55 protein-coding genes (2 of these 55 running past the window's edge) are annotated in these 55,388 nt (G+C 64.0%); 33 read left to right on the top strand and 22 right to left on the bottom strand.

The features are described 5' to 3' along the window. From Q7V31_RS06515 to Q7V31_RS06530, 4 genes are all read left to right on the top strand, one after another. On the top strand, positions 1-2,112 hold the 3' portion of the coding sequence (locus Q7V31_RS06515; RefSeq protein WP_304733216.1) for a fimbria/pilus outer membrane usher protein. It extends 90 nt beyond the left edge of the window; the window shows 2,112 of its 2,202 coding nt (coding positions 91-2,202); its start codon lies beyond the left edge, outside the window; it ends in the stop codon at positions 2,110-2,112. After that, a complete protein-coding gene (locus Q7V31_RS06520; protein ID WP_304733217.1) occupies positions 2,109-2,630 on the top strand; it encodes a spore coat U domain-containing protein in 522 nt (173 codons plus the stop codon). The genes Q7V31_RS06515 and Q7V31_RS06520 overlap by 4 nt, the downstream gene beginning before the upstream one ends. A gap of 467 nt (positions 2,631-3,097) precedes the next feature. Next, complete coding sequence (locus tag Q7V31_RS06525; RefSeq protein WP_304733218.1) at positions 3,098-5,221, top strand: autotransporter outer membrane beta-barrel domain-containing protein; 2,124 nt, start codon at positions 3,098-3,100, stop codon at positions 5,219-5,221. Between the two features lie 69 nt (positions 5,222-5,290). Further along, positions 5,291-5,617 carry a hypothetical protein gene (locus Q7V31_RS06530; RefSeq protein WP_304733219.1) on the top strand — a complete coding sequence of 109 codons (327 nt, stop codon included), beginning with the start codon at positions 5,291-5,293 and terminating at the stop codon, positions 5,615-5,617. 59 nt (positions 5,618-5,676) lie between these two features. On the opposite strand, the gene Q7V31_RS06535 is transcribed toward Q7V31_RS06530, so the two are convergent. The 3 genes from Q7V31_RS06535 to Q7V31_RS06545 form a co-directional block, all read right to left on the bottom strand. Further along, positions 5,677-6,981, bottom strand: a complete 1,305-nt coding sequence (locus Q7V31_RS06535) for a methyl-accepting chemotaxis protein (RefSeq protein WP_304733220.1) — start codon at positions 6,979-6,981, stop codon at positions 5,677-5,679. Then, positions 6,956-7,540, bottom strand: coding sequence for a PAS domain-containing protein (locus Q7V31_RS06540; RefSeq protein ID WP_304733221.1), 585 nt, complete (start codon positions 7,538-7,540; stop codon positions 6,956-6,958). Before Q7V31_RS06540 ends, Q7V31_RS06535 begins: the two co-directional genes overlap by 26 nt. Before the next feature lie 812 nt (positions 7,541-8,352). Then, entirely contained in the window at positions 8,353-9,492 is a 1,140-nt protein-coding gene (locus tag Q7V31_RS06545) for a citrate synthase/methylcitrate synthase (RefSeq protein WP_304733222.1), read from the bottom strand. A gap of 177 nt (positions 9,493-9,669) precedes the next feature. Here Q7V31_RS06545 and Q7V31_RS06550 point away from each other — a divergent pair, with 177 nt between their 5' ends. From Q7V31_RS06550 to Q7V31_RS06560, 3 genes are all read left to right on the top strand, one after another. Continuing rightward, entirely contained in the window at positions 9,670-10,893 is a 1,224-nt protein-coding gene (locus Q7V31_RS06550; protein WP_304733223.1) for a citrate synthase family protein, read from the top strand. After that, entirely contained in the window at positions 10,890-11,564 is a 675-nt protein-coding gene (locus tag Q7V31_RS06555) for an NAD(P)H-binding protein (RefSeq protein WP_304733224.1), read from the top strand. Before Q7V31_RS06550 ends, Q7V31_RS06555 begins: the two co-directional genes overlap by 4 nt. A gap of 136 nt (positions 11,565-11,700) precedes the next feature. Beyond that, the gene (locus Q7V31_RS06560; protein WP_304733225.1) at positions 11,701-12,960 is read left to right on the top strand and encodes an MFS transporter; all 1,260 of its coding nucleotides are present in this window, start codon (positions 11,701-11,703) and stop codon (positions 12,958-12,960) included. Between the two features lie 6 nt (positions 12,961-12,966). On the opposite strand, the gene Q7V31_RS06565 is transcribed toward Q7V31_RS06560, so the two are convergent. The 4 genes from Q7V31_RS06565 to Q7V31_RS06580 are packed head-to-tail and all read right to left on the bottom strand — an operon-like array spanning position 12,967 to position 15,014. Further along, a complete protein-coding gene (locus tag Q7V31_RS06565) occupies positions 12,967-13,647 on the bottom strand; it encodes a YceI family protein (protein WP_304733226.1) in 681 nt (226 codons plus the stop codon). Continuing rightward, entirely contained in the window at positions 13,644-14,192 is a 549-nt protein-coding gene (locus Q7V31_RS06570) for an SRPBCC family protein (protein ID WP_304733227.1), read from the bottom strand. The genes Q7V31_RS06565 and Q7V31_RS06570 overlap by 4 nt, the downstream gene beginning before the upstream one ends. Positions 14,193-14,221: 29 nt before the next feature. Further along, a complete protein-coding gene (locus tag Q7V31_RS06575; protein ID WP_304733228.1) occupies positions 14,222-14,665 on the bottom strand; it encodes a VOC family protein in 444 nt (147 codons plus the stop codon). 4 nt (positions 14,666-14,669) lie between these two features. Beyond that, positions 14,670-15,014, bottom strand: a complete 345-nt coding sequence (locus tag Q7V31_RS06580; RefSeq protein ID WP_304733229.1) for a helix-turn-helix transcriptional regulator — start codon at positions 15,012-15,014, stop codon at positions 14,670-14,672. Between the two features lie 170 nt (positions 15,015-15,184). Between Q7V31_RS06580 and Q7V31_RS06585 the strand changes: the two genes are divergently transcribed. Both Q7V31_RS06585 and Q7V31_RS06590 read left to right on the top strand, forming a co-directional pair. Beyond that, positions 15,185-15,826, top strand: coding sequence for a hypothetical protein (locus tag Q7V31_RS06585; RefSeq protein ID WP_304733230.1), 642 nt, complete (start codon positions 15,185-15,187; stop codon positions 15,824-15,826). Between the two features lie 137 nt (positions 15,827-15,963). Next, entirely contained in the window at positions 15,964-17,211 is a 1,248-nt protein-coding gene (locus tag Q7V31_RS06590; RefSeq protein WP_304733231.1) for an MFS transporter, read from the top strand. Between the two features lie 18 nt (positions 17,212-17,229). On the opposite strand, the gene Q7V31_RS06595 is transcribed toward Q7V31_RS06590, so the two are convergent. Next, entirely contained in the window at positions 17,230-18,135 is a 906-nt protein-coding gene (locus Q7V31_RS06595) for a crotonase/enoyl-CoA hydratase family protein (protein WP_304733232.1), read from the bottom strand. 214 nt (positions 18,136-18,349) lie between these two features. Here Q7V31_RS06595 and Q7V31_RS06600 point away from each other — a divergent pair, with 214 nt between their 5' ends. The 6 genes from Q7V31_RS06600 to Q7V31_RS06625 all read left to right on the top strand — a co-directional run bounded on the left by Q7V31_RS06600 (position 18,350) and on the right by Q7V31_RS06625 (position 23,892). Continuing rightward, positions 18,350-19,915, top strand: a complete 1,566-nt coding sequence (locus Q7V31_RS06600) for an AMP-binding protein (RefSeq protein ID WP_304733233.1) — start codon at positions 18,350-18,352, stop codon at positions 19,913-19,915. Between the two features lie 68 nt (positions 19,916-19,983). Then, positions 19,984-20,475: an OmpA family protein gene (locus tag Q7V31_RS06605; RefSeq protein ID WP_304733234.1), complete on the top strand. Its 492-nt coding sequence runs from the start codon at positions 19,984-19,986 to the stop codon at positions 20,473-20,475. An 11-nt stretch (positions 20,476-20,486) separates the two neighbouring features. Next, positions 20,487-20,825: a hypothetical protein gene (locus tag Q7V31_RS06610; protein ID WP_304733235.1), complete on the top strand. Its 339-nt coding sequence runs from the start codon at positions 20,487-20,489 to the stop codon at positions 20,823-20,825. Positions 20,826-20,865: 40 nt separating this feature from the next. Beyond that, on the top strand, positions 20,866-21,318 hold the full coding sequence (locus Q7V31_RS06615; protein WP_304733236.1) for a MaoC family dehydratase: 453 nt from the start codon (positions 20,866-20,868) through the stop codon (positions 21,316-21,318). Between the two features lie 62 nt (positions 21,319-21,380). Then, entirely contained in the window at positions 21,381-21,785 is a 405-nt protein-coding gene (gene msrB / locus Q7V31_RS06620; protein WP_304733237.1) for a peptide-methionine (R)-S-oxide reductase MsrB, read from the top strand. A 10-nt stretch (positions 21,786-21,795) separates the two neighbouring features. Then, on the top strand, positions 21,796-23,892 hold the full coding sequence (locus Q7V31_RS06625) for a S9 family peptidase (RefSeq protein ID WP_304733238.1): 2,097 nt from the start codon (positions 21,796-21,798) through the stop codon (positions 23,890-23,892). Between the two features lie 89 nt (positions 23,893-23,981). On the opposite strand, the gene Q7V31_RS06630 is transcribed toward Q7V31_RS06625, so the two are convergent. The 3 genes from Q7V31_RS06630 to Q7V31_RS06640 are packed head-to-tail and all read right to left on the bottom strand — an operon-like array spanning position 23,982 to position 25,973. Then, positions 23,982-24,524 (bottom strand): DUF1254 domain-containing protein, encoded by a 543-nt coding sequence (locus tag Q7V31_RS06630; RefSeq protein ID WP_304733239.1) that lies wholly within the window; start codon positions 24,522-24,524, stop codon positions 23,982-23,984. Continuing rightward, entirely contained in the window at positions 24,521-25,090 is a 570-nt protein-coding gene (locus tag Q7V31_RS06635) for a DUF1214 domain-containing protein (protein WP_304733240.1), read from the bottom strand. The genes Q7V31_RS06630 and Q7V31_RS06635 overlap by 4 nt, the downstream gene beginning before the upstream one ends. Positions 25,091-25,115: 25 nt before the next feature. After that, entirely contained in the window at positions 25,116-25,973 is an 858-nt protein-coding gene (locus Q7V31_RS06640; protein WP_304733241.1) for a TauD/TfdA family dioxygenase, read from the bottom strand. Positions 25,974-26,170: 197 nt separating this feature from the next. On the opposite strand from Q7V31_RS06640, the gene modA reads away from it, so the two are divergent. The 4 genes from modA to Q7V31_RS06660 are packed head-to-tail and all read left to right on the top strand — an operon-like array spanning position 26,171 to position 29,178. Further along, a complete protein-coding gene (gene modA / locus Q7V31_RS06645) occupies positions 26,171-26,956 on the top strand; it encodes a molybdate ABC transporter substrate-binding protein (protein ID WP_304733242.1) in 786 nt (261 codons plus the stop codon). A 7-nt stretch (positions 26,957-26,963) separates the two neighbouring features. Then, entirely contained in the window at positions 26,964-27,632 is a 669-nt protein-coding gene (gene modB / locus Q7V31_RS06650; RefSeq protein ID WP_304733243.1) for a molybdate ABC transporter permease subunit, read from the top strand. Next, positions 27,625-28,353, top strand: coding sequence for an ABC transporter ATP-binding protein (locus Q7V31_RS06655; RefSeq protein ID WP_304733244.1), 729 nt, complete (start codon positions 27,625-27,627; stop codon positions 28,351-28,353). Before modB ends, Q7V31_RS06655 begins: the two co-directional genes overlap by 8 nt. Before the next feature lie 51 nt (positions 28,354-28,404). Then, positions 28,405-29,178 carry a DNA-binding transcriptional regulator gene (locus Q7V31_RS06660; protein WP_304733245.1) on the top strand — a complete coding sequence of 258 codons (774 nt, stop codon included), beginning with the start codon at positions 28,405-28,407 and terminating at the stop codon, positions 29,176-29,178. On the opposite strand, the gene Q7V31_RS06665 is transcribed toward Q7V31_RS06660, so the two are convergent. Further along, positions 29,165-31,135, bottom strand: coding sequence for a cellulase family glycosylhydrolase (locus tag Q7V31_RS06665; RefSeq protein WP_304733246.1), 1,971 nt, complete (start codon positions 31,133-31,135; stop codon positions 29,165-29,167). The genes Q7V31_RS06660 and Q7V31_RS06665 overlap by 14 nt on opposite strands. Positions 31,136-31,208: 73 nt before the next feature. Here Q7V31_RS06665 and Q7V31_RS06670 point away from each other — a divergent pair, with 73 nt between their 5' ends. Genes Q7V31_RS06670 through Q7V31_RS06685 form a run of 4 tightly spaced genes read left to right on the top strand, consistent with a single transcriptional unit; the run spans position 31,209 to position 34,799 of the window. Beyond that, positions 31,209-32,270, top strand: coding sequence for a serine hydrolase (locus Q7V31_RS06670; protein WP_304733247.1), 1,062 nt, complete (start codon positions 31,209-31,211; stop codon positions 32,268-32,270). A gap of 33 nt (positions 32,271-32,303) precedes the next feature. Beyond that, positions 32,304-32,594: a hypothetical protein gene (locus tag Q7V31_RS06675; protein WP_304733248.1), complete on the top strand. Its 291-nt coding sequence runs from the start codon at positions 32,304-32,306 to the stop codon at positions 32,592-32,594. A 38-nt stretch (positions 32,595-32,632) separates the two neighbouring features. Then, a complete protein-coding gene (locus tag Q7V31_RS06680; protein WP_304733249.1) occupies positions 32,633-33,874 on the top strand; it encodes a serine hydrolase in 1,242 nt (413 codons plus the stop codon). Positions 33,875-33,893: 19 nt separating this feature from the next. Then, positions 33,894-34,799, top strand: a complete 906-nt coding sequence (locus Q7V31_RS06685) for a DMT family transporter (protein ID WP_304733250.1) — start codon at positions 33,894-33,896, stop codon at positions 34,797-34,799. Between the two features lie 293 nt (positions 34,800-35,092). Here Q7V31_RS06685 and Q7V31_RS06690 read toward each other — a convergent pair whose 3' ends face one another. Beyond that, complete coding sequence (locus tag Q7V31_RS06690) at positions 35,093-35,962, bottom strand: TauD/TfdA family dioxygenase (protein ID WP_304733251.1); 870 nt, start codon at positions 35,960-35,962, stop codon at positions 35,093-35,095. 61 nt (positions 35,963-36,023) lie between these two features. Further along, the gene (locus tag Q7V31_RS06695) at positions 36,024-36,863 is read right to left on the bottom strand and encodes a TauD/TfdA family dioxygenase (protein ID WP_304733252.1); all 840 of its coding nucleotides are present in this window, start codon (positions 36,861-36,863) and stop codon (positions 36,024-36,026) included. Positions 36,864-36,950: 87 nt separating this feature from the next. On the opposite strand from Q7V31_RS06695, the gene Q7V31_RS06700 reads away from it, so the two are divergent. Beyond that, on the top strand, positions 36,951-37,652 hold the full coding sequence (locus Q7V31_RS06700; protein WP_304733253.1) for a Crp/Fnr family transcriptional regulator: 702 nt from the start codon (positions 36,951-36,953) through the stop codon (positions 37,650-37,652). A gap of 49 nt (positions 37,653-37,701) precedes the next feature. Here Q7V31_RS06700 and Q7V31_RS06705 read toward each other — a convergent pair whose 3' ends face one another. Further along, entirely contained in the window at positions 37,702-38,700 is a 999-nt protein-coding gene (locus Q7V31_RS06705) for a nitronate monooxygenase family protein (RefSeq protein WP_304733254.1), read from the bottom strand. 225 nt (positions 38,701-38,925) lie between these two features. Here Q7V31_RS06705 and Q7V31_RS06710 point away from each other — a divergent pair, with 225 nt between their 5' ends. Together Q7V31_RS06710 and Q7V31_RS06715 are read left to right on the top strand one after the other, a co-directional pair. Beyond that, positions 38,926-39,828 (top strand): LysR family transcriptional regulator, encoded by a 903-nt coding sequence (locus Q7V31_RS06710; RefSeq protein WP_304733255.1) that lies wholly within the window; start codon positions 38,926-38,928, stop codon positions 39,826-39,828. Positions 39,829-39,924: 96 nt separating this feature from the next. Next, complete coding sequence (locus Q7V31_RS06715) at positions 39,925-40,932, top strand: nitronate monooxygenase family protein (protein WP_304733256.1); 1,008 nt, start codon at positions 39,925-39,927, stop codon at positions 40,930-40,932. Between the two features lie 167 nt (positions 40,933-41,099). Here the strand turns inward: Q7V31_RS06715 and Q7V31_RS06720 are convergent, their stop codons facing one another. Further along, positions 41,100-42,131 carry an NAD-dependent epimerase/dehydratase family protein gene (locus Q7V31_RS06720; protein ID WP_304733257.1) on the bottom strand — a complete coding sequence of 344 codons (1,032 nt, stop codon included), beginning with the start codon at positions 42,129-42,131 and terminating at the stop codon, positions 41,100-41,102. Positions 42,132-42,229: 98 nt separating this feature from the next. Here Q7V31_RS06720 and Q7V31_RS06725 point away from each other — a divergent pair, with 98 nt between their 5' ends. Together Q7V31_RS06725 and Q7V31_RS06730 are read left to right on the top strand one after the other, a co-directional pair. Continuing rightward, the gene (locus tag Q7V31_RS06725) at positions 42,230-43,147 is read left to right on the top strand and encodes a LysR family transcriptional regulator (RefSeq protein WP_304733258.1); all 918 of its coding nucleotides are present in this window, start codon (positions 42,230-42,232) and stop codon (positions 43,145-43,147) included. An 84-nt stretch (positions 43,148-43,231) separates the two neighbouring features. Continuing rightward, positions 43,232-44,461: an acyl-CoA dehydrogenase gene (locus Q7V31_RS06730; RefSeq protein ID WP_304733259.1), complete on the top strand. Its 1,230-nt coding sequence runs from the start codon at positions 43,232-43,234 to the stop codon at positions 44,459-44,461. On the opposite strand, the gene Q7V31_RS06735 is transcribed toward Q7V31_RS06730, so the two are convergent. The 3 genes from Q7V31_RS06735 to Q7V31_RS06745 all read right to left on the bottom strand — a co-directional run bounded on the left by Q7V31_RS06735 (position 44,446) and on the right by Q7V31_RS06745 (position 47,295). Beyond that, complete coding sequence (locus tag Q7V31_RS06735; protein ID WP_304733260.1) at positions 44,446-45,015, bottom strand: cytochrome b/b6 domain-containing protein; 570 nt, start codon at positions 45,013-45,015, stop codon at positions 44,446-44,448. The genes Q7V31_RS06730 and Q7V31_RS06735 overlap by 16 nt on opposite strands. A gap of 117 nt (positions 45,016-45,132) precedes the next feature. Then, positions 45,133-45,744: a DUF882 domain-containing protein gene (locus Q7V31_RS06740; protein ID WP_304733261.1), complete on the bottom strand. Its 612-nt coding sequence runs from the start codon at positions 45,742-45,744 to the stop codon at positions 45,133-45,135. Between the two features lie 63 nt (positions 45,745-45,807). Then, a complete protein-coding gene (locus Q7V31_RS06745) occupies positions 45,808-47,295 on the bottom strand; it encodes a murein L,D-transpeptidase (protein ID WP_304733262.1) in 1,488 nt (495 codons plus the stop codon). A gap of 845 nt (positions 47,296-48,140) precedes the next feature. On the opposite strand from Q7V31_RS06745, the gene Q7V31_RS06750 reads away from it, so the two are divergent. Together Q7V31_RS06750 and Q7V31_RS06755 are read left to right on the top strand one after the other, a co-directional pair. Further along, the gene (locus tag Q7V31_RS06750; RefSeq protein ID WP_304733263.1) at positions 48,141-49,940 is read left to right on the top strand and encodes an ABC transporter ATP-binding protein; all 1,800 of its coding nucleotides are present in this window, start codon (positions 48,141-48,143) and stop codon (positions 49,938-49,940) included. After that, positions 49,937-51,826: an ABC transporter ATP-binding protein gene (locus Q7V31_RS06755; protein ID WP_304733264.1), complete on the top strand. Its 1,890-nt coding sequence runs from the start codon at positions 49,937-49,939 to the stop codon at positions 51,824-51,826. Before Q7V31_RS06750 ends, Q7V31_RS06755 begins: the two co-directional genes overlap by 4 nt. Before the next feature lie 8 nt (positions 51,827-51,834). Here Q7V31_RS06755 and Q7V31_RS06760 read toward each other — a convergent pair whose 3' ends face one another. Beyond that, entirely contained in the window at positions 51,835-52,299 is a 465-nt protein-coding gene (locus tag Q7V31_RS06760) for a curlin repeat-containing protein (protein WP_304733265.1), read from the bottom strand. Between the two features lie 285 nt (positions 52,300-52,584). On the opposite strand from Q7V31_RS06760, the gene Q7V31_RS06765 reads away from it, so the two are divergent. Together Q7V31_RS06765 and csgH are read left to right on the top strand one after the other, a co-directional pair. Then, the gene (locus Q7V31_RS06765) at positions 52,585-53,088 is read left to right on the top strand and encodes a hypothetical protein (RefSeq protein WP_304733266.1); all 504 of its coding nucleotides are present in this window, start codon (positions 52,585-52,587) and stop codon (positions 53,086-53,088) included. Positions 53,089-53,155: 67 nt separating this feature from the next. Then, positions 53,156-53,539 carry a curli-like amyloid fiber formation chaperone CsgH gene (csgH, locus tag Q7V31_RS06770; RefSeq protein ID WP_304733267.1) on the top strand — a complete coding sequence of 128 codons (384 nt, stop codon included), beginning with the start codon at positions 53,156-53,158 and terminating at the stop codon, positions 53,537-53,539. A gap of 51 nt (positions 53,540-53,590) precedes the next feature. Here the strand turns inward: csgH and Q7V31_RS06775 are convergent, their stop codons facing one another. Continuing rightward, positions 53,591-54,427: a crotonase/enoyl-CoA hydratase family protein gene (locus Q7V31_RS06775; protein WP_304733268.1), complete on the bottom strand. Its 837-nt coding sequence runs from the start codon at positions 54,425-54,427 to the stop codon at positions 53,591-53,593. A 299-nt stretch (positions 54,428-54,726) separates the two neighbouring features. On the opposite strand from Q7V31_RS06775, the gene Q7V31_RS06780 reads away from it, so the two are divergent. Next, a complete protein-coding gene (locus Q7V31_RS06780) occupies positions 54,727-55,155 on the top strand; it encodes a hypothetical protein (protein WP_304733269.1) in 429 nt (142 codons plus the stop codon). A 57-nt stretch (positions 55,156-55,212) separates the two neighbouring features. Here the strand turns inward: Q7V31_RS06780 and Q7V31_RS06785 are convergent, their stop codons facing one another. Further along, positions 55,213-55,388: the 3' portion of a DUF1971 domain-containing protein gene (locus Q7V31_RS06785; RefSeq protein WP_304733270.1), read on the bottom strand. The gene runs 121 nt beyond the window's last position; only the last 176 of its 297 coding nucleotides appear in the window; its start codon lies off the right edge, out of view; its stop codon occupies positions 55,213-55,215.

A 55,388-nucleotide genomic window follows, 5' to 3' on the forward strand; every position in this document is an offset into this window, starting at 1 on the left:
GACCATCTCGGATTGGTGGAACCGGAGGTGGAGGGGATTGTCTATGGCAACAAGACCTTTCTGCCGCTGCTGGCGGTACCCGGACTGTCCTACCGCTTCGACGAAAGACGCCTCAATCTCGAAATAGAGTGTGAGCCGGCCTGCTTCCCGGGCAGCCGCTCTGAACAGGTCAGGCATCGCCCCCGGCCCTCGCCGGTCGCGTCCGGCGTCGCGCTGAACTACGATCTGTCGGCCCAGCAGACCGCTGGCGATTTCGTTTTCGGCGGTTTGGGCGAGTTCCGGTTCTTCTCCAATGCGGGCGTCGCAGAAAGCGGTCATCTGGCGGAATACGCGTCGGATGAGTGGCAATTCACGCGGCTCCAGACCGCATGGACCTTTGATCGCCCCCAGTCGCTGCATTTCCTGCGTCTCGGCGACAGCATCGCTGAAGGCGGCGCATGGGGCGCTCCAAGCCGGTTCGGTGGAATCCAGTTCGGAACGGATTTGTCCATGGATCCGACATTCATTTCTTTCCCGACACCGGGCATATCCGGCGAGGCGGCCCTCGCCTCGACGCTTGATATTTTCATCGACAACACGCTTCGCGGACGCCGCGACATACCGGCCGGCCCCTTCTCTCTCACCGACCTGCCTGTCGTCACGGGCGGGGGCGATATTCGCGTGGTGGCGACCGACCTGTTGGGACGCGAACAGATTATCGTTGCCCCCTTCTATGCCAGCCAGAGTCTGTTGAAGCGCGATCTCGCCCTCTATTCGCTGGAGGTCGGGGTGTTGCGCCGGAACTACGGCGTCGATAGCAACCAGTATCGCGAGGGCTTTGTGACCGGCACCTATCGGCGCGGCCTGACCGACTGGCTCACCGCCGAAATTCGCGGCGAGATGTCCGACTTCCGCAGGGCCGCGGGATTCGGTCTGGCGTTTCAACCTGGCCTGTTCGGTGTCGCCGAACTGGCCGGTGCGGTCAGCGAAGCCAATGACAGGACGGGACAGTTCCTGCGCGCAGGCTATTCCTACACGCGAGGACCGTTCGGCATTGGCATCGTTCAGGATTGGGCTTCGTCGGACTTCAGGCGGATCGGCGAAGCGCTGGACCGCGCGCCTGTCACCTCGGCGACACGCGCAAATATCGGCATTGAACTGGGCGGCTGGGGCAGCGTGGCGGCCGGATATGCGCGGCAGGAGCGTCCCGGTTCCGCCGATTTCGAGGCTCTAACGGCTTCCTATTCGCACCGTCTCGGCACGATCGGCCACCTCAATCTGTCCGCCTTTCGCGACCTCCGGAATGACAGCCATTCACTGGTCATGACCGCGACGGCCCCGCTCGGCCCGCGCACCACGGCCATTGCCGGGCTGCAGCATGAGACCGACAATCGCCTGACCTCAAATCTGGGCCTCTTTCATCAGCCACCCCCGGCCGGCGGCCTTGGCGGTCACCTGATGACGACACAGGGCGACAGGCGCCGTCAGGAACTCGGTGTCTTCTACGACAGTCCCTATGCCGTCGTGCGGGCGGATTTCGTGAGTGCCGATACCGGAAATGCGGCACGTCTCGGTCTTCGCGGAAGCCTCGCCATGATCGAAGACCGGGTTGCCGCCACGCGTTTCTCCGACGGTGCCATGGCCCTTGTCGACGTGTCCGGATTTCCCGATGTCGGCATCCTGAAGGACAATCAGCAGGTCGCGCGGACCGGCGCCTCGGGCAAGGCGCTCATCGCGGGACTCAGGCCCTATCAGCGCAACACCATAGCTATCGATCCGCTCGACCTGCCGCCCGACGTCGAGATCGGCAATTTCGAGGTGACCGTCATACCGCGCCGGAGCAGCGGCGTACACGCGCATTTCAAGGTCAGGGAAACCAATGCGGCACTTGTCACCGTGCTGCAGGAGAACGGCGAGCCTCTGCCTCCCGGCACCCGGATCGTATCCCTGGACAGCGGCGAGCGGTTCACCGCCGGCTACCGCGGCAGGGCCTATCTCTCGGGTCTTGACCGGGCGCAGAGATTTCGGGCCGAGTGGTCCGAGGGGGCTTGTGCATTCTCGTTCGGTCCCATCGAGCCGGATGCGGGACATGCCGTTACCGAGCCCGTCATCTGCAGGGAGACAGGACCATGAAACCGCGCACCTCGAAATCGATCGGCCTACTCTGCCTCGTCGCTTTCATTGCGCTAGCGGGCGCCGTTTTGATGCCATCTCGCGCCGACGCCTCCTGTCTCGGCATCTACTGCACTTGCACCGTGTCGGCCACCGGCCACAATTTCGGTACATATGATGCAATCCAGCGCAACGCGGTCACCAGCAGCAACACCGTGACCGTCCGTTGTGTCGCCCTCGTTCTCAGCGTCGCCGTGTCCTACGAAATTCGCCTCAGCAGCGGCAGTTCCGGCAGCTACAATCAGCGGCAGATGATGAGCGGCGCCAACACGCTCGGCTACAATCTCTATACCAATTCGAGCCGCACAACGGTCTGGGGCGACGGGACGGGCGGCACGCAGACCGTCACTGACGGCTATCTGCTGCAACTTCTCTTTCCGGTCACCAGAAATTACACTGTCTACGGACGGATAGACGGCGGACAGAATGCGGCGGCCGGTTCCTACAGCGATGTCATAACCGTCACGGTACTCTACTGACAATACAATGTCCGGGGATCGGGGGGCGTCTTGCAAAACGTCGCCGCCCCAACATCCCGGAGTGACGCGATATGCCGGTCGCGATGTCCCTCACGGCCCATTTCAAGCAGGTCGATCGCGCCGCGCCGGTGACTGGAACCCGCAGCTGATGGACGAACCGGCGATCAAACTCGCGCAGAAGACCCTCGCCGGCCGACCGCCCTGTTGAACAGGCGGCGGATCGTCCCCTCCCGCACAAAAGTGAAATCCGGAATTCAGCAGTCGGAAGATTTCGACCATTGCCGCGCCGTCGCGCTCGCCCCGTCTGCGTAATTTCCGAGCCTGCCGCCGCCCCCTCGCACTGCCTAGCCTGCGGCATCGGGCTTGTGCGGTCGCGTGCCGAGGCATGGCGGCCCGAAGCCGTCTGAATGACATTCGGCCGAAAAGCGCGCCCAATCCAGCGCGTGCAGGCTGTTGAGGGACATCGCATGAAGAAGACACTTCCCGTCGCGGCCCTTGGCCTTGTGATCGCATTCGGCCCGTCGCCGGCCGTTGCCCGGCAAATCGTCGTTCTGCCCGGCGTGGTCGGGCCGACCGGCGAACTGGACGGCGTCGATACGCAGGGCCCGGGATTGCTCACCGTCGGCGCCCAGGACATCAATACCGCGAACGATGCGGGTGGCGGCATCACGACCGACGCGGCCGATACGGCCAACATCATCTTCACCGACAGCTCGATTATCACCGGCTTTGTCGGCACGGTCGGATCGACCTTTCTCGACATCTCGGCCGGCACCGCCGGCAACACGGTGACCTTCAACGGCGCAGTCTTTTCGACGACCTTCTCGGTCTCGGGAACCGGCACGGTCAATTTCAATGGCGGCTTTACCAGCAATACCGGCTCGACAGTCGATTTCGCCGGCGACGGCTTCATCAATCTCGCCGCCGGCCAAACCCTGACCGGCGCCATCACCAACACGGCGGGCGCCAGCACCGGCACATTGACGCTCAATGCCAACAGCATCGTCGATGGCGCGGTCGGCGCGGCCAGCGGGCTGAAGGTGATCAATGTTGTCGGCGGCGACGCGCTCATTACCGGCCAGGTCAATGCGGCCGAATACACGTTTGGCACCAATATACTGAATGTCGGCGGTGCCTTCGAAATCCCGGTGGCCGGCGTCATCAATACAACGATTTTCAGCCTGTCGGATTACGGCCAGGTCGTGCCGGTCGGCTTTGCGACGATCGGAAATGCGCTGCAGGTCAATGTCGACGTCACCGGCCCGATCGCCAATGGCTCCAGCTTCAACATTGTCGATGCCGCCAGCGGCACGAACGGCAGCACTGTCATCGCAACGAGCAGCAGTCTGCGCTATCTGTTTGCGGCACTGCCCACCACCAACGGTCTGGTCCAGATCACCGCGACACAGGTCCCGCTTGCGGTCATCGTCGCCCCGACCGCCGATCCGGTCGCCCCCATCATCGGCCCGATTGTCGATGCGTTGCCGGTGACGCCGGACACGGAGCCCGTCCTGACGGCCATTACCTTGCTGCCGACACCTGCGGCGGTCGCCGCCGCGCTGGCGCAACTCGCGCCGGGCGCTTCCAATTTCGGCGCGCCGCTGACGAGCTTCGGCGTTACCCAGCGCTTCCAGTCCCAGCTCGCCTCCCATCTCGACAGGGTGCTACCCACTTGCAGCGAGGTTGGCGAGTACGACAAGCTGAACATCGTCCGCTATGAAGACGGCACTGTCTGCCATCCCGACGGCCGTCATGCTCATTGGTGGATGACCGCCACCGGCTATTTCGCCGATCAGGGCAATCTCGGCGGTTTCGAGGGTTACGATTCCCGCACGCTGGGCCTGATGATTGCCTATGAGCGGGCGCTCAGCGCGACGACCCGCGCAGGCTTCGGCCTCACCTATGCGCAGTCCGAGGTCGATGCCAATAGCTTTGACAACAATGTCGACATCGATTCCTACCAGGCGACCCTCTTCATGCGTCATGCGCCCGGCGACTGGTTCGCCAATGCCGCCCTCACCTATGGCTATGACGACTATACAAGCAGGCGCAACATCGCCTTTCCGGGCTTCAGCGCGACGGCGGCTGCCGATTATGACGGCCACCAGTTCACCGCCTATGGCGTCGCCGGGCGCCATTTCTACATCGATGACGGCCGGACCGTCTTCACACCGAGCACATCGCTGCAATACACGCATATGCGTGTCGGCGCCTATACCGAGACGGGTGCCGGCGGCGTCAATCTGAATGTCGGCGAACAGACCTATGATTTCATCCAGTCGAGCGTCGGCGCGGAGATCGCACGCAACTTCACGCTTCCGGGTATGCAGATCCTGCGTCCGGCGCTGCACGCCAACTGGCTGCATTCATTCGGCGACCGGACGATGACGAACACCGCAAGCTTCACCGGCGGCGGGCCGGCCTTTACCATCGACGCCCCGGCGCGCGACCGCAACACGTATAATGCTGGCGGGGGCATCGAGTTCGCCGGCAGTCCTTCATGGTCGATCGGTGCTGTCTATGACCATCACTGGAACAACAACAGCTTCTCGTCGGACCAGATAATGCTCAATCTGGTCCTGCATCTCTAGGACGCAGCGGCCAACCGGGTTCCTGTCCGCCCCACTTCGTCCACCGTCCGTGAAAATCGGTGCGGCCGAGTGTTTGCGTCTCACCCACGCCGCCCTGCCAGAGCGTCGCGTGACGGCGGAAAATATCTTGTCGAACTTGTCGGGTTCGGTGCGCAATCTTGCTGTCCGCGCAGCTTCGAGACGCTGGCGCCCAATCCGCTCGGCTGCATCAATGTCGACGGGCCGCGTTCCCCGGACCAGCTCGCCCAACAGATCGTCCGCGCCGACGACTGGAATCCGCAGCTGATGGACGGAACCGGCCCCTGGCACCCGCCTGTCTGGCTTGCGGGCGGTCTGCTTGAGCTCCTGCCTCTTTGCCGTGGTCGCCACACGTGGCGCTCCCGTTTCGAGTCATGACGATCGCCGATCGCGCCACAGTGGTTTTCGTCGGCTTGCCTTCCCGCGCAACGGCAAGGTCATGCGACCTTGTTCATGACCTCCACGAAATGCTGCATCTCGACGTTGAGGTTTTCCGCTTCCTTCGAGAGCTCGGTCGCGGCGCCCAGCACCTGGGTGGCGGCTGCGCCGGTCTCGCCGGCAACCATCGTGACCTCCTGGACGCTACGGCTCACGTCCGTGGTGCCCGACGAAGCCTGCGTCACGCTGGAGGCGATTTCCTGCGTGGCCGCGCTCTGCTCCTCGATCGCCGCAGCGATGGCAGTCGCGATCTCGCTCACCTCGTGTACCGTCCTGCCGATGCCCTCGACCCCGGCGACCGCATCTGCGGTGGCGCCGCGGATGGCGTCCACCTGTTCGGTGATGTCCTGGGTCGCCTGCGCAGTCTGGTTCGCGAGGCTCTTCACTTCCTGGGCGACCACAGCGAAACCCTTGCCGGCCTCGCCGGCGCGCGCCGCCTCGATGGTGGCGTTCAGGGCCAGCAGGTTGGTCTGGCCCGCGATTGTGGTGATGAGATCGACCACATACCCGATCTTCTCCGCGGCGAGCGACAGGCTTTCCACCCGTCTGTTGGTTTCCTCGGTTTCGCGGACTGCGGCCTGGGTGATGTCGTTCGATCGCGCGACCTGTTGGCCGATTTCCCGGATCGAACTGGACAGCTCCTCCGCCGCGGACGCGACGGTTCCGACGCTCGTCGAGGCCAGCTCGGCGCCGGCCGACACTTCCTCAGCACGCTTGTTCGTGCTTTCGGCCGCACCTTGCATCGAACGAGCCGTGGATTCCAGTTCCGTGGCGGCCGACGATACGCTGCCGATGACGTTCTTGATCTTGTCGGCGATCTTGCGCGACTCGGTGACCTTCGCGGTCATCGAATCCGCGGCGGCGTTGATGCGCTTGCTGCTCACCAGAAAGCTGCCGACCATGCTGGTCTCGACGATGCGGCGGTAGAAGAGATTTCGGGCCACATGATCCATTGCCGCGGCCGACTCGCGGAGGAACGCGTCCGAGCGGTCGATCACATCGTTGATGGCCCAGAGCAGTTCGCCCATTTCGCCGGTTTCGCTGATGTCCGTGATACGGGCCTCGAAGTTGCCGGACTGGATCTGCTTGCAGACGTCGAGGGCGCGGGTGATTGCGCCGCTGTCGCTCCCTTTGGCCCCGGTTGCGAAGCCCAAGAGGCCGATGGCGCCGAACGCGGGGAGAATGCCGAGGCCGACAAAAACCGGCGAAGCGCCTGCCGCGATGCCCATCGCGCTGACACCACCGCACGCGATCGCGGCGACGCCGGCGGCGATCACCCTAAAGACCGAAGATGAATTCGTCATAGCCGATGCCCTTCTCCTTGAGGATCGCATTAAGCCGTTCCGACGACTTCACGAGCCCGGCGCGCCGGTCCGCTTCGCCATCCTCGATATCCTTCAGCGCGCGATAGAGCGGGATGATGGTCCCGTCGACGACGCGACGATCCGGAACGCGGCGGCTGGAATGGTAGCCGATGGTTTCGCCGGAAGCAGCGATCGACGGGGTGGCGTGCGCCAGCACCCAATAGAAGTCGCCGGTCTTCGTCATGTTCTTCACATAGGCGAATATCTCCTTGCCCGCCTGCAGCTGGTCCCACAGCAACTTGAAGATCGCGCGCGGCATGTCCGGGTGCCGGATCATGCTGTGCGGCTGGCCCAGCAGCTCGGACTCCTGGTAGTCGGAAATCGCCATGAAGACGCGGTTCACATAGGTCAAGTGACCCTTGAGGTTCGTCTTGCTGACGATGATGTCGTCCTTCTCGAAGAACCGCTCATTCGTCGTCGGCTGCACGACGCGCGCGACCTTGCGCGCGACCGGTTTGCGACGGGAAGCCGCAGGTTCACTGACAGCTACGATGGACATGATGATCCCCCCCAGGATACTGCACGATCCGGAATTCCATTTACGCAAACCGCGAAATAGTTTGCCCTCTCATCTTCAGAACGGCTCCGCCTTGGGCGATCCATCGATCGTCGTCGACACGGGAGGTCACGAAGTCTTGGGACCTTTGGCGTGAGACATCGCTCACAAAGCTACGCCGGAACGGTTAAAAATCTCTTTGGCCGACATTCCCCGGTTGCCCCCGCTTCGTGAAGAGACAGCAGGTCCCATGGCCTGCCGAGGCAATGTTGAGTGCGGTGCAGGACGATATTCGTCTGGATTTGGCGCCAGTCGCCGTGAGCACCGGCATCCCGGCCCGTTGATGGCGTCGTTTGTCGTCTGCAACGCGCACCTATCCCGTTGCCTTTTGTAACATCGCCGTCAGGCTCCCCTCATGCTGGAGCAGGCGGCGCCGACGCGGCACTTGTAGCCGCGCCGGAAAACATTGTCGCGACTGTCAATCATGCCGGCCTCGTTTCGGCCAGCGACACGAGCCTTAGCGTCTACAATCCATTTTCCGAAACGGTGCATGACGGTGCGATGTCACAACCGTCACCGTGCTCTACTGACAACACGATCTTCAGGGATGCGCGGCGTCGCGCGGGGCGTCCGCGGCAAGCAGGGCCAGCGCCGCGCAGACACGCGCGGTGAACGGCGAGCCGCCATATCGCAGACATCGACCTGCGAAATGGCTCGTCAAAAACTGTTACCCATGTCTCCGAACACCTGTAACCCTTGTCTCCGGTCCATACACGGGGAGAGGGTGGAGAAGGAAAGACATCGCGCCCTCACCCTCAAGCCGCCTGTGTCTCTTCCGGCCAGTCGCCGACATAGACCGATTGCGGGCGGATCAGGCGCCCCACCCGCTCCTGTTCCATCACATGCGCCGACCAGCCGGCGATGCGCGCCATCGCGAAGACCGGCGTCACCGCGTCGCGCGGGATGCCGAGCGCTTCCAGCAGCACGGCCGTGTAATACTCCATGTTGGTGTCGAGGCGCTGGCCGGGCTTGGCCTTTTTCAACGCCGCCAGCGCGCCGGCTTCGACCATGCGGGCGAAGCGCAGGCGTTCGTTGTTGTTCGTCAGCAGGCTGACGGCCTTGTCGAAGACATCGGCGCGCGGGTCGCGCACCTTGTAGACACGGTGGCCGAAGCCCATCAGCCGCTCACCGCTCGCAATCGCGGCCTCGAGCCAGGGGCCGATATTCGCTTCCGTGCCGATCTCGTCCAGCATGTCGAGCACCGGGCCCGGCGCGCCGCCATGGAGCGGCCCCTTCAGGGCACAGAGCGCGCCAACCACCGCCGAGATCGTGCCGGCGCGCGTCGCGGCGATGACGCGGGCGGTGAAGGTCGAGGCATTCATGCCGTGATCCATCACCGTCACCAGATAGGCGTTCAAGGCTTCGACCTCGGCCGCGCTCGGGCTTTCGCCTTTCAGCATGTGCAGGAAGTCGGCCGCGTGACCCGCTTGCCGCTCGGGGGCGATCGGGGCTTTCCCCTCCATGTGGCGGCAGAGGGCGGCGACGAAAACGGGAGCGGCACCGAGCAGGCGCAGCGCATCGCGCAGCGAAGCGGGGATATCTTCACTTATCCCCGGGGTCTTCTCCCCGTCCGAAAGCATCGACAAACCAGTGCGCAGGCCTTCTGTGACAGTTTTATGACAGTTTTGTGACAGAAGGGGGGGTACGAGCGCAAACGCTGCTGTGCGTGCGCTGCCAAGTGCAGCCTTCAGATCGCCCGTTTCGACCCCGGCAGCACACCAGAGGACCGCTACCGCGCCCTCGAAATCATGTGTGTTTACAAGGGTTTCGACCTCATATCCGGCAATGATCAGGCGCCCCGCCTCGCCGTCGACATGGCTCAGATTCGTCTCGGCGGCGACCACATTGTCGAGGCCGCTGGCTGTTGCGCGCTCTTGTGTGACTGTCTTCGACATCGCTCAACTCCTTCGGTTCCGGCGCTGAAATCCCAATGGTTTCATGGGCTTGCCCCGCAGACGCCGCAGCGCTGCACAGCGGTTTGACAGCGCGCTGTCACAATCGAAGCTGGGGGAAGGTTGATTGTTCGTCAATCTTGATTAAGCTAATCAATGTCAAATCATTTTGGACAGGTCATGGCCAGAAAGCCCGGAAATCCGCCGGAAAATCTCTATCTCTCGGCGCGCGAGGCAGCGGCCGAGCTCGGCATCAGCGTTGCCTCGCTCTATGCCTATGTCAGCCGCGACCTGATCCGCTCCGAACCGGTGCCGGGTTCGCGCGCTCGGCGGTACCGCGCCGAGGACGTCAGGACCCTCAAAAAACGTCGGGTTTCCGCCGAAAATCCGACCCTTCCCGCCTCGCTCAGCTTCGGATTGCCGGTGATGGATTCGGCCATCACCCTCATTGCCGAGGGGCAACTCCATTATCGCGGCTCCGATGCGACGGCGCTGGCGCGCACCTCCTCGCTGGAGCAGGTGGCGGCGCTTTTGTGGGGCGCGCGCGAGCAGCCCTTCACCCGCGAGGCCGTGCTGAAACCCAGCGAACCCTTAAGAAAAATGGCGGAAAGCCTGGCGAAATCGCCCCGCATCGAGCGCTGCCTGGCGCTGTTGCCGCTGGCCGCGCTGGAGGATGCGGCCGTCTACAACATGACCGATCGCGGCCTCGCGGCCACCGGCGCGCGGCTGATGCGCTTTGTCGGCGCGGTCATCTCTGGCGAGGAACCGAGCGAAAAACCGCTGCACGAGGTCCTCACCCGCGCGCTGACGCAGGGCGAAAAACCGGCCTCGGAGCTCATCCGCGCGGCGCTGGTGCTCTGCGCCGATCATGAGCTCAATGCGTCCGCCTTTACCGTCCGTTGCGTCGCCGGCACCGGCGCCACGCTATATGCAGCGGTGCAGGCCGGCATCTGCGCTGCGCAGGGGCCGCGTCATGGTGGCTTGTCGGGCCGCGTCGAGAGCCTGTTGCTCGACATGGCCAACCGGCAGGATGTCGAGGAGGCGGTGCTGCAGCGGCTGAAGGACAATGATCCGGTGCCGGGCTTCGGCCATCCGCTCTATCCCGACGGCGATCCGCGCGCCAAGGCCTTGATCTCGATGCTGAAAGAGAAATATGGCGACGATGCCAACTACTTGCGCGCACAACGAATTTTGCGCGTGATGGAGGAAGCGGGCGGCCTCAAAGCCAATATCGATTTCGCCATCGCCGCTATGGGCGCCGTGCTGCATCTGCCGCGCGGCGCAGGCTTGAGCATTTTCGTGCTCGGGCGCACGGCCGGATGGATCGGTCATGCGATCGAGCAATACCGCACCGGAACGATGATCCGGCCGCGGGCGCGTTACACAGGCGAGGCACCCAGATGATTGAAAAGACTGCATTAATTGCCGGCGCGACAGGGCTTGTCGGCGGCCATCTGCTGAAGCTGCTGCTTGCCGATCCGCAATACGGGAAGGTCGTCGCGGTGACGCGGCGTCCGCTTGGCGGCGCCGCATCGCCGAAGCTCGAAGAGCTGGTGGTGGATTTCGACGCGCTCGACAAGTCGCTGGCGCAGAAGAATATTTCGGTCGACGACGCCTATTGCGCGCTCGGCACCACCATCAAGACCGCCGGCAGCCAGGATGCATTTCGCAAGGTCGACCACGACTACATCGTCGCCTTCGCCAAAGCCGCCAAGGCGCGCGGCGCGAAACGCATGATGCTGGTCTCCTCGATCGGTGCCGATCCGGCCTCATCCGTTTTCTATTCGCGCGTCAAAGGCGAGACGGAACAAGCACTTGGCGCGCTGGGATTCGAGGCGCTGCATATTTTCAGACCCGGACTTCTGATCGGCGACCGCACCGAAACGCGGCCTGTCGAGTCGATCGGCAAACTCGTGTCGCCCTTGCTCGATGCCATGATGCTCGGGCGGGCGCGCGTCTATCGTTCGATGCGTGCCGAGAATGTTGCGCGTGCCATGCTGGCCGCTGCGTCAACCGCAACATCCGGACAGCAAATTCACACCTACGACCAGATGATGTATCTCGCGGGGGCTTGAAATTCCTTCGCGCATGATACAGTTCCAAAAATGAATTGAGGTCGGGAGGAGCCATCATGGCGTGTCGCGCGCATGATTTTCACGGGGTTGGGCATGATGCTTTGCGCGCGATGCCTGCCATGCGCAGCTTTCGGCCATGAGTGCGCATGAAAGCATGACCGCGACCGCCCATGGCGAGGCCGCGCGCGCCCGGCAGCGTCGTCTCAATCTCTATCTCGGCGGACAGGCAAGCTGGTTCATCAGTCTCGGCATCCAGTTCGTCATTTTTCCGTTCCTGGTGACGCAGGTCCTCCACGAACCGGCGGCGCGGGTCGGCATCGCGCAGATGTCGCTGATGGCGCCGGCGATCCTGTTCATGCTGCTGGGCGGCACCGTTGCCGATCATGGCGATGCGCGGCGCATCCTGATCCGCGTGCATCTCCTCTCGTCGCTGCCGCCGCTGGTGCTTGCCGGGATTTATCTTTCCGGCAACCTCACTTACGCCTCGCTGATCATCTTCGCGCTGACCATGGGCACGCTGAGCGCCTTTGCCATACCGGCGCGCGACTCGGCGCTGACCCGCGTCGCCGAAACCGGCATCCAGCAGGCCGTGACCATGGCGATGGGCGTGCAGATGGGTTCGCAGCTTGTCGGCATGCTGATCGCGGCGCTGGCGGGAATAACGGGCACACCGGCGCTGCTTATCTTCCAGGCCGTTATCATGCTGGCGGGCTTTTTCGCTTCGCTGAAACTCGTGCCGCTGCCGCCCTCCAATGCGGCAAGCACCGAGAGCCGGCTCGCGCAGATCGTCGACGGGCTGAAGGAAGCGGCGCGCATTCCCATCGTCGCCACGGTGATCGGCCTCAATTTCGCGGTCGGGCTGTTCTATGTCGGCAGTTTCCTTGTGGTTCTGCCGCTGATGATCCGCGACATCTACCAGACGACATCAGCCGAATTCACGGTCAAGTTCGCGATCGTCAATATCTGTTTCTGGGGCGGCACCATTCTCGTCAACATGGTGCTGTTCCGGATCGGCCATATCGGCCATCGCGGGCGGATGATGATGGCGTCGCTTGCCAGCGGGCTCGTCATTCTGGCGCTCTTCCACTTCCCGATGCCGTTCTGGATGATCTGCGTGCTGGTGTTCTGGTGGGGCATGGGCGCCGGCACGACGATGACGATGGGGCGCACGATCGTGCAGGTCGCCGCGCCCGAAAGCCACCGGGCGCGCGTGCTCGCCGCCTATCAGCTCGGTTTTTCCGGCGGCGCGCCCATCGGCGCCCTGACCATGGGCCTTCTCGTCGGCTGGCTCGGCATTTTCGACGCGGTGCTGGTACCGGCGACGATCATGGTCGGCATCCTCGCCGCGCTCTATTTCCTCTCGCCGATCTGGAGCTACAAGGCGGAGATGGAGTAGCCGCCGTTACTCCGCCTTGGGCGCATCGGCCCAGGCGGGGCCGGTGAATTCGGCTTCGATGATGAATTCCACCGCGTCGCCGACGCCCATTGTGGAGCCTTCTTCCGGCACGCCGTAAGCGATGCCGAAGGCCGAGCGCGAAAGCCCGCCGCGCGCCGAAAAGCCGATCCGCGCATTGGGTTCGAAGGGATGGCCCGCATAGCCGCCATTGAAGGTCGCGTCGAAGGCGACCGGCAATGTGACGCCGTGCAGCATCAGGTCACCGGTGACGCGGGCGGTGTCGTCGCCGGTCATTTCGATTTTCGTCGAGCGAAAGGTCATCTCGGGAAATTTCGCGGCGTCGAACCAGTCCGGCCCGAGCAGGGATTCGAGGAAGCCCTCGGGCGGGTTTTCGACCGCGAGCGAAGCCGGATCGACACTCGCTTCGAGTTTCGCGGCGGCGGGATTTTCCGGATCGATGTCGAGCGTCGCGTCGAAAGTCGCAAAGCGCCCCGTGTAGTTCGAGAAACCGATATGACTGACGCGGAAGATCAGGCTCGCGTGAGATTTGTCGAGCCTGTAAGTGCCGCCGGGGACTGGCGCCGTGGAGGCGGCCGGCACTTCCGTTTCGGCGGCGACGGCAGGCGACCCGCAAAGCGCGGCGAAGGCAATAGCGGCCGCGACGGCGCGGAGAGAAATTTTCATCATGATGCCGCTTCCTGTTCGAGATTCGATTTCATTCGGGCGAGGCCCGTTTCAAAATCGCCGCCGATCATCTCGTCCATGTCGAGAAAGATGCTCATCACATTGAACATCAGGTTGGACGGGCCTTCCATCGTCCAGGTGAGACGCGTCGCGCCCGCTTCCGGTGTCATCGTGAACAGCGCCGTGTTGTGCGCCTCCATCGGTGCGGTGAATTCAAGCGCGATAACGATTTCCGATGCGGGCACCGCATCGCGGATTTCCATGCGGCCGCTGCCTACATTGCCGTCGCCCTGCCACGCATATTGCGCGCCGACGCCGCGCTCGGCGCCGCTATAGCTGCGCTCGAGGTTCGGATCCTTGTCCTCGTAAGGCGACCAGGCCCGCCAGCGGCGAAAATCCTCGATCTCGGCATAGATCGCCTCCGGCGACGCATCGATCAGGGTCGAGCGTTCGACGCGAAACGTGTCGGGCTTTGTCGCCGCCCAAGCGAGCAACGCAACGACGATGGCGGCGAGAACCGCCGCGCCGATCAGAAGTATCCTGAGCATGGGTGTTCCCCGTTGAAAATTGAAAGGCGTCAGCCGGCTTTGTCGGGCAGCGGATGCGCGAAGCTCCAGACATGGCCGAAGGGGTCCATGACCTGTGCGTAGCGGTCGCCCCAGAAAGCGTCCCAGGGTTCGGCGATCACTTTTGCGCCGGCGTCGGCCGCGCGTTTCACCGCCGCATCGCAATTCTCGACCCGGAGATGGATCATCGCCGAGGTGCCGCCGAGACGTTTCGGCGCGATGGCACCTTCGCCCGGATAGTCGGGGAAGTCGTCGCAGAGGAAGACGGCCGCACCGTTCACTTCCATATGCGCATGGAGCAGCCGCTTGCGGTCGTCGGCGGGAACGCGCACCAGCTCGGTAGCGCCGAGGGCCTTCTTGTAGAAATCGAGCGCGGCGGCGGCGCCGTCGATGACGAGATGCGGCGCCAGCGGCGGCGCGGGCGGCAGCGGCGGGACGGAAGGTCCATTGGACATCGGGCTACTCCTTGTTCTCGGCGAGATACTTGTCGAGGCGATCGAGACCCGCGCTCCAGAGGCGCTGGTACTTCTCCAGCCAGTCGTCGACGTCGCGCAGCGCGTCCGGCTCGATGCGGCAGGGCCGCCATTGCGCGTCGCGCGAGCGGGCGATCAGTCCTGCCCGCTCCAGCACTTTCAGATGTTTGGAGACGGCCGGCAGGCTCATCTCGAAAGGGGCCGCCAGCTCCTTCACGGAGGTTTCGCCGCGCGCCAGGCGCTGGAGGATGGCGCGGCGCGTGGGGTCGGCCAGCGCCGCGAATTTGGCGCCGAGGGGATCGGCCGAGGCGGGTTGAAGGGCTGGCGGCATTGAGTGGAACCGTTCTTATATTTAACCAGATGGTTTATTACAAGCGGGCGCCGCACCTGTCAACAGCCGCCGACAGGGGTGTTGCGGCGGCATCCGGGCCAGTTATCCCCGCCCTTCGGTCCTCGGCGAAAATGTCTCCCATCCATGGAACGGAAAATGGAGGGCCTTCGATGCAGGACGAAACAAGGGAGAGCGACGAGGAGACGGCCATCGACTGGGACGCGGTGGAAGATGCCTGGTGCGACCCGGCGCGGAAGATCACCGAGATCGCGGCGGAAATCGGCATCACGCGGCAACGGCTTGCCGCCGAAGCGCGCAAACGCGAATGGCCGCCGCGCCTGTCGATGACACCGCGCGGGCGGACGCGGGCCGCGAAGATATTCGAAACGGCCGGCAGGATCGGCGGCGCGGTGCGCAGCGGCGCCATGGCGACACGGCTGAAGCGGCTGATCGAAAGCGAGATCGCCGATGTCGAGCGCGAGTACCGGAGCGGCGATGCGGCAATGCGCGAAGGCGCCGCCAAGCGCCTCAACTCGCTGGTGCGCTCGCTCGACAAGCTGCGCGACATCGAGGCGTCGGCGAAGGGCACCGCCGCCGACGGGCGCAGCGTGGCGGAAAAGATCAAGGCGCGGCGGGAAGAAGACGAGAAGGTCTATGCCGATCTACAGGCGAGGTTTGCACGTGCTTTCGCGGTCCACGATGCCGCGCGCGCCAAGCGGACGGCGGCGGCACTGGCGGCCGGGCTACCGCTTTGCGCGGAATGCGGCGATGCTGCAGCGACGGTGAAGCCGGAGGACATTGCGGCGCAGTGAGCGAGAGGGGCTTTCTGCCGGGGCCGTGGCCTCAGTTTTCCAGTGCTTTGCGGTGGCCGGGTGCCGCGCCTATAGTGAGGCTACCGAACCATTTTCCATTCCTGTCGCGGCACGTCTTCGCCGCTCCGAGGCACTCGATGACTGCACAAGACGCGCCCGCCGCCGGGACGCCGCGGAACGACCATGGCTGGTACATGGCCGGTCTCTGGGGCTATTTCCTGGCGGGCGGCATCCAGGGCGTGTTGTTCCCGTGGATCATCGCTTTCGTGCTGCATGAAAGCTCCGACCGCGTCGGCATCGCGCAGATGTTCTCGATGCTGCCGATGCTGATCCTCGGATTGTTCGGCGGCGCGATGGCCGACCGGGTCGAGCTGCGCGCGCATCTGATGCGGCTGCAATTCATCGCAATGGTGCCGCCGCTCCTGCTCGCGGCGCTGATCTGGAACGGCATTCTTTTCTACGAGATGATGATCCTTTATGCGCTGGCGCTGTCGACGCTGGGCGGCTTCATCATGCCGGCGCGGGACTCGATGCTGTCGCGCGTCGCGATGACAAGCCTTGGCGGCAACATCCAGCGCGCGGTGGCGCTCGCCATGAGCGGTCAGTTTCTCGGCCAGGTCGGCGGCTATGCGCTTGGAAGTCCGGCCGAATATGTCGGTGCGGCGCCGCTGCTGATCCTGCAGGCGTTGCTGCTCGGCTTTGCCGCCTTCACGACGTCGCGGCTTGCCGTGTCGCCGCCGGTCGAGCACCGCGCGCCCGGCACACGGCGCCGGCCGCTGCGCGACGTCAAGGAAGGGCTCGAAGCGGTTTGGCGCGATCAGCGTATCCGGCCGGTGCTGCTGTTGATGTTCTTCTCGGGCATCCTCTTCATGGGCGTCTTCATGGTGCTGTTCCCGCTGCTGATCCGCGACATCTATCACGGCAGTTCGCGCGAGATCGGCTTCGTCTTCATGTCGTTTTTCGGCGGCATCGGCATTTCATCTTTCGTGCTGTCGCGGATGCGGCCGATCCGGCGGCAGGGGCGCGCGATCATGCTCGCCATGTGCACAGGTTCGGGCGTGATGGTGCTCATCCATTTCGAACCGCCGATCTGGGGCGTGTTCCTGCTGGCGTTTTGCTGGGGACTGGCGGCCGGGATTTCGATGAGCCAGTCGCGCGCCATCGTGCAGGAAAGCGCGACGCCAGCGCTCAGAGCACGGATGCTCGCCGGCTTCAATCTCGGGACGATGGGCGGCGGACCTATCGGCGCGGTGTTGATCGGCTATCTGATCGCCTGGGTCGGGCCGCTCGATGCGGTGTTGGTGCCGTGCGGGCTGATGGTGTTTCTGTGGTTCGCGATCTACTGGCTGACGCCGTTGTGGCGGGTCGAGGCGCCGCCGCGATAGGCGGCGACGCCTCTCCGGTCAGCTGTATTTGCGCTCCTGCCACCACGGGAAGAAGGAGGGCATGTCGGTCGAGGTCTTGCAGGGATAGACCGCCGGGCGCTTCTCGAGGAAGGACATGACGCCTTCCTTGGCGTCGGCCGAGGCGCCGCGGGCGTAGATGGCGCGGCTGTCCACTTTATGCGCTTCCATCGGATGGTCGGCGCCGAGCATGCGCCAGAGCATCTGCCGCGTCAGCGAGACCGAGACGGCCGCCGTGTTGTCGGCGATTTCCTTTGCAATGGCGCGGGCGGCGGGAAGCAGGTCTTCCGGCTTGTGCAGCGAACGCACCAGACCGCCCTTCAGGGCTTCCTCGGCGCCGAAGACGCGGCCCGAATAGGTCCATTCAAGCGCCTGGCTGATGCCGACGACGCGGGGCAGGAACCAGCTCGAACAGGCTTCGGGCACGATGCCGCGGCGGGCGAAGACGAAACCGAACTTCGCATTGTCGGAGGCAAGGCGGATATCCATCGGCAATTGCATGGTGACGCCGACGCCGACGGCCGGACCGTTGATGGCACCGATGACCGGTTTCAGGCTTTCGAAAATGCGCAGCGTCAGACGGCCACCGCCGTCACGGACGCTTTCATGGGACCAGTCGATTTCGCCATTGGCCATGACCGGCGTGCCCGACTTCTCGGGGCGGTCCTCGCGCTCGGCATAGTCGAAGGTCTTGGCGCCCGCCGAGAGGTCGGCGCCGGCGCAGAAGGCGCGGCCCTCGCCGGTGACGATGATGGCGCGGACATTGTCGTCGGCATCCGCCTTGTCGAAGGCGTCGATCATTTCGAACATCATCTGGCCGGTGAAGGCGTTGAGCTTGTCGGGGCGGTTCAGCGTGAGGGTCAGGATGTTGTCCGCCACCTCGTATTTGATCGTCTCATAGGCCATGTATGTTGCTCCCTGTAAGCGGCTTTATGCCGAATTTCGTGTGTGGCGGGCGCTGCCGCTGCGTCAATCGCCTGCGACCCAAAGCAAGTTGACGGAAGTGTCATATTGCTGTGTCTTTGCGGCAGCAGGGCCACGGATTTTCTGGCCCCAGATATAACAACGGGCGCGCATAAAAGCGACGCCGCCTTTCAAAGCCCCCGGGAGACGACCAGCGATGCATCCTTATGTTCACGCCGCCAAAACGCCGGACAAGCCCGCCTATATCATGGGTGCGACCGGCGAGACGGTGACCTTCAAAGAACTCGACGAGCGTTCGAACCAGGTGGCACATCTCTGCCGCGCGGCGGGCCTGAAACCCGGCGACGCCATCGCCATTTTCATGGAGAACAATGCGCGCTATTTCGAAATCTGCTGGGCGGCACAGCGCGCGGGTCTCTATTTCACCTGTGTTTCCTCGCGCCTGACGGCCGGCGAGATCGCTTACATTGCCGCCGATTGCGGGGCAAAATTGTTTTTTACCTCCAAGGCGCTGGAGACGACGGCGCGCGAACTGCTTGAGGGTAACCATCTGCCAGGCGTCGAGCGGATGTTCACGGTGGGCGGCGCAGTCGCCGGGTACGAGGCCTATGAAGCCGTGCGCGACCAGATGCCGAAGACACCGATTGCCGATCAGACCGCCGGCACCGACATGCTGTACTCGTCGGGCACGACCGGACGGCCGAAGGGTATCCGGATCCCGCTGACCGGCGGCGCCATCGACGAAGCGTCGGGCCTCGTGTTGCTGGCGCAACTGCTCTACGGCATGGACGAAAACATCCGCTATCTTTCGCCGGCGCCGCTCTATCATGCCGCGCCGCTGCGCTACTGCATGACCGTCAACCGGCTCGGCGGCACCATTGTCGTGATGGAGCATTTCGATCCGGAAGAAGCGCTGAAGCTGATCGAAAAATACAAGATCACCCACAGCCAATGGGTGCCGACCATGTTCGTCCGGATGCTGAAGATGCCGGAGAATGTACGAAAGAAATACGACGTCTCGTCGCTGAAGGTGGCGATCCATGCCGCCGCGCCCTGCCCCGTTCCGGTCAAGGAACAGATGATCGCATGGTGGGGGCCGGTGATCTATGAATATTACGCCGGCTCGGAAGGCAACGGCTTCTGCGCACTCAACTCCGAAGAGTGGCTGGCGCACAAGGGCTCGGTGGGCAAGCCGCTGATGGGCAAGCTGCATGTCTGCGATGAAGAGGGCAACGAATTGCCGATCGGCGAAGCCGGCACAATCTATTTCGAGGCCGAAGACCCCAACGCGCCAATGTTCCAATATTACAACGATCCGAAGAAGACGCAGGAAAGCCGGCACCCCACACACAAGCACTGGTCGACGCTGGGCGATATCGGCAAGGTGGACGCCGACGGCTTTCTCTACCTGACCGACCGCAAGGCCTTCATGATTATTTCGGGCGGCGTCAACATCTACCCGCAGGAGGCCGAGAACATCCTCGTCATGCATCCGAGCGTCGCCGACGTGGCGGTGATCGGCGTGCCGAACGAGGATTTCGGCGAGGAAGTAAAGGCGATCGTGCAGCCGGCCAAATGGGCCGATGCGGGGCCGGCGCTCGAGGCCGAGCTGATGGAATTCTGCAAGCAGCACCTCTCGGCGATCAAATGCCCGCGCTCGATCGATTTCGAGGAGGAACTGCCGCGCCATCCGACCGGCAAGCTCTACAAGCGCCTGATCCGCGACCGCTACTGGGGCAACCACGACAGCAAGATCGTTTGAGGGCCTATATCGGGCCGAGCGCGCATTTGTGGTAACCTCCGTTCGATTCATCCGAACGGAGGTTTTCCATGCGTGCAGCACTTAAGGGACTTGTCGCCGCGGCATTTCTGGCAAGCGGACTGGCGGCTGGCACAGCAATGCTGGCGGGGCCCGCCACGGCGCAAACATCGGAGATGCACACGCAGGGGCGCGAGTGCCGCAACCTCGGCAAGTCGAACAAGGTGTTCGACCGGAACTACTATGTCTATTTCGAAACCAATTCGAGCCGGGTCGACCCCAAATACGAGAAGGATTTCGCGCGCATCGTGAAGCTCGCCAAGGGCCAGAAGGCCGGACAGATCTGTCTGTTCGGCAAGGCCAGCAAGGTCGGCGATCCCAAGGCGAATACCGCCCTTTCGCAAAAGCGGGCCCGGAACGTTGCCGCCGGGCTCGAAGCGGCAGGCTGGCCGCGCTCGAAGATGCCGATCGTCGCCGAGGGCGAGGCCTGGGGCTGGCTGAACGAAACGCTGACCTGGGATTCCAAGGAAGACCGCCGGGTGCGCATCCGGCTTTCACGATAGGGCTCTTGCCGATGGCGGCGCCGAAATTCAACCCGCGTCCGGCGCAGCGCCCGAAGGGCGGGCTGGCGCTCGCCCGCGCGCGCGAGGAAACGGCGCGGCGGCAAAAGGAAGCGCTGCTCGTCGAAACCGGCATCGTCATTCCGCTGAGCGAGTGGCTCGGCCACAATAACGGGCCGGATCTGCTCGTTTCGACGGCCTGGCAGGCCTATGCGTGGCGGAAAGCGCATGAAAAAGCGTGGAAATTGCCGCCGATCGAGGTGGTAAACCTGCGCTGCAAGCGGGCCGAGGCGCTGGGGCTCAGCTATCGCGAATATACGTTGGCGCTATTGGATCGGGGCCGTTACCTTTAGAGCCGCAAAATCAGCCTAGATACGCAATGGAGAGAATGAGATGCGCGTCTTCAATACGGTTGCCGATTATGTCGCCGAAAAAGGCAACGAGATCGGCGTCAGCGAGTGGGTCCAGATCGATCAGGACCGGGTCAACCAGTTCGCCGACGCGACGGGCGACCATCAATGGATTCATATCGACCCGGAGCGCACGCAAAAGGAACTCGGTATCGGCACCATCGCGCATGGCTATCTGACGCTGTCGCTGCTGCCGCACCTGATGGGCAAGATCAGCACCGTGAAAAGCGCGACGCGGGGCATCAATTACGGCTCCAACCAGGTGCGCTTCACCAACATGGTGCCGGTGGGCAGCCGCGTGCGCTGCCGCGTCAAGCTCAAGGATGCGACGCCGAAGGCCGGTGGCACGCAGATCACCAATGAAGTGACCATGGAAATTGAAGGGCAGGAACGCCCGGCCATGGTGGCGGAAACGCTGAGCCTGATTTTCGAATAAGCGAATTTGCGCGCCCCGCTTCCCGCAGGCGGGGCGCCAACCGACTTCACGGAGTTAAACGGATGACCGGCGACAGCGCGAAGATGCCCGACGACGAATGGCAGCGGAAGCTGACGCCCGAGCAATATGCGATCACGCGCTGCGCGGCGACGGAGCGCGCCTTCACAGGGCCCTGGCTCGACGAACATCGCGACGGGACGTTCAGCTGCATCTGCTGCGGGACGCCACTGTTCCGCTCCGAGACCAAATATGAGAGCGGCTCGGGCTGGCCGAGCTTCTTCGACGCGGTGACGCCGGGCGCCATCGCCGAGCGCGAGGACCTCAGCCACGGGGTGCGGCGGATCGAGATCGTCTGCGCCAAATGCGATGCGCATATCGGCCATGTGTTTCCCGACGGACCGCAACCGACGGGGTTGCGCTATTGCACCAACGGCACGGCGCTCGACTTCAAGCCCGACGCCGACTGACAAAACCCAAATGAAACTGACGCCCCCTGCCGCGGCGCCGCGCGCCGACAAGCGGCCGCAAAGCGACACGCATCACAACCGCACAAGAACCGACGATTACGTCTGGCTGCGCGACGCCAACTGGCGCGAGGTGATGCGCGACCCGGATGTGCTCGACAAGGATATCCGCGCCTATCTGGAAGCCGAGAACGCCTATACCGCGGAAGCGCTGGCGCCGCTGGCCGGGCTGCGCGAGACGCTGTTTGCCGAGATGAAGGGCCGGATCAAGGAGGATGACAGCTCGGTGCCGTCGCCGGACGGGCCCTTCGCCTATTACACGCGCTTCGAACAGGGCGCGCAGCATCCGATTTTCTGCCGCAGGCCGCGTGCAAGCGACAGCGGCGAGGAAGTTCTGCTGAACGGCAACACCGAAGCGGGGGCGCTTGCCTATTTCAAGATCGGCGATGTCGACCACGATCCGACGCACCGGCTTGTCGCGTGGTCGGCGGACACCAAGGGGTCGGAATACTTCACGGTGCGGCTGCGCGACGTGGCGAGCGGCCATGACCTCGACGACGAAGTACCCGACACCTCGCCCGGCATCGCCTGGGACGCGAGCGGCACAAGCTTTCTTTATTCGCAGGTCGATGACGAACACCGGCCGCTGAAGGTCTTTCGGCATGTCGTCGGTACGCCGGCCAGCGCCGACAGGCTCGTCTATGAAGAAAAGGACGAGGGCTTTTTCGTCGGCGTGGGCAAGACACAAAGCGGGCGCTGGCTGGTGATTTCGAGCCATGACCACCAGACCAGCGAATGCTATCTCATTCCCGCCGATGCGCCGGAGACGCCGCCCCGGCTCGTCGCACCGCGCGAGGATGGCGTCGAGTACGATCTCGAACATGACGCGCCGCGCGGGCGGTTCCTAATCCTGACCAATGCCGACGCCGAGGATTTCAAGATCGTCGAGGCGCCGGAAGAGGCGCCGGGACGCGAAAACTGGCGCGACTTCATTGCGCATCGGCCGGGCACGCTGGTGCTCGATCATGTCGCCTTTCGCGATCATCATGTGCGGCTTGAGCGACGCGACGGGCTGCCGCGCATCGCGGTCAGGCGGCTTGCCGACGGCGCCGAGCACGAAATCGGCTTCGACGAGGAAGCCTATGACCTCAACATGGGCGCCGGATACGAGTATGAAACGACGCGGATGCGCTTTGCCTACAGCTCGATGACGACGCCGGCGGAAGTCTACGACTACGATGTCGAAACGCATGTGCGCGTGTTGCGCAAGCGGCAGGAAGTGCCGTCGGGACACAATCCGGCCGACTACGAGACACGGCGTATTTTCGCGACGGCGGCGGATGGCGAGACGGTGCCGGTGACGGTCCTGCATCGCAAGGGCCTCAAGCTCGACGGCAGCGCGCCTTGTCTGCTCTATGGCTATGGCGCTTATGGCATCAGCATTCCGGCCTCGTTTTCGACGACGGCGCTGTCGCTGGTCGATCGCGGCTTTGTCTATGCGATCGCGCATATTCGCGGCGGCAAGGAAAAGGGCTATCGCTGGTATCGCACGGGCAAGATGCTCCAGAAGCGCAATACGTTTTCCGATTTCATCGCCGCCGGCGAACATCTGGCGGCGGAAGGCTTCACCTCGCGCGGCAACATCGTCGCGCATGGCGGCAGCGCGGGGGGCATGCTGATGGGCGCGGTGGCCAACATGGCACCCGATCTCTTCAAGGGCATTGTCGCCGAGGTGCCGTTTGTCGACGTGCTGGCGACGATCCTCGATGCGTCGCTGCCGCTGACGCCGCCGGAATGGAACGAATGGGGCAATCCGATCGAGAGCGTCGAGGCCTATGACTACATGGCGTCCTATTCGCCCTACGACAATGTGAAGCGCCAAGCCTATCCGCATCTCTTCGCGCTGGGCGGGCTGACCGATCCGCGCGTCACCTATTGGGAACCGGCGAAATGGGTGGCCAGGTTGCGGGCGCTCAAGACCGACAGCCATGTGACGCTGCTGCATATCAACATGGATGCGGGGCACGGCGGCGCGTCGGGGCGCTTCGAGCGGCTGAAGGAAGTGGCGCGGGTGCAGGCCTTTGCGCTGGCGGTGACGGAGCGGGCCTGAAACGGCGCGGGCCGCACCCCTCCCAAGGTACGGCCCGCAAGCGCCCGGCCAGAACGCGAAGCCGGTCGCAATTCGTTCGGCGCGCGGGATTATCCCGCCAGCGGCGCGCACACCGAGACCGCGCGCAGCACGTCGAGCCTCGGCATGGCATCGTCGTTCTCGATGACGCGGCGGACCAGCGCGAGGCCCTTTGCCGTCGGCGCAGTGACGGCTTCGACGCCTTCCGGCAAGTTCGCCGGCATGTCGCCCGGCGCGGCGACGAGGAGCGTGATCGTCTCGCCCTCGGCGAGCCCGCCATCCTGCCGGTTGTTGCGGACAAAGTAGTTGTCGGTAATCGAGGAATAGAGTGCGAGCGAGGTGTAGGGATCGCTCGCCGGCACTACGATGCGGACGGGTCCTTTCGACAGATCGAGCGCGCATATCGAATAGGCGAGGTCGGGGCTCGGACGGACCACCGTGCGCCATTTGTCGGTGGAGCGTGGCGGATGCACGAAGCTGTTGAGTGCGCCCGCGCCGCCGAGTTTCGAGACGGCGACCGACATGACGACGCGCGGGACCGCCCAGACGACGGCGACGTGGAAGACGACTGCCAGTGCCGCTACGGCGGCAACCCATTGGAGTTTGCGGTTCATCGGCAGGTTTCCTTCACGATGGAGGGAAGAACGGCGGCGGCGGGGTCGGCATAGATCGCGGCATGCGGGTTGTAGAAGCGGGCCAGGAGGTCGAAGCTTTCGCCAGTCTTTACCGGCAGCCAGTTCTTCTCCTGCGGATCGGCGGAGATGCGGATGACGAAGCTGCCGTCCGGTTCGCGCGCCGTCGTCGTCTGCGAGAAGGAGAAGACGTCGCGCTCGTTGGCGATCAGGAAACTGTCGGCGTCGTAAGCCGTGATGCTCCACCAATGGGCGGCGAGGTCGCGGCCTTCGAGGCGGTAGGTACAGTTGCCGGTGAGCCCGTCGCCGTGGCTGTCGACGCCCGCCCGGTAGTACATGGTCTCGCGCTTGTCGAGCGCGAGAAGACCGAAGAGCGCCACGCGGGCGCGGGTGTACATATCTGCGTCGACGCTGCCGAAAACGATGGAGGTGGTCCATGGACCGGCCCGGTAGTTTCCGTCGTAATCGGTGACGAGCCACCAGGCCGAAAGGAGCGCGACGACAAGGGCCGCCGCCAGGGCAGAGCCCCAGTAGATGAGTGCTTTCATTTTTCTCTCTCTTGTGTGGCGCGCGTCAGCGCGGGCGGTCGCCGATGATGGTGACGCGCTCCATGCGGCGGAGCGCCGGCCAGTAGTCGGACACGGCGTAGTGCTGGCAGGCGCGATTGTCCCAGAAGGCGATGGAGTTCTTGCGCCAGCGGAAGCGGCACTGATATTCGGGGATTGCGGCCTGCGCATAGAGAAGCGCCAGCAGGGCGTCGGAAGCTTCTTTCTCGATGCCGACAATGTGCTGGGCGAAGGCGGCGTTGACATAGATGCCCTTGCGGCCGGTTTCCGGGTGGGTGCGGACGACCGGATGCTCGACCATCGGGTATTTGCGGTTCAGCTCCTCGATCTCGGCTTCGCTCTTGCCGCGGGTGCGCATCATCTTGCGGAAATGCGCGAAGTCGTGGACCGCGACCGCGCCGTCGATCTTCTCCTTCACCCAGTCGGACAGACCGTCATAGGCCGCGTACATGTCGGAGAAGAGGGTGTCGCCGCCAACGTCGGGCACCTCGAGCGCGCGCAGCACCGAGCCGAGCGAGGGGCATTCGCGCCATGTGACATCGCTGTGCCAGACGTTTTCGCGGCCCTTGCTGTCCTTGTCATGGGTGATGGCGAGGACTTCCCGGTAGTCCGGCTTGTGGGGGGCGAAGGGATGCACTTCGAGATCGCCGAAGCGGCGCGCGAAAGCCAGATGCTGTTCGGTGGTGATATCCTGGTCGCGGAAGAAGACGACCTTCCATTCGAGCAGCGCCGCGCGGATGGCCGCCAATGTCGCTTCGTCGAGCGGCTTTGCGAGGTCGATGCCGAGAAGTTCGGCGCCGATGGTCGGCGTCAGCGGCATGACGGCGAAGGGCGCGGCTTGCGGCTTCAGGGCGGGCTGGCTCATGGCTATCCTCCGGGTCCGGGGTTTCCTCGAACGCTTGCCTTGAACTTAAGCGTGGCGACGCGGCGGCGGCCAGCACGCAATTGTGAAGTTCCGCCAGACGGAATTAATGGCAGATTGCCCCGCAAGCGCGGCCGGGCGATAAAGCGTCAGACGCAGCCAGCCGCCCGCCGGGCGGTGCCACAAGGGAGACCCGACCCATGAAATCCGGCGCGGTGCTGCGATTTTTCGTGTTGTCGCTCGCAATGCTGATCCCCTCGGCCGCACGGGCCGGCGATGTGCCGGCAATTGCGGCCGCTTCCGACCTGCAATTCGCGCTGACGGACGTGGCGGCATCGTTCAAGACGGCGACCGGCCGGGAGGTCAGGCTCGCCTTCGGATCGTCGGGCAACTTCTTTCGCCAGATCGGCCAGGGCGCGCCGTTCCAGATGTTCCTCTCGGCGGATGAGGCGTTCGTGCAGCGGCTCGCCGATGCCGGACTAACGGCGGACGATGGCACACTTTACGCGGTCGGGCGCATCGTCATTATCGTGCCGCAGGGATCGCCGCTCGCGGCCGACGGCACTCTGGACGATCTTGCCGCCGCTCTCGAAGACGGACGATTGAAAAAATTCGCCATCGCCAATCCCGAACACGCGCCCTATGGCGCGCGCGCGGAGGAAGCGCTGCGGCATGCAGGCTTGTGGGACGCGATCAAGGACAAGCTCGTCTATGGCGAGAACGTGTCGCAAGCAGCGCAGTTTGCGCTGTCGGGCAATGCGCAGGGCGGCATCGTCGCCTGGTCGCTGGCGCTGGCGCCGGAAGTGAGCGCGCGTAGCACCTATGCGCTGATCCCGGAAACCATGCACAAACCGCTGCGCCAGCGCATGGCGCTGCTGCAAGGCGCGGGCGAGACCGCGCGGCGCTTCCACACCTTCATGCAGGACGAAGAGGCCCGCGCGATCATGCGGCGCTATGGCTTCGTTCTTCCCGGCGAAACGATGTGAGCGGCTGATGGACTGGGAAGCATTCTGGCTGACGATCCGGCTCGGCGGGCTGACGGTGCTGCTGCTGATCCCCGCCGCCATTCTCACCGGGCGCTGGCTCGCGGCGACGCGGATGCGCGGGCGCGCCTTCGTCGAAGCGGGGTTGGCGCTGCCGCTGGTTTTGCCGCCGACCGTTGTCGGCTTTTATCTGATGATCGCTTTCGGGTCGGGGGCATGGTTCGGGCAGATGTTCGAGCGGCTGTTCGGGCAGACGCTGGTCTTCACCTTCGAGGGGCTGCTGCTTGCGTCGCTGATCGTCAACATTCCCTTCGCCGTGCAGCCGATTCAGCGCGCCTTCGAAGCGGTAGGCCCGGAGCTGCGCGAGGCGGCGGCGAGTTGCGGGTTGTCGCGCTGGCGGACGCTGTGGCGGATCGAACTGCCGCTGGCCTGGCCCGGCATCCTGACCGGCACCGTGTTGACCTTCGCGCATACGCTGGGCGAGTTTGGCGTGGTGCTGATGGTCGGCGGCAGCATTCCCGGCGAGACGCGCACCATCGCCATTGCGATCTACGACCGGGTGCAGGCTTTCGATGAGGCGGCAGCCGGACAAATGGCGGCGGTGCTGCTGCTCGTTTCGCTCGCCACCATCGCCGCCAGCTACATGCTGACGCAACGCATCGGGCGGCGCTATGGATAAGGGCCTCACCGTCCGGCTACATCAACGGGCAGAAATCCCGCTCGACGTCGCCTTCTCCGTCGCGCCCGGCGAGGCGATGGCGCTGGTCGGCCCATCGGGCAGCGGCAAGACGACGACATTGCGTGCCATTGCCGGGCTCTACCATGCGGCCGAGGGACGGATCGCCTGTAACGGCGCGACATGGTTCGACAGCGCGGCCGGCATTCACCTGCCCGCGCGGCAACGGCGGGCGGGCCTCGTGTTCCAGTCCTATGCGCTCTTCCCGCATCTGACGGCGCTAGCCAATGTCATGGAGGCGCTCAACGACACGCCGCGCGAGACGCGGCGCGAAGCGGCGACAGCGCTGCTGGCGCGGGTGCATCTCGACGGGCTTGAGGACCGGCGTCCGGCTCAGCTTTCGGGCGGCGAACAACAGCGCGTTGCGGTGGCGCGTGCGCTGGCGCGGCGGCCTGATGTGCTGCTGCTTGACGAACCGTTCTCGGCGGTCGACCGGGTGACGCGGCGCAAGCTGCGGCGCGAACTTGCCGAGTTGCGCCGCGACCTGCCGATGCCGATGGTACTGGTGACGCATGACCTCGACGATGTGACCCGGCTCGCCGACCGGCTCTGCGTGATGCACAAGGGCCGTATCCTTCAATCGGGCTCGGTCTCCGACGTGATGACGCGGCCGGCCAGCGCCGAGGTCGCCGAGCTGCTCGATCTCGCCGCCGACGATGCCTGAGCGTTTGGCAATTCCGCGAGACGGAATTAGGCTCTACGGCAGGAGGAATTCATGCCGCAATCCGACGCCGATGGCGTCCAGCCCGTCATTCGCAGCCTGCAAATCCTGGAGGCACTCAATGGCACCGGGTCGTCGACACTGGCACGTCTGCATGACGACACCGGTTTGCCGAAGCCGACGCTGGTGCGCCTGCTCGATACGCTGATTGCGGCGGGCCATGTGGCGCGGCTACCGCGGCGCGGCGGCTATGCGCTGACCGAACGGGTGTTGCGGTTGTCGAGCGGCTTTCGCCATGCCGACCGCGTGGTCGAGGCGGCGCGTCCTTTTCTGATGGCGCTGACGGCGGAACATAAATGGCCCATGGGTCTTGCGACGCTGGACCGGGACGCAATGCTGGTCCGGCTTTCGACGCGGCATGAAAGCCCCTTTGCGACCGACCCCGACTGGCTGAACCGGCGGCTCGCCATTCTCGTGTCTGCGCTGGGGCGGGCCTATATTTCGTTCTGTCCCGAGGAAGAGCGCCGGGTGCTGATGGCGCTGCTGCGCAATTCGAAATCGAAGATGAATGCGTCGGCGCGGGACGGGAAATATGTGGATGCAATGATCGACGGCATCCGCCGGCGCGGCTATGCGACGACGGCGCCGATGCGCGGCGACCCCGCGATGGGGCTCGCCGTGCCGGTGATGCAGGGCGACAAGGTCGCGGCAAGCATAAACATGCGCTATATCGGCTCGACCATGAGCGAGGCGGAAGCCGCGCGGCGCTACCTCGAACCGATGCGCGCGGCGGCGGCGGCAATTGCGGCGAGGCTTACTTCCGCGTGACGATGACCGCGACTTTCTGCGAGCCGACGGCATGGACCTTGAGGCTCTGGTTTTCGTCGTCGCGCGTCGCCGTGCCGCCTTCGACCTCGACGTCATAGCCGTTCGGGTATTGCAGGCGCGGCACAAAGATTTCGGTTTCGCCGTCTCCTTCCGCCTCGTAGACGAAACGGAAGGCGCCGGTTTCGCGCTTGAACTTCATTTTCAGCGGCCGGCCGGCGACGGCGCGCGCATAGGGCCGCACAAAACCTTTCAGCGCCCGGCCACCACTATCGATGTCGGCCGGATCGACGCGCTGGTCGACGCTGTAGATCGACAGGTCTTCCTGGTTCCAGCCGTCGCCGACCGCCTGATCGTTGCGGTTGGAAGCCGTGTAGTTCCAGTGCGTCGAATGCATCAACAACTGATCGAGTGCGTTATACATCAGGTCGAGCGCGATGATGTGTTTCTCCCACGGCCCATCCGAGCGGTCGCCCGCGTTCCACGCCTTGTAGGCGGCGGCATCGTCGAGATCGAAGGGGATGCCGAATTCACCGAGCAGCGCCGGTGCACCTGTGCCCTGGTTCAACGTCTTCGATGCGTCCTTGATGCGGCCGAGCTGCCTTGTGTAAGAGGCTTCGATCGCGTCGGCACCCTCGGTCGTGCGGCCCGTATAGGGATTGATCTTGACCGGGAAGTCGAAGCGCTTGGTCGACAGCGTCACGATGTCGTACCAGTGGCTCGCATTGACCGTGCGCGCGGGCGTTTCCGGCGGAAAGCCATGTACCATGCCTGCGCCGGGATCGAGTTCGGCGAAGAGCAGCCAGTCATCGTTGATCGCGCGGACGCGCTTGGCGACCTTTGCGAAGAACGGGCCCATGAAATCGGTCTCCATGTTCCATTTGCGGCCGTTGCGGGCGACGAAAAAGTCCTCGTCCAGCGCAACGATTTCGCCGCCGTCGAGCCGGTAAACACCGGCGCGCTCGAAGGGGCAGCGCCTGCCCGCCTTCCAGATCGAGACGCCGTCGGCATTGACCAGCACGTCGCGCTTTTTCACTACCGCGCGGGCTTCCCAGTCGATCTGCATTTCGGGGATTTCGCGCGCGAGGCCGCGCGCGGCGGCGAAGCCGTCGAGCGGCGACCAGGCCAGGCCCGGTCGCGCCGGCATCGGATTTCTCTCGCTCGGGCCGACATGGCGATAGCTCAGCGGCAGGCCGACATAGCCCGAGCCCGGCTCATTCAGCGAGTCGAAGCCGATGACATTGGGCAAGTCCTTCACGCGATGCGCGACCGCTTCCATCGCGCCCAGATAGTGTTCCTGCAGAAACTCCTGCGCGCTGCGACCCTGCACCAGAAAATCCGGACAGAAGGTATCGCCGGCGAAAAATAGCGTCCACATGATCGCGTTGGCCGGATATTTGTAGTTTTGCGACCAGGTCATGGTCGGATAGGTGTCTTCCTGCCGACCGCCACGCGCAAAATCGTACTTGTACTGCATCACATGCGCGGCGCCGGCCGCATGGAACTTCGTGAAATCGAGGCCGACCGCCTCGAAGAGCCAGCCCGGCGCGCCGTCGCCGCCGGTCATGCGGCTCCAGACGTCCTGATGGAAGTCGACAAAGACATACATGCCGTAATCGTCGGCCTTGCGGCAGAGCGCGGCGAAATAGTCGAGATATTCCTCATCGTAGTTTCCGGGCCCCGCATGCTCGACCGCTTCCCAGGTCGTCAGCAGACGCAGGCAGTTGAAGCCCCAGGCCTTGAGGCGGCCGAAGTGCTCGTCGGCCTCGGCCATCGGAAAGGGCCGTCCGACGAATGAAACCGTGCGGTGGTCGGCAAAATCGGTCGGAATGTTGGTGTGGCCATTCGGCGTGTAGGGCATCTTGCAGTCGCCGCCCAGATTGACGCCGCGAAGCAAGCGCCTGCGGCCATCGGCACCCTGAAACCACTCACCCTCTATCCCGAGCCTCGGCAACGCCATTCTTTCCTCCCGACCTTCTTGTTGAGCGCGAGGATAGCGGGCACCATCGGCACACACAAACGGGGGAATGCCGATGAGCGGGACCATGACGCGCGGAAAGCTGCCCGCCCTGCCCGCGCAGCCGGCCGGCGTCCCCTGGCCGACGGGGACATGGCCCCTCGGCGCCTTGCCGCCCGCAGCCGACAAGGCACGGCTGCAAAGGCTGATGGAGCATGCTTTCGCTCTGGAAGCGCCGGACGATCTCGGCGAGACGCATGCGGTTGTCATTGTCAAAGGCGGACGGCTCGTCCATGAGCGCTATTGGACCGGCTTCGGGCCCGATGTCGCCTGTCCGTCATGGTCGAAGGCCAAGAGCATCACCCATGCGCTGGCCGGCATTCTCGTCGGCGACGGCAAGCTCGATATTCACGCGACGGCCGATGTGCCGGAATGGCAGGCGGCCGGCGATCCGCGCCGTGCGATTACACTCGATCTGCTGCTGCGGATGTCGAGCGGGCTTGCCTTTCGCGAAGACTATGTGCCGGAGCATCCCTCCGACGTCATCGAGATGCTGTGGGGTGCCGGCAAGGACGATGTCGCGCATTTTGCCGCTTCCTTTCCGCTGGAGCACGAACCGGGCAGCTACTGGTCCTATGCGAGCGGCACGACCAATATCGTCAGTCGCGCGCTTGCGCGCGCCGCCGATGCCTTCGGGCCCGATTTCGAAGCCTTGATGCGCCGGCGTCTTTTCGAACCGCTCGGCATGACATCGCCGCAGCCGAAATTCGACACGGCCGGGACCTTTATCGGTTCGTCGTTCTGCTATTGCACCCCGCGCGACTTTGCACGCTTCGGGCTGCTCTATCTGCGCGACGGGGTGTGGGAGGGAAAGCGCCTGTTACCGCAAGGCTGGGTCGATTATGCGCGCCAACCCACATGGCAGCAGGCCGATGCCGAAAACCTCTACGGTGCGCATTGGTGGCTCGGTATTGCCGGGCCGGGCAGCTTCTCGGCCAATGGCTATGACGGGCAATACACAATAGCGGTGCCTGAGCTCGACATGGTGGTCGTGCGCCATGGCAAGACGCCGCTCGACAGGAAAGACAATCCGCGCAAGTGGCTTGCCGAGGTGGTGGATTGTTTCCGACCGGCATAGACTGCCTGCCGGCAACCGAGAGGAAACGACACCTTGGGAAGCATCGTCCGATTTCCCGGCGATCTCGTTACCGAGCATGACCGCCGGCGCCTGACGGCCGCCGCAGAAGGCTCGCCTTTCGATCTTGAATTCCGCAAGAACGGGCAAGGCGTGATGGCGCCTTATCTGACGCGTTGCGGCCATTTGCGGCCGAGTTTCCGGCTGCGCAAGACGCCGGAGGGCTGGGAGGCGATTTCGCTTGGCGCCGACGAGACCGGCATGGTCGCCGGTCAGGGACGAAGCGCCGAGGCCCTGTTCCGCGAACTCGGCCAGCGCACGCAATGAACACGACAACGAAAAACAACGCCACGAGGAAACGCCCGATGAACATCATACCCCGCCTTTCTAAACCCGAAGATGTCGGTTTCGACGCTGACCGGCTGGCCAACATCCCCAATTATTTCAGCTCCTATGTCGACCGGGGAAAGCTGGCGGGCTTTTCGACACTGGTGTCTCGGGGCGGCGAAATTGCCCATTTCGAAGTTCGGGGCCAGCGCGACCGCGAGCGCGGATTGCCGATGGAAAAAGACACGATCTTCCGCATCTATTCGATGACGAAGCCGATCACCAGCCTTGCCCTGATGATGCTTTACGAGGAAGGGCACTTCCAGCTCAACCACCCGGTGTCGCGCTATATCCCCGAATTCAAGAAGCTGAAAGTCTGGGCCGGCGGCACGCCCGAGAAGTACGAGACGAAGTCTTGCGCGCGGGAAATGACCATTCGCGATCTGCTGACGCATACATCCGGCCTCACCTACGGCTTCATGTACGCCCATCCGGTCGACAAGCTCTACCGCGACGCCGGCATCGACGGCGCCAATACGGTGAAACTGACGCTGAAGGAGATGGTAACGGCGCTGGCCGACATACCGTTGCTCTTTTCACCCGGCGAACAATGGAGCTATTCGGTCGCAACCGATGTCTGCGGCTATCTGGTGGAAGTGCTGTCAGGGCGGCCGCTCGACGAATTTCTCGCTGCCCGCATCTTCGCGCCGCTCGGCATGGCCGACACCGGCTTTTTTGTGCCGAAGGAGAAGCTCAAGCGCTTCGCCACCAACTACTTCAAGGACCCGAAAAGTGGCAAGACCGGCATCATGGATGTCGGCGACGAAAGCAGCACCTATGCGCAACCACCGAAGTTTCTTTCCGGCGGCGGCGGTCTCGTCTCGACCATGACCGACTACTGGCGCTTCTGCCAGATGTTGCTCAATGGTGGCGAGCTCGAAGGCGTGCGGCTCTGCTCGCCCAAGACCCTCGAATTCATGACGCTGAACCACCTGCCCGGCGACAAGCGGATGAACGAAATATCGAATTCGATGTTCAGCGAATTGGCACCAGCCGGTGCCGGATTCGGCCTCGGCTTTCAGGTGACGCTCGATCCGGCGGAATCGCAAGCGATCGGCTCTCCCGGCAACTTCTCGTGGGGCGGTGCTGCCTCGACCTATTTCTGGATCGACCCGGAAGAGGAACTCATCGCCATTTTCATGACGCAGCTCTATCCCTCCTCCACCTACCCCTTGCGCCCGCAACTGCAACAGCTCGTCTACGGGGCAATCACCGACTGAGGCGGCGTCCGCGCCCATCATGCCGCTCTGGATACCGATCACGATTGCCGCCGCGTTCCTGCAGAACCTGCGTTCGACGCTGCAAAAGAAGCTCACCGGCGAGATGTCGGCGATGGGTGCCACCTATGTGCGCTTCGCCTACGGATTGCCGGTGGCCGCGCTCTATCTGGCGGGGCTCGTCGCTTTCACCGGCGCGACCTTGCCGGACCCCAACGCGGCCTTCTTCGCCTATGCGGCGCTGGGCGGCCTCGCGCAGATTTGGGGCACGGTGCTGCTGGTGGCGATCTTCGCCTATCGCAACTTCGCGGTCGGCAATACCTATTCCAAGACCGAGACAATCCAGACGGCACTTTTCGGTCTCATCGTGCTCGGCGACCTCCTCAGCCTCGGCGCGTTCCTCGCCATTCTGGTCAGCCTTGCCGGTGTCGTCGTCATCTCGATGGCGCAGGCGAAGCTGACGCTCGCGGCCTTTGTGCGCTCGCTCGGCGAGAAACCGACATTGATGGGCATTGGCTCCGGCGCCTGCTATGGCGTCGCCGCCGTCTGCTACCGCGCCGCCTCGCTGTCGCTGGAGCGGCCGGACTTCCTCACCGCCGCGGCCTACACACTGGTCGTCGTACTGACGATCCAGACGGTGGCGATGACGCTCTGGCTCTGGTGGCGCGGCCCGGCCGATTTGCGCGCGGCGCTCGCGACCTGGAAGGTGAGTTCGATCGTCGGGCTCGCCGGCGCGCTCGCCTCGATGGGCTGGTTCACCGCCATGACCATCCAGAACGCGGCCTATGTGCGGGCGCTCGGCCAGATCGAGCTGGTCTTCACCTTCATCTCGTCGCATTTCATTTTCAGGGAAAAGACCAACCGGCTCGAATTCATCGGCATCGTGCTGGTCGCGGGCGGCATCCTGCTGCTGCTCGTCGCGCGTTGAGCCGCAAAAAAAAACCCCGGATCCGATGGCTGACACCGGATCCGGGGTTGGCGGCGATTACGGGGAAATTGCTGCCGCGGCGTCGGGGGGGCAAGGGGTCGCCGGCATACAATCGCGTCCCGATACTGCCGCCTTGGCGCGCCTCGGGTGCGCGCCAAGAGAAATATCAACTCAGTATAACAATACGCCTTGTGAAAATCGAATCAACGGGAATCGTTCCGTAGGCGCACGATTCTGGTTTAGTGTACCGCAACGGCACGAAACATGTGGAATCAGGTAAGTGACGCTGACGTTTAATGGGGCGCATCACCGGCAATGGTGGTGCGATACATCAACCGGCGGTGGCCGTCATAACCGCCTTCCGCAAAATGCTGCACACAGCGGTTGTCCCACATCAGCAACATGTCGGGCTGCCAGGGATGACGGTAGAGAAATTCGTCACTGACCGAATGCGCACAAAGCTCACGCAGCAGCGCGTCGCCCTCCTCTTTCGGCAGACCGTCGATCCCGATTGTGTAGACTTGGTTGACGAAGAGTGCCTTGCGACCCGTTTCGGGATGGATACGAACGACCGGATGGGTCCGCGTTTTTCTGGCATCGTCGGATGGAACAATTGTCATCGAACGCGCCTTGCCCTCATTGGCGTAGAAGCCTTCCTTCGAATAGGGCAGAACCGCGCTGTGGATTCCACGCAGACCGGCAATGCGTTTCTTCGTTTGCTCGGGCAGCGCGTCATAGGCCCGGTAGCCGTCGGCGAAGAGCGTCCGCCCGCCGACCGGCGGCACGATTTTCGACAACAGCAATGTCGCAGCCGGCGGCGCCTCCTGGAAGGAATAGTCGGAATGCCAGCCGGCGCCGAAATTCGACGATCGCTCGTCCGGCTCGCGGCGCAGTTCCAGCACGTTGGGGTGGCCGTCGACCGGCTTGATGAAATCGGTGCGGCCCCAGGCGCCAAAGGCCAGCGTGAAGCACTCGAGCTCGTCGAGGGAAAGCGGCTGGTCCGGAAAGAAGACCACCTGATGATCGAGCCAGGCCCGACGGATGTCGGCAACGGTCGCCGCGTCGAGCGGCCGCCTCAGATCGGCGCCCGTGATTTCGGCGCCAAACCCGCCGGCATTCGGCCGGACATGGATGTTTCCCTTTTTCACCGCAGCTTGCGACATGCTTACCTCCCATGGCCCTGTTTGGCGGGCGTTGGAAGGGAGCTTGCCACATCATGCGCCGTCAGCCCAGCGGCCCACCGGCAATCGTGATGCGGTGCATCAGGCGCCTTTCGCCATGATAGTCGTTGACGGCGAAGTGCCAGGTTGCGCGGTTGTCCCAGAAGGCGACCGAACCGTCATGCCATTCGAAGCGGCAGGTGAATTCGGGCCGCGCCGCATGGGCATAGAGGTAGTCGAGCAGCGCCTTGCTCTCGAATCCGTTCCAGCCTTCGAAATGGGTGGTGAAGGCAGGATTGACGTAAAGCGCTTTCCGGCCGCTCAGGGGGTGGGTGATGACGACGGGATGGACCGCCTCGCCGACCAGGCTCTCGCCCTTGAAGCGGCTGGCCTGATCGCTCGACTTGTAGGCGCCGCCGGCGCCGAAGACATGCGCATTGGAGTGAACGGCCTTCAGGTTCGCGAGCGTTTCCTTGAGCCCCGGCGACAGCGCCTCATAGGCCTTGTACATATCGGCGAAGAGCGTATCGCCGCCCGCATCGGGAAGTTCGCGCGCGACGAGGATCGAACCCATCGCCGGCTCCCGGTCGTAGGAATGATCGGTGTGCCAGCCACCGCCGACATTGACGAACTGGTCCTTTTCCTTCCGCACCTCGGCGATCTCGGGAAATTTGCCGTTGGCGGGGAAGAACTTGTTGATGTCGATGTCGCCCCAGCGCCGCGCGAAGGCGATGTGTTCTTCCGGCGTCAGCTTCTGGTCGCGGAAGAAGATCACGCCATAGTCGCGATAGGCGGCGCGGATCGCTTCCATGTCGCTGTTGGTCGGATTGGCGAGGTCGACGCCCAGCACTTCCGCGCCGCAGCCGGGTGTGAGCTTCCTGACGGTTGCCGTTGCAAGGTCCATGATTTTCCTCCCGATGGGTTTTCCTGCCCTTGAGGATAGGCGGCGGCGCGCGCTAGATTGTTACCAGAGTAACAATTCAGAGAAATCATGCGCCCATCCCCCGAGCGGAAGCGGATTGCCGAGACGTTCAGCCGCAATGGCTGGTTTTCGCGCTGCCCGGCCCGGCTGCGCGAGGCGCTGGTGGCCCATGCGCAGGTCTCAGCAGTCGAGGCAGGCCGCTGGATCTACGACACGGGCGACGAGGCGCATGGTCTTTACGGTGTTCTCTCGGGCTCGGTGACGACCCATGTCGTGCTCGACAATGGCGAAAGCGTCCCGATCAGCATTTCGGGGCCGGGCACGGTGTTCGGCTATGCGGCGCAGGTGCTGGGCGGCAAGCGCGTGACGACGGCCATTGCGCGGGAGCGCGCCGAGACCATCTTCATTCCGCAACATGCGCTGGCCGCCATCGTGCGCGACATGCCGGAGCTCTGGCTGCATTTCGCCGAACTCGCAACCGAGCAGCTTGTCTGGGCGGCACGCGCCTATGCCGAACGCCTGCGGCTCTCGCCGCCGGCCCAGATTGCCAGCCGGCTTTACCTCTATTCCTTCCCCTGGGGCGGTGGCGGCCCAGCGACGCTGCCGATCCGCCAGGACGAGCTTGCGGAACTGACCGGCTTTTCACGCAAGACCGTCAATCTCGTTCTGCGGGATTTTGCCCGGCGTGGGCTTGTCAAAACCGGCTATCGCAGCATTTCGGTGCTCGACCCGGACGGCTTGCAGCGTGTCGCGCGAGAAGACGCGCCATGAAAAAGCCCGCGCCGTTTCCAGCGCGGGCCCGTTCGAACATTCGTAACGCTTACTCCGCCGCGCGCGCCGTGGCGATGCCGGCCATGCGGTTGAGACGCCCGGCGATGATCGCCTCGGCTTCCGAGACGATGCGGGTGACCAGTTCCTGGCAGGACGGGATGTCGTGGATCAGGCCCTGCACCATGCCGGCCGACCAGATGCCGTGGTCGGGATCGCCCGCTTCATAGACCACGCGGCCGCGCGCGCCGGCGACGAGATGCGCGATGTCCTCGATCTTGGCGCCGCCCTTTTTCTCGATTTCGACGACTTCGCGGCTGACCGCGTTTTTGGCGACGCGGGCGGTGTTGTGCAGGGTGCGGAAAATCAGGTCGGTCGCGCGCTCGTCATTGGCGACGATCTGCTCCTTCACCTTCTGGTGGATGGCACTTTCCTTTGTGCACATGAAGCGCGTGCCCATGTTGATGCCTTCGGCACCCAGCGCCAGCGCCGCGACCAGCCCTCGCGCATCGCCGAAGCCGCCGGACGCGATCATCGGGATTTTCACCTTGTCGGCGGCGACCGGAATGAGGATCAGGCCCGGAATATCGTCCTCGCCCGGATGGCCGGCGCATTCAAAGCCGTCGATCGAAATCGCATCGACACCCATGCGTTCGGCCGAGAGCGCGTGGCGAACGGCGGTGCATTTGTGGATGACCTTGATGCCATGCGCCTTGAAGTGATCGACATGTTCCTGCGGCTTGTAGCCGGCGGTCTCGACGATCTTGACGCCGGAGTCGATGATCGCCTGACGATATTCGGCATAGGGCGGCGGCTTCAGCGCCGGCAGAATGGTGAGATTGACGCCGAAGGGACGATCGGTCAGTCCCCGGCACTTTTCGATTTCCTTGCGGAGATCGTCCGGCGTCGGCTGGGTCAGCGCCGTGATGAAGCCGAGCGCGCCGGCATTGGCGACCGCGGCCACGAGTTCGGCGCGGCCGACCCATTGCATGCCGCCCTGCACGATCGGGTGATCGACCCCGAACATTTCCGTGAATCTGGTTTTGAGCACCTTGGTCTCTCCCTGCTGGGGCCCGTGTGGACAAGCCGGACCGCCTCAATTCTCTTTATGCGGCTGTTTTAGCAGAAGGAACGGGGCTTTTGCACATGTGGAATCCGCCACCGGCAATTGCCGCAGCGTCGCCCACACGTCGTGGGGCATGGACCCAAGTTCTTGAAATGAACTGAAAACCGGCGCAGTCTGCCGCTGCAGGATCGGACAACGGATTGTTCAGCCATGAACAACGACGCCAATTGGGACGCCTACCGCATTTTTCTGGCGGTCGTCGACACGCAGAGCCTTTCGGGCGCCGGACGGCGGCTGAAGCTCAGCCATGCGACGGTCGGGCGCCACATTGCGACGCTCGAGAAACGGCTTGGCACCAAGCTCTTCGTGCGCGAGCCGAGCGGCTATGCGCTGACCGGCGCCGGCGAGCGGTTGCGCGCCGAAGTCGAGCCGATGTCGCTGGCCGCCGAGCGGGCGCTCCACGCAGCGACCGGCGCCGACGGCCAGGCGCAGGGCCTGGTGCGCGTCGCCATTCCGCACAGCCTCGCCTCCTACTGGTTCATGCCCTATCTCGACGAATTCGCGACGCGCCATCCCGGCATCGAAATCGAAATTGCCAATGAAGTGACGCAGGTTTCAGTCAAGCGGCGCGACGCCGATGTCGTTATCCGGCCATATGGGCCGGGGCGCGAAAACGTCGTCGGACGCAAGATCGGCCGCATCGGCGTCGGCTTCTATGCGTCGCGCTCCTATGCCGAACGTTTCGGCCTGCCGTCGAAGCGCGAAGAATGGAAGGAACACCGGATTGTGGGGTTTGGCGGCAGGGCGGCCGAGGTCGAGCTTGCCGACTGGCTCGCCCATGTGACGCAGGGCGCGCGCGTGGCGCTGCGCTGCTTTTCCGACGCCGATCTCGTGCAGGCCGTGCGCGCCGGCATCGGCATTTCGACGCTGGTCTGCCTCACCGGCGACCACTACGCCGACCTTGTGCGCATCGCGCCGCAGAAACTCGCCAACGGCACCGAGATGTGGCTGCTCGCCCATCCCGATCTGCGCGACACAGCGCCGGTGCGCGCCGTCATCGATTTCATCGGCGAGAAGGCCAAGGTCGACCGCGACCGGCTGGCCGGACGCTGAACGAAGACGCACACCCCGCTCTTCATTCGTGAACATCCCAAAGGCCGTGATCCGGTCCATATTGATTGCCACACCATCACCCGAGGAGACCGCCCCATGGCGCTGCCCGATATCCTGAAGAACAGTCTGGAAATACCGGTGATCGGCTCGCCGCTTTTCATTGTGTCCGGCCCCGAACTCGTCATCGCGCAATGCAAGGCAGGTATTGTCGGATCCTTTCCGGCGCTGAATGCGCGGCCGGCGCATGTGCTGGAAGAATGGATCACGCGGATCAAGGGCGAGCTTGGCGAATACCAGGCCAAGCATCCGGAAAAGAAGGTCGCTCCGTTCGCCGTCAACCAGATCTGCCATGCGTCGAACGACCGGCTGCCGCACGACATCGACATCTGCACGAAACTCGAAGTGCCGATCATCATCACATCGCTCCGCCCCCCGGCAGAAGTAATCACCGCAGCGCATAGCTATGGTGGCAAGGTTTTCCATGACGTCATCAATGTGAAGCATGCGAAGAAGGCCGCCGAGCAGGGCGTCGACGGGCTGATCCTCGTTTGCGCCGGCGCCGGCGGCCATGCCGGTACGCTGTCGCCCTTCGCGCTGGTGCGCGAGGTCAAGCAGTGGTTCAAGGGTACGGTCATTCTGTCCGGCGCGCTTTCGGACGGCTGGGGCATCGCCGGTGCGCTGGCGATGGGTGCCGATCTCGCCTATCTCGGTACGCGCTTCGTTGCCACGGCAGAGGCCAACGCCGATCAGTCCTACAAGGACCATCTGGTCAAATATGCCGCCGACGACATCGTCTACACCAATCTCTTCACCGGCGTGCATGGCAACTATCTGGCGCCGTCGGTTGCCGCCGCCGGCCTCGATCCGCACAACCTGCCGGAAGCCGACAAGTCGAAGATGAATTTCGGCTCGGGCGGCAACATGAAGCAGAAAGCGTGGAAAGACATCTGGGGTTCGGGCCAGGGCATCGGCCAGATCGTCGATGCGCCGCCCGTCGCCGAACTTGTCGACCGGCTGAAGCGCGAATATGTGCAAGCCTGCCGCGAATTCGCCGAGCGGATGCCGGCGGAGGCGCTTGCCGCCTCGAAGGCGGCGGCCGAATAGTCGTTGCGGCACAAGCACTCAACGCGACGGCGGCGGGAGAAATCCCGCCGCCGTTTTCGTTTAGAGGACATAGAGCGTGGCCGTTTCGTGCAGGAAGCCGAGGAGGTAGATGCCGAGCGCAGTGGCGGCGACGGCGGTGAACATGCGTTCGATGCGATCGGTGCGGGTCATTGGATCGTTCCTTTCGTGAGGCGGGTGAGGGTGAGGCGTTCGTCTTCGGGGTACAGGTCGCCGGCACCAAGGCAGCCGAGGGCGGCGAGGCTCTGGCGGACGGCGATGTCGAGAGGCGTATGGGGTACGGTGCCGAGGAAGGTGGCGAGTTTCGCATTGTCGAGACGGACAGGTTTTTTCCAGAGGTAGCGCATTTCGCGCATCTCGCGGAACGTCTCGACGAAGGGCGACAGCAGCGTCAGCGCGAACCAGGGCAGCTTCTTGACCGGCGCGCCGGGCCGCCGCGCGGCGGCGCGGATCGCGTCGGCCATTTCGATGCCCTGTTCGAGCCAGTGGCCGCCGAAATGAAAGGTCTCGAACGGCCTGAGATCGTCGGCACGGTCAAGAAGACGCGCCGCCGCCTCGGCCATGTCCGGCAGATAGGCCCAGGCGTGACCGACCTTGTGCGGCCCCGGATAGGTGACGGCGCGGATCGGCTTGCCGGGCTTGACCAACCCTTGCGCGAACCAGTTGTTGCCGGCGTAACGGCTGCCGAAGAAGTCGCCGGCGCGCAGGATCAGCACCGGCACACCTTCGTCGGACGCAGCGCGCAGACGGCGTTCCATCTCGACGCGCAGCGCGCCTTTACGGGTTTGCGGATTTTGCGGCGATGCCTCGCCGAGCAGCGGAAAAGCATCCGGCCCGAAATTGTAGACCGTGCCCGGAAAGAGGATGCGGGCGCCATTGGCCTTTGCCGCCGCGATCGTGTTGTCGAGCATCGGCACCACGGTGCCCGCCCAGTTGCGGTAGCCGGGCGGATTGACCGCGTGAACGATCAGGTCGGCATTGACGGCCGCCGCCTTCACATCGGCGGCGTTCATGGCGTCGCCCTTCACCCAGTCGATGAACGGCATGTCGGCCAGTTGCCGCGCCGCCGCCTTCGGCTTGCGGTGCATGGCGCGTACCTGCCAGCCGTGATTGCGGAGGGCGGCGGCCATTTCGCTGCCGAAACCGCCGGTTGCGCCGATGATAAGTGCCGTCGAAGCCATGTTTCCGTCTCCAGTTCCGCGTTTCGTTGACTGGAGAATGGGATATTCATATTCGAATATGAATTGCCTAAATTCGGGGATTCTGTATACAGTTTTGTATGATAAATTCAGCGCCCGGCTGGGAACTCTATCGCTCCTTCCTTGCGGTCGTCCGGGAGGGCAGCCTCTCGGGCGGGGCGCGGCTGCTCAGCCTGACGCAACCGACCGTCGGCCGCCATATCGACGCGCTGGAGCAATCGCTCGGCACCGCCCTCTTCACCCGCTCGCAAGGTGGGCTCGCGCCGACGGAACTGGCGCTCGCGCTCGTCCCCCATGCCGAGGCCATGTCGATGGCGGCAGAGGCGCTGCAACGCGCCGCTTCCGGCGAGGCGGAGGAAGACCGCGGGACGGTACGCATCACCGCCAGCGAAATGATCGGCACCGAAGTCCTGCCGCCGATCCTCGCCCGCTTCAGCGAGGCGCATCCGCGCATCGCGGTCGAGCTGGTGCTGTCGAACCGGTCGGACGATCTCATCCGCCGCGACGCCGACATCGCCATCCGCATGATCCGGCCGACGCAGACCTCCCTTGTCGCGAAAAAATGCGGCACGATCGGGCTCGGCCTTCATGCCCACAAGAACCTGATCCAGCGTCACGGGATGCCGCAATCGGTCGAGGAACTCACGCAATTCCCGATCATCGGCTTTGATCGGGAATCCTCGATCCGGCGGTTGAAGGACCTCGGCGGCTTTCCGCTCAGCCGCGAATTGTTCGCGTTCCGCTGCGACAGCGATATCGGCCAGTTTGCCGCGCTCCGGGCCGGGGTCGGCTTCGGCATGTGCCAATATCCGCTGGCGCTGCGCTACCCCGATCTCATATCCGTGCTGCCGGGGGCGATCGAGTTCGAGCTCGATGTCTGGATCGCAATGCATGAGGATTTGAAGACCAGCCGGCGGATGCGCCTGATGTTCGACCATCTGGCCGAGGAAATGACGGCCTATACGCGCGAGGCGGGCGCGAGGCCGTCCGGGCACTAGCCCAAACAAGCGGGTGCGGGGCGCCTGCTTGCCTGCTATATCCTTCGGCAACCCGCCCTTCCCCGACGTTTCGAGGACGATCCGATGTCGAATGCCGCCGAAGCCAAGACGCCCGCGACGGGCGAAAAGCCCAATCCGCCGCTCGCCTCTTTCAACTGGCAAGACCCGCTGCTGCTCGACACGCAGCTCACCGAGGAAGAGCGGCTGGTCCGGGACAGCGCGCGGGCCTATGCGCAGGAAAAGCTGATGCCGCGCGTCAAGGAGGCGAACCGGCATGAGGTTTTCCACCGCGAGATCATGAACGAGATGGGCGCACAAGGGCTGCTCGGGCCGACGCTGCCGGAGAAATACGGCTGCGCCGGCCTCTCCTATGTCTGTTACGGGCTGGTGGCGCGCGAAATCGAACGCGTCGATAGCGGCTACCGCTCGGCGATGAGCGTGCAGTCCTCGCTCGTCATGCATCCGATCCATGCCTATGGCACCGAAGCGCAGCGCGAGAAATATCTGCCGAAGCTCGCGAGCGGCGAGTGGGTCGGCTGTTTCGGCCTGACCGAGCCCGATCACGGCTCCGATCCCGGCTCGATGAAGACGCGGGCCAAGAAGGCCGATGGCGGCTATGTCCTCAACGGCGCCAAGATGTGGATCACCAATTCGCCGATCGCCGATCTCGCGGTCGTCTGGGCCAAGACCGAGGACGATACGATCCGCGGCTTTGTCGTCGAGCGCGGCTTCAAGGGTTTCGAGACGCCGAAGATCGAAGGCAAGTTCTCGCTTCGCGCCTCGATCACCGGCGAGATTTCATTGCAGGACGTGTTCGTGCCGGAAGAAAACCTGCTGCCGAATGTGCGCGGCCTTGCCGGTCCCTTCGGCTGCCTCAACCGGGCGCGCTACGGCATCGCCTGGGGCGCGATGGGGGCGGCGGAATTCTGCTGGCACGCGGCGCGGCAATATACGCTCGACCGCAAGCAGTTCGGCCGGCCGCTGGCGGCGAACCAGCTGATCCAGAAGAAGCTCGCCGACATGCAGACCGAAATCACGCTCGGCTTGCAAGGTTGCCTGCAGCTCGGCCGCATGTTCGATGCCGGCACCGCTGCGCCCGCCTCGATCTCGCTGATGAAGCGCAACAATTGCGGCAAGGCGCTCGACATCGCCCGCGTCGCCCGCGACATGCATGGCGGCAACGGCGTCTCGGACGAGTATCACGTGATCCGCCACGCAATGAACCTCGAAGCCGTCAACACCTACGAAGGCACGCATGACGTCCATGCGCTGATCCTCGGCCGCGAACAGACGGGCATTCAGGCTTTTTTCTGAGGCGGTGCCGCGGCCGAGCCGCCATTGCGCAGGAAGAGCATGAACAGTGCCATGGGCCGTTTGAACGCAAGAAGATAGGCCACGTGCAAGATGACGAAGAGAACCAGAAGGTTCGCCGTCGTCTCGTGAATTTCTTCGAGTGCTTCGTTCTCTTTGCCGTCCCGGTCGTGCTTGCGGTCCCGGTCATCGTCGGCCAGTGCCGGACTGATGACAGTCCCGGCGGCAAAGGCGGCGACGGGTGGCGGTTCCATCACAAGACCGGTCGCCGTCACCAGCAGCAGATTGATGACGATACCTGCGAGAAGCGTCCGGCTCACCATCGGATGGTTCATGCGCCGAATTTTCGCAAGCTCCATCAGGTGCGGGAAGAGCCTCGAAATACCAAGCTGCCTCGAACCGACGGCCGCCCAGAGAATCCGACAGAGGATGACGATGGCAACGGCGTAGCCAAGCCAGACATGCAGGCCTTCAAGTTCGTCGCCTGTGAGATAGGCCGCGGTGACAAGCAGAGCCAGCACCGCATGATAAATCCGGATTTTATGAAACACCGACATTTGAAACCAACCATATTCGGGACCGCCCCGGATATGGTCATGTCGCATGAGCCACGGCCAGACTGCATCTTGTCGCATCGGCAGTGCTACTCATTCGCATAGTCATGCGCGATGCGTTCAGGCGCGTGTGCTGCCCCACTGGCGCACCGGGCCGACATCGACATGAAGAAAATCCGAGCGCGGATAATCGCCGACGCCGCCGAATCCGATATTGACCGCCACCTTCCGCAGACGCGGCAGATCGCGGCCCGGCAGGCGGATATCCACCGCCATGCCGCGCATGTGATAGCTCTTCCTGGCGACGCCCGCATTGTTCTCGCGCATCTGCGCGTTGGTTGCCGGCGAGCGGTAGCCCGAAATGATGTGAAAGTCCTCGCCTGAATCGAGCTTCAGCCGCATCGCATGAAGCGCGTCGAGAAGGGCCGGATCGATCTCGTGCCGCTCATCCGAACGGTGATCGCGCATCAGATGCGCGATTTCCTTCAGCGCCTCTGGCTCGTATCGGCCCTCGGCCCAGTAGACCCGTTTCAGCTTTTCGCCCGTATGTGTGTTGAGCAGGCGCAGCTCGCGGGCCGCAACCGAAGGCGTCGCGCCCGTTGCCACGGCCGCGTGGTCGCCCGGGCGCAGCAGCGGCAGGCGCGCCGATGCGAGTGCCGATTGCGCCAATGCACAGGAGGCGGCAGCAGCGCCGAGTCCGATCAGGCCGCGCCGCGTCATTCGAGATACCATAATTCTCCCCTCGATCACTGTAGATTTGGCGGTCATTCTGCCGCCCGGGCGGCCAAGGTCAAGCTATTGATTCTCAAGGGTAATTATGGAAAACGTCGGTTGCGCGCCGCAACCTTGGGCGGCTTGCGGCGCCAGCGGCGGCAACGCGATGCCGTCGAGTGCGGCGCTGAAGGCGGCATCGCGCCCGTAAATGTCGTCGCGGAACCGGACCGATCCGTCGGCATCGACAAAGGCGGTCCAGTAGGCGAGGACGACCGGGAGCGGCGGATCGACACGCACGGCGACTGTCGCCCCGGCCCGGATCAGGTCCTCGATCCGCGCGCGCGACCAACCCGACGGCGCCAGCAAGTGGACGGCGAGTTCCATCGGCTTTTCGACGCGAATGCAGCCATTGCTGCGGTACCGGTCGTCGCTGGCGAACAGCGCCGGCGCATTGGTGTCGTGCAGAAAGACCGCAAAGGGGCTCGGCAGATCGAATTTGATCCGGCCCAGCGCATTTTTCGGCCCCGGCTTTTGCACCAGCTGGCCGCCCTGCCAGCTCATGTCGTGCTTCTGCAGATAGTCGGGATCGCGCGCGATCGCCGGCGCGATGTCGCGGCGGTAAATCGAAAAAGGCACGACCCAGGGCGGATTGACCACAATGCGCTGGATGGCGCTTGCCAGCATCGGTGTCGGCGTCGCTTTCTTGCCGACGACCGCCCTCATGCGAAAGACGATCTCGCCGTCCCGCATGACGACGGCTTCGGCGGCCGGCACGTTGACCTCGATCCGCGTCGGCGGCGTCGCATGCGCCATGAAGCGCCAGCGCTCCATGTTGAGCGCAATCTGGGCGATCCGCTGCGCCACCGGCACGTTGAGCGCGGCCAGCGTATCGCGGCCGACAACGCCGTCGACCGCAAGACCGTGGCGCGCCTGAAAGCGGCGCACGGCCTCGACCATTGCCGCGTCATAGACGTCGCCCGCCGCCGCATGTTCAAGATCGCCGGTGCATTGCAGGCGCATGCCGAGTTGCGGCACGAAGGCGCCCGTCTCGTCCGGTTTCAGGGATCGCTTGTCCGGCGGCAGCCGAAGAACCGGCCAGCCGCCGCGCCTTTCGATGTCGCGATACTGGGCCAGCGCCTGCTTCAATCGCAGATATTCGGGCGCCGCTGGCGGCAGATTGTCCAGCCAGTGCGCAAGATGGCCGCCTTTCAGTGTAGCCGCGAGTTCGGCTGCAGCACCGACATTCCAGCGATGAATGGCCACATCGCCGTGCAGCGTCGCCAGATCGATGCGCCCCCGCCGCATGACCTCGGCATAGCGCAAGGCCGCCGACGTCAGCAGCAGGTCGCGTTGTGCCGCGGCCGTCGGCCGCTGCAGGTTCCGCCCGATTTCATCGGCGTCAAAAAGCGAAGGCGGCAATCCATGCGCGTCGGCGCGCGCCAGCACCGCATGGAGCGTCATGGCCGCATCCTCCGGCCAGGCGCAGCTGCCACCCAGGAGATCATAGAATGCGGCAACGCTTGCCGGCCAAGCGCCCTGTACAATCTCGATCTGCAACTGTTCCGGCATGCATCGGGCCTCGGCTGCAGTACCGGGCAAGACCATAGACACAAACGCAAGCACAACAGCCGCCAGCCTACACCGCGCCTGCCTCGATCCGGTTTTACGCTCTGTCACTCTGCCTCTTCCGCTCCGCTGCAGCCGCAGCGCCTCGACCGATCCTTCAAATCAATCTAGCGCCGGGTGTATCCGAATGCGAGGGAAACACCGGAACCGCAGACTTCTGCGTGTCAGGCCGCAGGGAGCCTGAGCACCGCATACCAGGCATAACCGCGATAGAGACGGCGGAATTCGAGATCGGCATTGAGCTTTTCGGCGAGCACGCGCAGAGCCATGTCGAGCTCCTTGCGCGGCGCGACGCGCGCTCGCCAGCATTTCGCGCGATATGTCGATACCGGAAAATTCGGCCTGGCCGTGAAGTCGCGCGCGGTAAATACCCGTGAGGCCTCGGCGCGGTAGTCCCAGCGGGCAAGGATGGTATCGTCGACGCGGCCCGGCAGCAGGCTCGGCGGCGGTGCACGCCGCGCCGGACGGCCGCGTGGTTGACGAATTCGGCATCGGCTGGGATCGCGGTCTCGGACAAGGGGCCTCTCCTGAAATAAAATCGGTGGCGCAACGCCGGCATGGACCGGACCGTATGCCCGCCGATAGCGCTTTCGGGTGACAGTGTCGTGACGGTTGGACGACAAGCCCGCTTCCGAATCGGTTTGCGAGGCGTATAGTCGAGGGCGAAGACGACAACTCCAGAAAGCATCGCCTCCCGTCCCTCCCGGATTGTGCCGGGAATTCAGGGTTCGGCGGCCCCCGTTTCAGCCGGCGCGGCCCGCTCGCGCCAAAGCCCCGGACGTTCGCCCGTGGAATCGCCGCGCAAGCCCCCGGAACGCAGCCCCTTGTGGCGGCTCGTGCCCCTGGTCCAGCAGCACAAGCTGCGCTTCTGGGGCGGCATGTCGCTGATCAATTTCGGGCGCCTGCTCGAAGCCTTCATGCCGCTTTATCTCAAAATGGGCATCGATCGCATCGCGGCGGGCGACATGCGCCTCGCGCTACCGGCCCTTGCGATTCTCGGCTTGATGGTGCTGCGCTATGCGGCCTTCAATTTCGGACGGCGCTATGTGCGCGAGGTCGGCGTCGAGATCGCCTTCGATCTGCGCCAGCGGCTCTACTGGCATCTCGAGCGGATGGGACCGCGCTTCTTCTCGCAATTCCCGACCGGCGATCTGATGGCGCGCGCGATCAACGACATCGCGCTGATCCGGCAGTTGATCGGCATGGGCACGCGCCTGCTTTTTGTACTCGGCTTTTCGGGCCTCATCGCCTTCATCTTCATGTTCCATCAGTCGGCCTCGCTGACGCTGCTGCTGCTGCCGGCGCTGCCGGTCTTCGCCGTCATCGGCTGGATGCTGGCCCGTCAGATATTCAGTCAGTCGACGCTGGTGCAGGAAGGCTTCTCGACGCTGTCGGCGCAGGTGCAGGAAAACCTCAACGGCATCCGCACCATCCAGACGCATGCCCAGGAGACCCGCGAGATCGACCGTTTCGAGGCGACGTCGGACGCTTATGCGCGCGACTACTACAGACTGATGTTTCTCAACTCCGGCCTCACTTCGGCCATGCTGATTGCGACCGGCTTCACCACGCTGCTGGTGGTCGGCTATGGCGGTTTCCAGGTCATCGAGGGCACGATCACACTCGGCACCTTCACGGCATTCATCTTCTATCTCAACATGATGCTGGCGCCGATCAAGGAAGGCGGCGTGATGGTGACGCTGTTCCAGCGCGGCGGCTCGGCGGCGGCGCGGATTTTCGAGATTCTCGACCGCGAACCCGAAATCCGCGATGCGCCGGAAGCGGCGCCGCTCGACGAGATCGGCGGCGCGATCACGTTGCATCATCTCTCCTATGTGCATCCGGCGCGTTCTGGCGACGGCTGGCCGGCGCTCAAGGACGTCTCGCTCGACATCGGCAAAGGCGAGATGATCGCGGTGCTCGGCCGTGTCGGCTCGGGCAAGTCGACGCTGCTGCGCCTGATCGTGCGCCTGCTCGATCCGCCGCCGGGTTCGGTTTATCTCGACGGCCGCGACATCCGCATGCTGCCGCTGGCGCAGGTGCGCGGGCAGATCGCCATGGTGCCGCAGGACCCGTTTCTCTTCGCCACGCATATCGCGCAGAACATTTCCTACGACAATCCGGCGCGCGAGGTCGACGAGGTCTGGCGCGCGGCCGAGAGCGCCGATCTCGAAACGACGATCCGGCGTTTCCCGGACCGGCTCGAAACCATGGTCGGCGAGCGCGGCGTCACCTTGTCGGGCGGCCAGAAGCAGCGCGCCAGCCTGGCCCGCGGGCTGATCCGCGAGACGCCGGTGCTGCTGCTCGACGATTGTTTTTCCTCGGTCGACACCGAGACCGAGGAGCTGATCCTTTCGCGCCTCAAGTCGCTCAGAAAGGGCCGCACGACCATCATGGTCTCGCATCGCGTTTCGACCGCGCGCCATGCCGACCGCATCGTGGTGCTCGACGAAGGCCGCGTGGCCGAAGTCGGCACTCATGCCGAACTTCTGGCGAAGGACGGGCTCTACGCGGCGCTCGAACGGCAACAGGGGCGGCGCGAGGAACTGGCGCAGAGCCTCGACAGCCTGACGGGGAGCGGGACATGAGCGAAACGCCGCACCCCGAAAGCCGATCGCGCGACTACACCGTCTTCGATGACGAGATGGAGACGCGCGGCTTCGACTTCCGGCTTGTCGGCCGGCTGATGCACTGGCTCAGGCCCTATCGCCGGCAGGGCTATATCGCGCTTCTGTTCGTGCTGCTGGCGGCAAGCGCCGCGGTTCTGGCGCCTGTCGTCGTCAGCCGCGTCGTCGTCGACGGCATCCTGCTGCCGACGACCGACGAAGGCGCGCCCGATTTCGGTCAGAAGGCGCTCAACGCCCTTCTGGCCGATCTTTTCACGCTGCACCCGATCGTCGCGGCCTGCATTCTCTACGGGCTCTGGACGCTGCTCTGGGCGGCATTCGGCCATGGTTTCCGGGTGATGCTGGCGCGCACCGTGCTCAACGGCTTGCGCGACTTGCGGCGCGACCTCTTTGCCCATCTCGAACGGCTGCCGTCGAGCTTCTACGACCGGGTCGCGGTCGGCCGCGTGATGACGCGGCTGACCAACGACATCGAGACGCTGTTCGAGCTGCTGGCCGGCTTTGGCGTCCTGCTCGGCGAATTCGTGCCCTTCTTCGTCGCCGTGTCGATCATGCTGGCGCTCAACCCGACGCTGACGATGGAGCTGATGCTGCTCTTGCCGGTGGCGGCGCTGGCGACGTGGATTTTCCGCATGGCCTCGCGCCAGGTCTATCGCGGCATCCGTTCCTCGATGTCGCGGCTCAACGAAAACCTGCAGGAAAATCTCTCCGGCATCGAGGTCGTTCAGCTTTATGGCCGCGAGCAGATCAATTTCGAGCGTTACAGCAGCATCAACCGCGAGAATTGCGACCAGGAAAACCGCGCCATCCGTATCGAGAGCTATTACGGACCGGCGATGGACAGCATGGCCTTCCTCGCCATGGCGGCGATCATCTGGTTCGGCGGCAATCACGTCTTCGAAATGACGGCAACGCTGGGCAGCGTCATTCTGTTCGCGCAATTCGCCGACATGATGTTCCGCCCGATCGTGGCGATGGGCGAGCAATGGAACGTCGTTTTCCGCGCCATGGCGAGCTGCGAGCGCATTTTCCAGGCGCTCGACTGGGACGAGGCGCTGAAGGAGCCGGCGGCGCCGAAGCCCCTGCCGCAAGATCTCAAGGGCCATGTCCGTTTCAACCACCTGACCTTCGGCTACCGGCCCGGCCTGACGATCCTCAACGATGTGACCTTCGACATCGCGCCGGGCGAGCGCATCGCCATTGTCGGGCCGACCGGCTCGGGCAAGACCAGCCTCATTCGCCTGCTCTGCCGTTTCTACGACGTGCCGGCAAATTCGATCCTGATCGATGGCATCGACATCATGGATGTGGCGCCGTCTGAAATCCGCCGGCGTGTCGGCGTGGTGCTGCAGGATTTCCATATTTTCTCAGGGTCGGTCTACGACAATATCGCGCTCGGCAATCCGGCGATCACGCGCGAGGCGGCGCGGGCGGCGGCGCGGCTTGTTCATGCCGATCCCTTCATCCGCATGTTGCCGCAGGGCTACGATACGATGCTGACCGAGCGCGGGCGCAATCTCAGCCACGGCCAGCGTCAGCTTCTCGCATTCGCGCGCGTGTTGGCGATGAACCCCGAAGTGCTGATCCTCGACGAGGCGACCGCCAGCATCGATACCGAAACCGAATTGCTGATCCAGGACGCACTGTCGAAGGTCACAACCGGCCGGACGTCGATCATCATCGCCCACCGGCTGCAGACGATCCGCGAAGCCGATCGCATTGTCGTGTTGACGGAGGGCCGGATACGCGAGATCGGCACGCATGAGGAACTGCTGGCCGAAGGCGGCGTCTACAAGACGCTCTACGAACTGCAGGTGCAGGACGCAACAGGCGCAAGCGGCCGCTGAGCGTCGCCTCAGCAGCGCTGGTCGATCACGACGATGTTCTTGTGCCCGGTTTGCGTTGCAAACGCCGCATGGTTGTTGCCGGTCTGCTTGACGAGCGCGACGTTCTTCGATCCGGCCTGAGACAGCCCGGCAAGGTTGTTTGTGCCCTTCTGCTCAACGACGACGCCGTTGCCGGAGCCGGCCTGATTGACCGCAACGTTGTTGCCCGCCGCTCCGCCGCCGCACGCGCGCGCCGCGAACGATGTTGCGCGGGGCCCCGGCGGGTTGTTGGCGAGCCGGGTCACCGTGCTCGCATAAAGCCTCGGTTTGATCTGCCGCGTCAGCACCTTTGTTTGACCGCCGGCTTGCTGAACGACCGTGACGTTGAAGTTTCCGTCCTGATTGACGGCGGCAAGGCTTCCGGCCGACGCCGGCGGCGCCGACAGCGACAGGACCATGCCTGCAACGGACAAGATGAGCGGCAAGCGTTTCATTTTTCTCTCCTGCTGTAGTCCGGCGCGACGAGGCGCCTGCGAATAACCATCCCGGCATTTCTAGACGCGCGACCATGATTGCTCGCTGACATTGCCGTTCATGCCGCGTTCAGCCTTGGCGGTGCATACGCGCGCGCGTTCGTTGATTCACAAGGCATGGCCGCGCTGCATCGCCGGTGAACGGAGAATGAATGCCGACTTCAGGCACCGCTCAGGAACACCCCGCTAAAAAGGCATCGTCAGCAAACGGCCTCATCGCAGGTCACCCAGAGCAGGAGATGCAAAATGAAGAAGTTTCTACTGGCCAGTGCCGCCCTCACCGCCCTGATCGCCGCGAGCGCCACCGGCGCCAGCGCCGGCAACAGTGCCGCAGTCTATCAGAAGGGCTGGAACAACACCGGCGTCTACACGCAGAACGGTTACGGCAACAGGGGCACGCTCGATACGAAGGGCAATGCCAACTACTCCAAGGCCGTGCAGAGCGGGCAGTGGAACTACCTCTACCAGCAGCAGCTCGGCAACCGGAATTCGGCGCTCACCGATCAGTATGGCAAGGGCAACTACGCCGTGACTGGCCAGGAAGGCCGCAACAACGATGCCGTGACCATTCAGACGGGCCGCAACAACACCTCGGGCATCGCCCAGATCGGCAACAACCACACGGCGACGACCGATCAGCTCGGCACCAACAACACGGCGGCCACGATCCAGGTCGGCAATGGCCAGACGGCCAAGACGGTCCAGACCGGTCACGGCAACACGACAGTCGTCATTCAGGGCGGCTACTGAACCGGGACCTGTGCCGGAGGCGGCCGCAAGCTGCCTCCGGCGCCGCCCCTCAACAGGGAGAACGACCATGTCGAAATTCTGGATGTCTCTCGCTTTCGTGCCGCTCGCCTTTGGTGGCGCCGCGGCGGCTTCCGTCGCACCGGCGAATGCGGCCGCGGCCGTCGAGTGCGAAATCCACGCGACAGCGGTTTCCGGCGGCTTGCGCCTCGAAAGCGTCGTCTACGGGATGCCCGGGTCTTCGGGTGCCTATCAACTGACGCTGGCGCGTTCGGGCGCCGGCGGCAGCTCGAATGTGTCGCAGGGCGGCGATTTCGAAATCGACGGCAGCGGCCAGGCCGTCGTGTCGGTCACCGAGTTCAATCGCAGCCATCGCGACAACTACAATGTCGAGATGACGGTCGAGGACTTCTCCGGCGTTTCGTACTGCCACCAGGGCACATTGGCGCGCTGACGACCGCGTCCGTCCGGCCGGCGAAAAAATGGCCGGCCGGCGGGACGGCCGTCAGATCGCGTCCCGCACCGGCAACAGATCGTCAAACGCCGGCTCGCGCTTCTCGGCCTTCGCGGTGAAGCTTTCCGTCATGTCGGCCGGCTGGAACATGCCGGTCTGCCAGACGGCGATATGCTTCAACCCGTCGGCGATCGAGTGGTCGCGGGCATAGTTGATCATCTCCTTGGAGCCATGGACGGCGAGCGGCGAGCGGGCCGCGATATCGCGCGCAATGCCCATGACCGCCTCCATCATCTCCGCCTGGGTGTCGAAGACCGCATTCACAAGACCGCAGGATTTCGCTTCATCGGCGAACAGGCGGCGGCCGGTATAGGCAAGTTCGCGCACCAGCCCCTGCGGCATCAGATGCGGCAGACGCGGGAAGGTGCCGACATCGGAGGTCATGCCGATATTGATCTCATGAATGCAGAAGAAGGCATCCGTCGAGCAATATCGCAAGTCGCAGGCGGAGGCGAAATCGACGCCGCCGACGATACAGCCGCCCTGCACGGCCATCAACACCGGCATGCGCGCCTCGTCGAGGCAACCGAAAGTCTGTTGCAGTTTCAGCACCGTCTGCATCAGATTGGCGCGCAGGCGGCCGGTCTCCTGACCTGCGGTGTCCGGTCCGGAGGTGAAGACCGAGAGGTCCATGCCGGCCGTGAAATGCTTGCCGGTCGACGAGATGACGATGACGCGGGCCAGCGCGCCCTGATCGATCTCGCGGACGATTTCCGGCAGCTCGCGCCAGAATTCGCGATTCATCGCATTCATCTTCTCGGGGCGGCTCAGAACGATGTGGGCAATCTTGTTTTCGATGCTGACATCGAAACAGGTGTAGGTCTTCATCGGGTGTCCTCCGCTACGGCTTCGTCTTTCCGCGGACCATAACACGGCGCCGGCGCCGGCCATCGCGGCCGGCCCAGGACTGCCCGTCCCCGAGGCCGCGAAAAAGCGGGGATAAGTTTTTTGTCGGCCCGCCCGGACTTGAAGTTTGACAGTTTTATGACAGTTTTGTGACAGAGGGGGGGGTAAGTGCTCTCCCGTCGCTGTCGGCGCGGCGCGTCTGGCCAAAGAAGTTGTCGCAAAAAACCTGGCAGCGTAGGGTGTTCAGCCGCCGCTCCCGCCACCAAAACCCCCAAGGAATCATGGCCCTAGTCCCCTTTGCGCTTCCTGCAACGCTCGAACCCGACCTCGCCGCCGTACACGCCTATTGGCGGGGACTGATCCGGGGCGAGGCGAGCGACATGCCCTACTGGGACGACGTCAAGCTTTCGGACCTGCCGGCGCTCGCCGATCGCCTTACGCTCGCAACAGCTTTTGCCAAGCCGGAGCGATTTCGCTTCGAGATTGTCGGCAAGGAAATTTCCGCTCGCTACGGCAAGGATTTCGCCGGTCGTTTTGCCGATGAGATCGACATCAATGCGCCGCTCGATTTTTTCCGCAGTCAGGCAAGTGTGACCGTCGAGAGCGGCGCGCCGACCTATTTCCGGGCGAGCGACTATGCGCGCCTTCTTCTTCCCCTCTGGGGCGACGGCCATATCAGCATGGTGCTGGCTGCCGTCGTTCGGCTCTAGCGCCAACGCGACGCCCGGCAGGAGGCGTTCGACCGGTGCCGAGACTGCGTCCGATCGTCATTCCGGCAGCACCTGACCTGCATGAGGGGCGCCTTCGAGCGGTTTTGCTGCATGGAACTCCACAAAGAGCCGCACGGGCCCCAACGGTTGCACGTCATGCGGCTGTTCGGGCCAGACCACGCCGGGCATCGCCGGCGTCAGCACCTGCTCTTCGGATGTATCGAGACAGCGGT

Origin of the sequence: Parvibaculum sp. (genome assembly GCF_030651915.1) — a bacterium.
GTDB lineage: Bacteria > Pseudomonadota > Alphaproteobacteria > Parvibaculales > Parvibaculaceae > Parvibaculum.

Coding starts and splice junctions, on each gene's coding strand:
- Q7V31_RS06520 (WP_304733217.1), top strand. CDS start 2,109: ATGAAACCGCGCACCTCGAAATCGATCGGCCTACTCTGCCTCGTCGCT.
- Q7V31_RS06525 (WP_304733218.1), top strand. CDS start 3,098: ATGAAGAAGACACTTCCCGTCGCGGCCCTTGGCCTTGTGATCGCATTC.
- Q7V31_RS06535 (WP_304733220.1), bottom strand. CDS start 6,981: ATGACGAATTCATCTTCGGTCTTTAGGGTGATCGCCGCCGGCGTCGCC.
- Q7V31_RS06540 (WP_304733221.1), bottom strand. CDS start 7,540: ATGTCCATCGTAGCTGTCAGTGAACCTGCGGCTTCCCGTCGCAAACCG.
- Q7V31_RS06545 (WP_304733222.1), bottom strand. CDS start 9,492: ATGTCGAAGACAGTCACACAAGAGCGCGCAACAGCCAGCGGCCTCGAC.
- Q7V31_RS06550 (WP_304733223.1), top strand. CDS start 9,670: ATGGCCAGAAAGCCCGGAAATCCGCCGGAAAATCTCTATCTCTCGGCG.
- Q7V31_RS06555 (WP_304733224.1), top strand. CDS start 10,890: ATGATTGAAAAGACTGCATTAATTGCCGGCGCGACAGGGCTTGTCGGC.
- Q7V31_RS06560 (WP_304733225.1), top strand. CDS start 11,701: ATGAGTGCGCATGAAAGCATGACCGCGACCGCCCATGGCGAGGCCGCG.
- Q7V31_RS06565 (WP_304733226.1), bottom strand. CDS start 13,647: ATGATGAAAATTTCTCTCCGCGCCGTCGCGGCCGCTATTGCCTTCGCC.
- Q7V31_RS06570 (WP_304733227.1), bottom strand. CDS start 14,192: ATGCTCAGGATACTTCTGATCGGCGCGGCGGTTCTCGCCGCCATCGTC.
- Q7V31_RS06575 (WP_304733228.1), bottom strand. CDS start 14,665: ATGTCCAATGGACCTTCCGTCCCGCCGCTGCCGCCCGCGCCGCCGCTG.
- Q7V31_RS06580 (WP_304733229.1), bottom strand. CDS start 15,014: ATGCCGCCAGCCCTTCAACCCGCCTCGGCCGATCCCCTCGGCGCCAAA.
- Q7V31_RS06585 (WP_304733230.1), top strand. CDS start 15,185: ATGCAGGACGAAACAAGGGAGAGCGACGAGGAGACGGCCATCGACTGG.
- Q7V31_RS06590 (WP_304733231.1), top strand. CDS start 15,964: ATGACTGCACAAGACGCGCCCGCCGCCGGGACGCCGCGGAACGACCAT.
- Q7V31_RS06595 (WP_304733232.1), bottom strand. CDS start 18,135: ATGGCCTATGAGACGATCAAATACGAGGTGGCGGACAACATCCTGACC.
- Q7V31_RS06600 (WP_304733233.1), top strand. CDS start 18,350: ATGCATCCTTATGTTCACGCCGCCAAAACGCCGGACAAGCCCGCCTAT.
- Q7V31_RS06605 (WP_304733234.1), top strand. CDS start 19,984: ATGCGTGCAGCACTTAAGGGACTTGTCGCCGCGGCATTTCTGGCAAGC.
- Q7V31_RS06610 (WP_304733235.1), top strand. CDS start 20,487: ATGGCGGCGCCGAAATTCAACCCGCGTCCGGCGCAGCGCCCGAAGGGC.
- Q7V31_RS06615 (WP_304733236.1), top strand. CDS start 20,866: ATGCGCGTCTTCAATACGGTTGCCGATTATGTCGCCGAAAAAGGCAAC.
- msrB (WP_304733237.1), top strand. CDS start 21,381: ATGACCGGCGACAGCGCGAAGATGCCCGACGACGAATGGCAGCGGAAG.
- Q7V31_RS06625 (WP_304733238.1), top strand. CDS start 21,796: ATGAAACTGACGCCCCCTGCCGCGGCGCCGCGCGCCGACAAGCGGCCG.
- Q7V31_RS06630 (WP_304733239.1), bottom strand. CDS start 24,524: ATGAACCGCAAACTCCAATGGGTTGCCGCCGTAGCGGCACTGGCAGTC.
- Q7V31_RS06635 (WP_304733240.1), bottom strand. CDS start 25,090: ATGAAAGCACTCATCTACTGGGGCTCTGCCCTGGCGGCGGCCCTTGTC.
- Q7V31_RS06640 (WP_304733241.1), bottom strand. CDS start 25,973: ATGAGCCAGCCCGCCCTGAAGCCGCAAGCCGCGCCCTTCGCCGTCATG.
- modA (WP_304733242.1), top strand. CDS start 26,171: ATGAAATCCGGCGCGGTGCTGCGATTTTTCGTGTTGTCGCTCGCAATG.
- modB (WP_304733243.1), top strand. CDS start 26,964: ATGGACTGGGAAGCATTCTGGCTGACGATCCGGCTCGGCGGGCTGACG.
- Q7V31_RS06655 (WP_304733244.1), top strand. CDS start 27,625: ATGGATAAGGGCCTCACCGTCCGGCTACATCAACGGGCAGAAATCCCG.
- Q7V31_RS06660 (WP_304733245.1), top strand. CDS start 28,405: ATGCCGCAATCCGACGCCGATGGCGTCCAGCCCGTCATTCGCAGCCTG.
- Q7V31_RS06665 (WP_304733246.1), bottom strand. CDS start 31,135: ATGGCGTTGCCGAGGCTCGGGATAGAGGGTGAGTGGTTTCAGGGTGCC.
- Q7V31_RS06670 (WP_304733247.1), top strand. CDS start 31,209: ATGAGCGGGACCATGACGCGCGGAAAGCTGCCCGCCCTGCCCGCGCAG.
- Q7V31_RS06680 (WP_304733249.1), top strand. CDS start 32,633: ATGAACATCATACCCCGCCTTTCTAAACCCGAAGATGTCGGTTTCGAC.
- Q7V31_RS06685 (WP_304733250.1), top strand. CDS start 33,894: ATGCCGCTCTGGATACCGATCACGATTGCCGCCGCGTTCCTGCAGAAC.
- Q7V31_RS06690 (WP_304733251.1), bottom strand. CDS start 35,962: ATGTCGCAAGCTGCGGTGAAAAAGGGAAACATCCATGTCCGGCCGAAT.
- Q7V31_RS06695 (WP_304733252.1), bottom strand. CDS start 36,863: ATGGACCTTGCAACGGCAACCGTCAGGAAGCTCACACCCGGCTGCGGC.
- Q7V31_RS06700 (WP_304733253.1), top strand. CDS start 36,951: ATGCGCCCATCCCCCGAGCGGAAGCGGATTGCCGAGACGTTCAGCCGC.
- Q7V31_RS06710 (WP_304733255.1), top strand. CDS start 38,926: ATGAACAACGACGCCAATTGGGACGCCTACCGCATTTTTCTGGCGGTC.
- Q7V31_RS06715 (WP_304733256.1), top strand. CDS start 39,925: ATGGCGCTGCCCGATATCCTGAAGAACAGTCTGGAAATACCGGTGATC.
- Q7V31_RS06720 (WP_304733257.1), bottom strand. CDS start 42,131: ATGGCTTCGACGGCACTTATCATCGGCGCAACCGGCGGTTTCGGCAGC.
- Q7V31_RS06725 (WP_304733258.1), top strand. CDS start 42,230: ATGATAAATTCAGCGCCCGGCTGGGAACTCTATCGCTCCTTCCTTGCG.
- Q7V31_RS06730 (WP_304733259.1), top strand. CDS start 43,232: ATGTCGAATGCCGCCGAAGCCAAGACGCCCGCGACGGGCGAAAAGCCC.
- Q7V31_RS06735 (WP_304733260.1), bottom strand. CDS start 45,015: ATGTCGGTGTTTCATAAAATCCGGATTTATCATGCGGTGCTGGCTCTG.
- Q7V31_RS06740 (WP_304733261.1), bottom strand. CDS start 45,744: ATGGTATCTCGAATGACGCGGCGCGGCCTGATCGGACTCGGCGCTGCT.
- Q7V31_RS06745 (WP_304733262.1), bottom strand. CDS start 47,295: ATGCCGGAACAGTTGCAGATCGAGATTGTACAGGGCGCTTGGCCGGCA.
- Q7V31_RS06755 (WP_304733264.1), top strand. CDS start 49,937: ATGAGCGAAACGCCGCACCCCGAAAGCCGATCGCGCGACTACACCGTC.
- Q7V31_RS06760 (WP_304733265.1), bottom strand. CDS start 52,299: ATGAAACGCTTGCCGCTCATCTTGTCCGTTGCAGGCATGGTCCTGTCG.
- Q7V31_RS06765 (WP_304733266.1), top strand. CDS start 52,585: ATGAAGAAGTTTCTACTGGCCAGTGCCGCCCTCACCGCCCTGATCGCC.
- csgH (WP_304733267.1), top strand. CDS start 53,156: ATGTCGAAATTCTGGATGTCTCTCGCTTTCGTGCCGCTCGCCTTTGGT.
- Q7V31_RS06775 (WP_304733268.1), bottom strand. CDS start 54,427: ATGAAGACCTACACCTGTTTCGATGTCAGCATCGAAAACAAGATTGCC.
- Q7V31_RS06780 (WP_304733269.1), top strand. CDS start 54,727: ATGGCCCTAGTCCCCTTTGCGCTTCCTGCAACGCTCGAACCCGACCTC.